The sequence below is a fragment of the Streptomyces sp. NBC_00637 genome (assembly GCF_045161545.1).
GTDB lineage: Bacteria > Actinomycetota > Actinomycetes > Streptomycetales > Streptomycetaceae > Streptomyces.
This window is the reverse complement of record NZ_CP109046.1, coordinates 802803-860473: the sequence shown is the minus strand read 5'-3', so window position 1 is coordinate 860473 and position 57671 is coordinate 802803. Positions and strand designations below refer to the sequence as shown.

General features: G+C 72.3%; 41 protein-coding genes and 2 pseudogenes (2 of these 43 cut by a window edge). 20 read left to right on the top strand and 23 right to left on the bottom strand.

Going from position 1 to position 57671, the window contains the following annotated elements; genetic code table 11:
• A protein-coding gene (locus tag OG440_RS03655; RefSeq protein WP_406005361.1) for a glycoside hydrolase family 2 TIM barrel-domain containing protein crosses the window boundary here: on the top strand, positions 1-1573 show its 3' portion. It extends 1514 nt beyond the left edge of the window; 1573 of the gene's 3087 nt are visible here — the last part of the coding sequence; its start codon lies beyond the left edge, outside the window; its stop codon occupies positions 1571-1573.
• Positions 1574-1632: 59 nt separating this feature from the next.
• Here OG440_RS03655 and OG440_RS03650 read toward each other — a convergent pair whose 3' ends face one another.
• Complete coding sequence (locus tag OG440_RS03650) at positions 1633-2199, bottom strand: isochorismatase family protein (protein WP_406005360.1); 567 nt, start codon at positions 2197-2199, stop codon at positions 1633-1635.
• A 218-nt stretch (positions 2200-2417) separates the two neighbouring features.
• Here OG440_RS03650 and OG440_RS03645 point away from each other — a divergent pair, with 218 nt between their 5' ends.
• The 4 genes from OG440_RS03645 to OG440_RS03630 all read left to right on the top strand — a co-directional run bounded on the left by OG440_RS03645 (position 2418) and on the right by OG440_RS03630 (position 7490).
• The gene (locus OG440_RS03645; RefSeq protein WP_406005359.1) at positions 2418-4658 is read left to right on the top strand and encodes a glycoside hydrolase family 9 protein; all 2241 of its coding nucleotides are present in this window, start codon (positions 2418-2420) and stop codon (positions 4656-4658) included.
• Positions 4659-4752: 94 nt separating this feature from the next.
• A complete protein-coding gene (locus OG440_RS03640) occupies positions 4753-4998 on the top strand; it encodes a hypothetical protein (RefSeq protein WP_037735240.1) in 246 nt (81 codons plus the stop codon).
• Positions 4999-5001: 3 nt separating this feature from the next.
• Positions 5002-5379 carry a toxin Doc gene (locus OG440_RS03635; RefSeq protein WP_406005358.1) on the top strand — a complete coding sequence of 126 codons (378 nt, stop codon included), beginning with the start codon at positions 5002-5004 and terminating at the stop codon, positions 5377-5379.
• A 467-nt stretch (positions 5380-5846) separates the two neighbouring features.
• Positions 5847-7490 carry an RICIN domain-containing protein gene (locus OG440_RS03630; protein ID WP_406005357.1) on the top strand — a complete coding sequence of 548 codons (1644 nt, stop codon included), beginning with the start codon at positions 5847-5849 and terminating at the stop codon, positions 7488-7490.
• An 85-nt stretch (positions 7491-7575) separates the two neighbouring features.
• Here OG440_RS03630 and OG440_RS03625 read toward each other — a convergent pair whose 3' ends face one another.
• The gene (locus OG440_RS03625) at positions 7576-8745 is read right to left on the bottom strand and encodes a lactate 2-monooxygenase (protein ID WP_406005356.1); all 1170 of its coding nucleotides are present in this window, start codon (positions 8743-8745) and stop codon (positions 7576-7578) included.
• A gap of 199 nt (positions 8746-8944) precedes the next feature.
• Positions 8945-9538, bottom strand: a complete 594-nt coding sequence (locus OG440_RS03620) for a hypothetical protein (RefSeq protein ID WP_406005355.1) — start codon at positions 9536-9538, stop codon at positions 8945-8947.
• Between the two features lie 381 nt (positions 9539-9919).
• Between OG440_RS03620 and OG440_RS03615 the strand changes: the two genes are divergently transcribed.
• A complete protein-coding gene (locus OG440_RS03615; protein ID WP_406005354.1) occupies positions 9920-10354 on the top strand; it encodes a subtilase-type protease inhibitor in 435 nt (144 codons plus the stop codon).
• A 168-nt stretch (positions 10355-10522) separates the two neighbouring features.
• Here OG440_RS03615 and OG440_RS03610 read toward each other — a convergent pair whose 3' ends face one another.
• The 9 genes from OG440_RS03610 to OG440_RS03570 form a co-directional block, all read right to left on the bottom strand.
• Positions 10523-10720: a CDGSH iron-sulfur domain-containing protein gene (locus tag OG440_RS03610; RefSeq protein ID WP_307166705.1), complete on the bottom strand. Its 198-nt coding sequence runs from the start codon at positions 10718-10720 to the stop codon at positions 10523-10525.
• Positions 10701-11363, bottom strand: coding sequence for a HemK2/MTQ2 family protein methyltransferase (locus tag OG440_RS03605; protein ID WP_406005353.1), 663 nt, complete (start codon positions 11361-11363; stop codon positions 10701-10703). The genes OG440_RS03610 and OG440_RS03605 overlap by 20 nt, the downstream gene beginning before the upstream one ends.
• Positions 11364-11375: 12 nt before the next feature.
• Positions 11376-12392, bottom strand: a complete 1017-nt coding sequence (locus OG440_RS03600; RefSeq protein ID WP_406005352.1) for an iron-containing redox enzyme family protein — start codon at positions 12390-12392, stop codon at positions 11376-11378.
• Between the two features lie 157 nt (positions 12393-12549).
• On the bottom strand, positions 12550-13563 hold the full coding sequence (locus tag OG440_RS03595) for a Ppx/GppA family phosphatase (RefSeq protein ID WP_406005351.1): 1014 nt from the start codon (positions 13561-13563) through the stop codon (positions 12550-12552).
• 135 nt (positions 13564-13698) lie between these two features.
• Positions 13699-15201, bottom strand: a complete 1503-nt coding sequence (locus OG440_RS03590) for an MFS transporter (protein WP_406005350.1) — start codon at positions 15199-15201, stop codon at positions 13699-13701.
• Between the two features lie 269 nt (positions 15202-15470).
• Complete coding sequence (locus OG440_RS03585; protein WP_406005349.1) at positions 15471-18350, bottom strand: NHLP bacteriocin export ABC transporter permease/ATPase subunit; 2880 nt, start codon at positions 18348-18350, stop codon at positions 15471-15473.
• A gap of 2 nt (positions 18351-18352) precedes the next feature.
• Positions 18353-20575, bottom strand: coding sequence for an NHLP family bacteriocin export ABC transporter peptidase/permease/ATPase subunit (locus OG440_RS03580; protein ID WP_406005348.1), 2223 nt, complete (start codon positions 20573-20575; stop codon positions 18353-18355).
• Entirely contained in the window at positions 20572-21378 is an 807-nt protein-coding gene (locus tag OG440_RS03575; protein ID WP_406005347.1) for an HlyD family efflux transporter periplasmic adaptor subunit, read from the bottom strand. Before OG440_RS03575 ends, OG440_RS03580 begins: the two co-directional genes overlap by 4 nt.
• A gap of 86 nt (positions 21379-21464) precedes the next feature.
• Positions 21465-21680: a type A2 lantipeptide gene (locus tag OG440_RS03570; RefSeq protein ID WP_406005346.1), complete on the bottom strand. Its 216-nt coding sequence runs from the start codon at positions 21678-21680 to the stop codon at positions 21465-21467.
• Between the two features lie 1024 nt (positions 21681-22704).
• On the opposite strand from OG440_RS03570, the gene OG440_RS03565 reads away from it, so the two are divergent.
• Positions 22705-24183: a S1 family peptidase gene (locus OG440_RS03565; protein WP_406005345.1), complete on the top strand. Its 1479-nt coding sequence runs from the start codon at positions 22705-22707 to the stop codon at positions 24181-24183.
• Positions 24184-24281: 98 nt separating this feature from the next.
• Here the strand turns inward: OG440_RS03565 and OG440_RS03560 are convergent, their stop codons facing one another.
• On the bottom strand, positions 24282-26429 hold the full coding sequence (locus tag OG440_RS03560) for a SpoIIE family protein phosphatase (RefSeq protein WP_406005344.1): 2148 nt from the start codon (positions 26427-26429) through the stop codon (positions 24282-24284).
• A 233-nt stretch (positions 26430-26662) separates the two neighbouring features.
• Here OG440_RS03560 and OG440_RS03555 point away from each other — a divergent pair.
• Positions 26663-27256 (top strand): annotated as a pseudogene (locus OG440_RS03555) (LuxR C-terminal-related transcriptional regulator); the annotation flags it as partial.
• Here the strand turns inward: OG440_RS03555 and OG440_RS03550 are convergent.
• From OG440_RS03550 to lanKC, 4 genes are all read right to left on the bottom strand, one after another.
• Positions 27179-29350, bottom strand: a complete 2172-nt coding sequence (locus tag OG440_RS03550; protein WP_406005343.1) for an ATP-binding cassette domain-containing protein — start codon at positions 29348-29350, stop codon at positions 27179-27181. The pseudogene OG440_RS03555 and the gene OG440_RS03550 overlap by 78 nt on opposite strands.
• Positions 29347-31113: an ATP-binding cassette domain-containing protein gene (locus OG440_RS03545; RefSeq protein WP_406005342.1), complete on the bottom strand. Its 1767-nt coding sequence runs from the start codon at positions 31111-31113 to the stop codon at positions 29347-29349. The genes OG440_RS03550 and OG440_RS03545 overlap by 4 nt, the downstream gene beginning before the upstream one ends.
• A 109-nt stretch (positions 31114-31222) precedes the next feature.
• Entirely contained in the window at positions 31223-31339 is a 117-nt protein-coding gene (locus tag OG440_RS03540) for a SapB/AmfS family lanthipeptide (RefSeq protein ID WP_385565266.1), read from the bottom strand.
• 82 nt (positions 31340-31421) lie between these two features.
• Positions 31422-34067 carry a class III lanthionine synthetase LanKC gene (lanKC, locus tag OG440_RS03535; protein ID WP_406005341.1) on the bottom strand — a complete coding sequence of 882 codons (2646 nt, stop codon included), beginning with the start codon at positions 34065-34067 and terminating at the stop codon, positions 31422-31424.
• A gap of 210 nt (positions 34068-34277) precedes the next feature.
• Here lanKC and OG440_RS03530 point away from each other — a divergent pair, with 210 nt between their 5' ends.
• The 7 genes from OG440_RS03530 to OG440_RS03500 all read left to right on the top strand — a co-directional run bounded on the left by OG440_RS03530 (position 34278) and on the right by OG440_RS03500 (position 41246).
• The gene (locus tag OG440_RS03530) at positions 34278-36743 is read left to right on the top strand and encodes a SpoIIE family protein phosphatase (RefSeq protein WP_406005340.1); all 2466 of its coding nucleotides are present in this window, start codon (positions 34278-34280) and stop codon (positions 36741-36743) included.
• 50 nt (positions 36744-36793) lie between these two features.
• The gene (locus OG440_RS03525) at positions 36794-37168 is read left to right on the top strand and encodes a DUF6479 family protein (protein WP_406005339.1); all 375 of its coding nucleotides are present in this window, start codon (positions 36794-36796) and stop codon (positions 37166-37168) included.
• 74 nt (positions 37169-37242) lie between these two features.
• Positions 37243-37425 (top strand): hypothetical protein, encoded by a 183-nt coding sequence (locus OG440_RS03520; RefSeq protein WP_406005338.1) that lies wholly within the window; start codon positions 37243-37245, stop codon positions 37423-37425.
• A gap of 65 nt (positions 37426-37490) precedes the next feature.
• Positions 37491-38558 carry a glucose-1-phosphate thymidylyltransferase gene (locus OG440_RS03515; RefSeq protein ID WP_406005337.1) on the top strand — a complete coding sequence of 356 codons (1068 nt, stop codon included), beginning with the start codon at positions 37491-37493 and terminating at the stop codon, positions 38556-38558.
• Complete coding sequence (rfbB, locus tag OG440_RS03510) at positions 38555-39523, top strand: dTDP-glucose 4,6-dehydratase (RefSeq protein WP_406005336.1); 969 nt, start codon at positions 38555-38557, stop codon at positions 39521-39523. Before OG440_RS03515 ends, rfbB begins: the two co-directional genes overlap by 4 nt.
• 24 nt (positions 39524-39547) lie before the next feature.
• Positions 39548-40456 (top strand): dTDP-4-dehydrorhamnose reductase, encoded by a 909-nt coding sequence (rfbD, locus tag OG440_RS03505; protein ID WP_406005335.1) that lies wholly within the window; start codon positions 39548-39550, stop codon positions 40454-40456.
• Positions 40443-41246: a class I SAM-dependent methyltransferase gene (locus OG440_RS03500; protein ID WP_406005334.1), complete on the top strand. Its 804-nt coding sequence runs from the start codon at positions 40443-40445 to the stop codon at positions 41244-41246. Before rfbD ends, OG440_RS03500 begins: the two co-directional genes overlap by 14 nt.
• Positions 41247-41306: 60 nt before the next feature.
• Here OG440_RS03500 and rfbC read toward each other — a convergent pair whose 3' ends face one another.
• The gene (gene rfbC, locus OG440_RS03495) at positions 41307-41906 is read right to left on the bottom strand and encodes a dTDP-4-dehydrorhamnose 3,5-epimerase (RefSeq protein ID WP_406005333.1); all 600 of its coding nucleotides are present in this window, start codon (positions 41904-41906) and stop codon (positions 41307-41309) included.
• A gap of 4 nt (positions 41907-41910) precedes the next feature.
• Complete coding sequence (locus tag OG440_RS03490) at positions 41911-43842, bottom strand: glycosyltransferase family 2 protein (RefSeq protein ID WP_406005332.1); 1932 nt, start codon at positions 43840-43842, stop codon at positions 41911-41913.
• Between the two features lie 166 nt (positions 43843-44008).
• Here OG440_RS03490 and OG440_RS03485 point away from each other — a divergent pair, with 166 nt between their 5' ends.
• Positions 44009-44512, top strand: coding sequence for a metallophosphoesterase family protein (locus OG440_RS03485; RefSeq protein ID WP_406005331.1), 504 nt, complete (start codon positions 44009-44011; stop codon positions 44510-44512).
• 330 nt (positions 44513-44842) lie between these two features.
• Here the strand turns inward: OG440_RS03485 and OG440_RS03480 are convergent.
• Positions 44843-45944 (bottom strand): annotated as a pseudogene (locus OG440_RS03480) (XdhC family protein).
• Positions 45945-46151: 207 nt separating this feature from the next.
• Between OG440_RS03480 and OG440_RS03475 the strand changes: the two are divergent.
• Entirely contained in the window at positions 46152-48014 is a 1863-nt protein-coding gene (locus OG440_RS03475; RefSeq protein ID WP_406005330.1) for a cellulase family glycosylhydrolase, read from the top strand.
• Positions 48015-48102: 88 nt separating this feature from the next.
• On the opposite strand, the gene OG440_RS03470 is transcribed toward OG440_RS03475, so the two are convergent.
• Positions 48103-49359 carry a YncE family protein gene (locus OG440_RS03470; protein ID WP_406005329.1) on the bottom strand — a complete coding sequence of 419 codons (1257 nt, stop codon included), beginning with the start codon at positions 49357-49359 and terminating at the stop codon, positions 48103-48105.
• Positions 49360-49538: 179 nt separating this feature from the next.
• Between OG440_RS03470 and OG440_RS03465 the strand changes: the two genes are divergently transcribed.
• Positions 49539-50201: a TetR/AcrR family transcriptional regulator gene (locus OG440_RS03465; protein WP_406005328.1), complete on the top strand. Its 663-nt coding sequence runs from the start codon at positions 49539-49541 to the stop codon at positions 50199-50201.
• Positions 50202-50216: 15 nt separating this feature from the next.
• Here OG440_RS03465 and OG440_RS03460 read toward each other — a convergent pair whose 3' ends face one another.
• The gene (locus OG440_RS03460) at positions 50217-55037 is read right to left on the bottom strand and encodes a hypothetical protein (protein WP_406005327.1); all 4821 of its coding nucleotides are present in this window, start codon (positions 55035-55037) and stop codon (positions 50217-50219) included.
• 171 nt (positions 55038-55208) lie between these two features.
• Between OG440_RS03460 and OG440_RS03455 the strand changes: the two genes are divergently transcribed.
• Positions 55209-55763, top strand: coding sequence for a hypothetical protein (locus tag OG440_RS03455; RefSeq protein WP_406005326.1), 555 nt, complete (start codon positions 55209-55211; stop codon positions 55761-55763).
• A gap of 37 nt (positions 55764-55800) precedes the next feature.
• Here the strand turns inward: OG440_RS03455 and OG440_RS03450 are convergent, their stop codons facing one another.
• On the bottom strand, positions 55801-57030 hold the full coding sequence (locus OG440_RS03450) for a glycosyltransferase (protein ID WP_406005325.1): 1230 nt from the start codon (positions 57028-57030) through the stop codon (positions 55801-55803).
• A 207-nt stretch (positions 57031-57237) separates the two neighbouring features.
• Between OG440_RS03450 and OG440_RS03445 the strand changes: the two genes are divergently transcribed.
• A protein-coding gene (locus OG440_RS03445) for an RICIN domain-containing protein (protein WP_406005324.1) crosses the window boundary here: on the top strand, positions 57238-57671 show its beginning. Its footprint extends 1525 nt past the window's final position; 434 of the gene's 1959 nt are visible here — the first part of the coding sequence; it begins with the start codon at positions 57238-57240; its stop codon lies beyond the right edge, outside the window.

Sequence of the window (57671 nt, the reverse complement as noted above, 5' to 3'; positions counted from 1 at the left end):
CGCCAAGTCGGTGGACGTCCTGCACGCGACCTATCCGCACCTGTTCCTGTTCGAGTCCGAGTCGTCCTCGGAGACCTCGACCCGCGGCGCCTACCAGGAACCCGAGCACCTCAACACCGGCGAGAACCACACCCCCGGCAGGCGGGCGACCTCGTCCTACGACAACAACCTCGCCTCCTGGACGATGAGCGGCGAGTACGGGCACAAGAAGGACCGCGACCGGAAGTGGTTCACCGGGCAGTTCCTGTGGTCCGGCATCGACTACATCGGCGAGCCGACCCCGTACAACGTCTTCCCGGTGAAGGCGTCCTTCTTCGGCGCGGTCGACACCGCCGGGTTCCCGAAGGACATGTACCACCTCTTCCGCAGCCAGTGGGCCGACGAGCCGATGGTCCATCTGGTGCCGATGACCTGGAACCACCAGGCGGGCGACACGGTCGAGGTGTGGGCCTACTCCAACGTCGACACCGTGGAGCTGTACCTCGACGGAAAGTCCCTGGGCGTGAGGAAGTTCGACACCAAGAAGACCGTCGACGGCCGCGCCTACCTGGAGACCACGGAGGCCACCGGCGACGACAAGACCTTCACCACCGGCCCCTACCCCGGCAGTTACACCAGCCCGAACGGCAGCGCGGGCAAGCTGCACCTGACGTGGCGGGTGCCCTACCGGCCGGGGGAGCTGAAGGCGGTGGCCCGCCGGGGCGGCAGGACGGTCGCCACCGACGTACTGCGCACGGCCGGCGCCCCGCACGCCGTACGGCTCACCCCGGACCGCAAGTCCTGCCCGGCGGACGGGCGTTCACTGGTCTTCGTCACCGCCGACGTGGTCGACGCGCGCGGGACCGTGGTGCCCGACGCCGAACACCTCATCTCCTTCGAGGTGAGCGGCGGCTCTCTCGCCGGCCTGGACAACGGGCGGCAGGAGAGCGCCGAGCGCTACCAGGCCAGTACCCGCACCGCCTTCCACGGCAAGGCCCTCGCCATCGTCCGCTCCGGTACGGACCCGGGCGCCCTGCGCGTGACCGCGCGTGTGGACGGCCTGCGCAAGGGCACCGCCTCCGTGCGCACCACGCATGCCCGGACGAAGGCGACCACCCCGGCCGCCGCCTTCGCCCCCGACCCGCCGGCGCCCGTCGACCTTCCTCACGCGGACGCGAGTTACTCCGGTCGCCCGGACACCCTGCCCGCCGCCATGCTGGACGGCGACCCGGCCACCGGCTGGTCCAACGCCTTCGCCAAGGCGGCCACCGCCCTGCTGCCCGCCTTCGGCGGGGCCCGGCCGCGGGACTGGATCTCGGTGGACTACGGGCGCACCCGGGACTTCGACCGGGTCGAGTTGTCCTTCACCGTCGACGCCACGCACAGCCTGCCCGCGGCGGTCGACGTGGAGGTCTGGGACGGTGAGCGTCATGTGCCGGTCACCGGGGTGACCGTGGACCGGGCCACCGGCTCGGACGCGCCGACGGCCGTCACCTTCGACCCGGTCCGCGGCTCCGGGCTGCGGCTGACCCTGACCAGCGGCGCACCCGGTACGGCCCAGGGATCGGTGCGCGTCACCAAGTGGGAGGCCTGACCCGGTCGAGGAACGGCGGCAGCCCCGTGGGGCTGCCGCCGGCCGCGCACGAAGGCGTCTCAGCCCGCGTCCGCCGCCTCGAAGGTCACCTTCACCGTGTCCACCGTGCTCGCGCCGCGCCCGGGTGCGCTCTGCCACGACCAGTACAGGTTGGTGTGGGCTATCACCTGCTCCGGCGCCGGAGCGCCGTACGTGCTCAGGTCCTCCGTCGTGTGCGCGTCGCCGACGAGTGTCACGTCGTATCCCCGTACGAAGGCGCCGTGCAGTGTCGAGCGGATGCACGCGTCGGTCTGTGCCCCGGTGACGACGACCCGGCCCACGCCGTGGTGTGCGAGCACCGACTCCAGCACGGTGTCCTCGAAGGAGTCCTGGTAGGTCTTGTGGACGAGGGGCTCGGTGTCGAGGCGGACCAGTTCCTCCACGTACTCCCAGTCCTCGCTGCCCTGTTCGAGGTCGTCGTCGGAGTGCTGCACCCAGACGACCGGCACGTCCCGCGCGCGGGCGGCGTCGACCAGGGTGCGGATGTTCGCGATCACCTCGTCGCGCCGGGGCGCGCCCGCCACCAGGCCCCGCTGGACGTCGATCACGAGCAGCGCGGTGTTCGGCCGGTCGGGCAGGGTGGTCATGGAGATCTCCGGTCCCTCGTTATGGATGTGATCGGCGCTCGGACGGTCCACAGTAGGACGCGGCACCGACAACGGCTCCGAACGCATCGCGTCAGGACCGTTGACGGGGTGTCATGACTGCAACAAACATGTCCTGCGACCCTGCTCTGGGAGCGCTCCCACGAGATGGCACCCGCATCCCGTACGGAGCGTCCCGCATCTCCCCGAGGAGCCCGGACGTGAAACGACGCAGAACCGCCCTGCTGTCCCTCGCGGCCCTGCTGGGCGCGGCGCTCACCGCGCTGCCCGTCCAGCAGGCCGGCGCCGACGAGGTCGAGCAGGTCAGGAACGGCGGGTTCGACGCGACCGCCGACCCGTGGTGGAGCAGCAACGTGACCGCCGGTCTCTCCGACGGCCGGCTGTGCGCGGACGTGCCGGGCGGCACGGTCAACCGCTGGGACTCCGCCGTCGGTCAGGACGCGATCACCCTGGTGAAGGGGTCGTCGTACCGGTTCTCCTTCAGCGCCTCGGGTGTGCCCGAGGGGCATGTGGTGCGGGCGATCGTGGGACTCGGCGTCTCCCCGTACGACACCTGGTACGAGGCGACCCCGGTGCTGAACGAGTCGGCGGACGCCTACACGTACACGTTCACCTCGCCGGTCGACAGCGCCCAGGGACAGGTCGCCTTCCAGGTCGGTGGGAGTGCCGATCCCTGGCGGTTCTGCCTGGACGACGTGTCGCTGCTGGGCGGGGTGCCGCCGGAGGTGTACGAGCCCGACACCGGGCCCCGCGTGCGCGTCAACCAGGTCGCCTACCTGCCGGGCGGACCGAAGAACGCGACACTGGTCACCGACGCCCCCGCGAAGGTCCCCTGGCAGCTCAAGAACGGCTCCGGGGCGACCGTCGCGCACGGCTGGAGCGTTCCGCGTGGCCTCGACGCCTCCTCCGGACAGCGCGTCCACTCCATCGACTTCGGCGGCTATCGCACGCGCGGGACGGGCTTCACGCTGGTCGCCGACGGCGAGACGAGCCGCCCCTTCGACATCGGCACGGCCGGATACGAGCAACTGCGGCTGGACGCGGTGAAGTACTACTACACGCAGCGCAGCGGCATCGCGATACGGGACGACCTGCGGCCCGGCTACGGCAGGGCGGCCGGCCACGTGAACGCGGCCCCCAACCAGGGCGACTCCGCTGTCCCGTGCCGGCCCGGGGTGTGCGACTACACCCTCGACGTCACCGGCGGCTGGTACGACGCGGGCGACCACGGCAAGTACGTCGTCAACGGCGGCATCGCCACCTGGGAGCTGCTGAGCACCTACGAGCGTTCCCTGCTCGCCCGCACCGGCGACCCGGCCGCTCTCGGCGACGGCACGCTCGCCGTCCCGGAGAGCGGCAACAAGGTGCCGGACATCCTCGACGAGGCCCGCTGGGAGCTCGACTTCCTGCTGAAGATGCAGGTACCGGACGGGCAGCCGCTCGCCGGCATGGCCCACCACAAGATCCACGACGAACAGTGGACCGGTCTGCCGCTGCTGCCGGGCGACGATCCGCAGAAACGCGAACTGCACGCGCCGACCACCACCGCGACCCTCAACCTGGCCGCCACGGCCGCCCAGGCGGCCCGCCTGTACCGGCCCTACGACAAGGCCTTCGCGGCGAAGGCGCTGACGGCCGCGCGCAAGGCCTTCACGGCGGCCCTCGCGCACCCGGCCGTGTACGCCGACCCCGCCGACGCCATCGGCGGCGGCGCCTACGACGACAACAACGCGACCGACGAGTTCTACTGGGCGGCCGCCGAGCTGTACCTGAGCACGGGGGAGAAGCAGTTCGCCGATCAGGTGCTGAACTCCCCGGCGCACACGGCCGACATCTTCGTCCCCAACGGCTTCGACTGGTCCCGCACGGCGGCCGCCGGCCGCCTCGACCTCGCGACCGTCCCCAACAAGCTCCCCGGCCGCGACAAGGTCCGCGGATCGGTGGTGCGGGGCGCCGACGTGTATCTCGCCACGCTGGCCGGACAGCCGTACGGCATGCCCTACGCCCCCGACGGCAACCGCTACGACTGGGGTTCCAGCCACCAGGTCCTCAACAACGCCGTGGTCATCGCCACCGCCTACGACCTCACCGGCGCCTCGAAGTACCGGGCCGGCGCCGTGCAGAGCATGGACTACGTCCTCGGGCGCAACGCGCTCAACCTGTCGTACGTCACCGGCTACGGCGAGGTGAACTCCCACCACCAGCACAGCCGCTGGTACGCGGGCCAGCTGGATCCCCGGCTGCCGGATCCGCCGCACGGCACCCTGGCGGGCGGCGCCAACTCGAGCATCCAGGACCCTTATGCGCAGGCCAAGCTCCAGGGCTGCGTGGGTCAGTTCTGCTACATCGACGACATCCAGTCCTGGTCGACGAACGAGACCGCGATCAACTGGAACGCGGCGCTGGCCCGCCTGGCCTCCTTCGTGGCGGATCAGGGATAGGAGAGACGGGGCCGAATACCCTGCGGTACCGCGCGGTCATCAGTGTGACCTGGGGATATTTACGGGTAAGTACCCGCGCGGTACCGTGAAGGGCATGCCAGCCCTCAATGTGGAATTCAGCGATCGCGAGCTGGAGGACCTGCGGCAGATCGCCAAGGAACGCGGTACGTCGATGAAGGCACTCGTGCGGGAGGCGGCCGCCGCCGACATCGCGCGGCACCGGGCGCTCCAGGAGGGGGCGGAGGCCTTCCGCAGGTTCTTCGCCTCGCATGCCGACGAGTTCGCCGCCGCCTTCCCGGAAGACGAACGCTCCGTGCGGGGCGAGGGGCGGGTCGCCTGACCGATGACCTCCGTCATCCATATCGACGTGCCCTGGCTGCTCCAGCGCCACGAAGAGGTTCTGCCGGAGCAGCCCACCGTCAACGACTTCTCGGCGCTGGTCGCCGCCGTCGCCCGGCACCGGGTCGATCCGCCCAAGCTCGGCGTGGACTCCGATCCGGCCTGGCGGGCCGCCGCGCTGCTGCACACCCTCACCCTGCTCAGGCCCCTGCCCTCGGCCAACGCGCGCTTCGCCTGCGCGACCGCGGTGGCGTACATGTTCACGAGCGGGGCCGGCATCGATCCGCCGTACGGCGCGCTCGTCGACCTCGCCCGCGATCTGCTCGACGGCAAGACGGACGTCTACGGCGCCGCGGACCGGCTGCGGTCCTGGCAGATATAGAGGGACCGGCCTCTGTCCTGGAGGTTGTGGGCATGCGCAAAGCGTTTCGGGCCGCCGGCCGAGGGCGGGAGGAACAAGGCCGGCGGCCGTTTCGCGCAGGAGAGCCGCCGTCCTGCGCGGGGCCTCCGAGGAAGTGGCCGGTTCCAGCCAACTACCCGGGCCGGTGTGCCGGGAGCGTGCGAGACGCCCCGGCGTGTGCGCGAGTTTCACACGGGGCGCATGGGCGGATTCCGGCCGCGTCGGCACAGGCCGCCGAAAGGCGTGATGTCCGGTGTGTACAGGGCCCGCTTATCGACTTTTCATCAACAAAGCGCGGCCGCGGCCTTCGCCTTGTTGTGTGCGACTGAGTTGTGCAAAGGTGAACCGCCCATGCGGGAGGTCATGACCAAACCCCCCGCGTTCGTCGGCGGAGGCGAATTCGCGCTCCCTGCCGCACCGAACAGGTACGTACCAAAGGAACCCGCTCAGTGCCCACCCCTCAGCCTCCCCGTCCGCCGTATCCTCCGCCGGGCGGGGGCCCCGGAGAATCCGACGAGTCACTCGCCGCGGGAATACGCGGCGGCGCGGACAGCGAGGTCGCCCAGTCCACCGCCCTGCTGATCGCCCGGCACTGGCGGCCGGTGCACGAGTACGCGGTCATCTGCCTGGCGTCCTCCGGGAGCGTGGCCTCCATGGTCACCGCGGCCGCCTTCCACCAGGTCCTCGACCGGCTGAAGCTGGGCGAGCCCGGCACCGCGCTGCGGCCCCGACTGCTGGTGACCGTGCGGGACATGGCCCGGCTGTGGTCCGCCGACGAGGAAGTGTCCGGCGTGCTGCCGGTGCTGCGCAAGCCGGCCGGCGCCCGGGGGATGCGGGCCGCGAAATCCATGACCCCGGAGAACCGGGTGCTGGCGGAACGCTCGTTCCAGGGCCTTCCCGCGGTCGCTCGCTGCGTGCTGTGGCACGTGGAGGTCGAGGCGGAACCGGTCACCGTCGCCGCCGGTCTGCTCGGGATGGACACCGACACGGTGGCCGGTGCCCTGGAGCAGGCCAGGGACAAGCTGCGCGAGGGCGTCGTCCGCGCCCACCGGGAACTCGCGCCGAGCAAGGACTGCCGCTTCTACAACCGGCTGCTCGACGTCCCGATCCGCCGTGGCGGCGACCTCCTGCCGGATGTGCGCAAGCACCTGGACGAGTGCCGCTACTGCCGTGCCGCCGCCGAACAGCTCGGCCACTTCGAGAGCGGCCTCGGTGTGCTGCTCGCCGAGGCGGTGCTCGGCTGGGGCGCCCGCCGCTATCACGACACCCGCCCCGGCCGCGCCAAGCAGCAGACCGTACGGCTCAAGGGCTCCGCACGGCACGGCGGCCGTGGCGGCCGTGGTACCCGTGGCAGAGGCGGCAGCCTGCTCTCGCGCATCCCCACGCCCCGCAGGCGGTCGTCGGGGGAGACCCGCTCGCCGCGCGCCCTGCTCACCGGCGTCGGCCTGGCCTCGGCCGGCCTGCTGACCACCCTGCTCGCCGCCGGCATGTGGTCGGACGACGGCGGGGCCGACCCCGCCGCCTCCACCAGCGGAACCGTCCCGGGCATCGACTCGCAGGCCGCCACCGCCTCCCCGACCGCCCCGGACACCGCCCAACTGCCCAACGCCCCACGGCAGACCAGGCTGCGCAACGCCGCCGCCGACCTCTGTCTGGACGTCCGGGGCGAGGCGAAGGCCGGCGCCGCCGTCGAACTGGCGGACTGCTCCTCCGACGCGACCCAGCAGTGGTCGTACGACGACGACGGGCAGTTGCGCAGCGTGGCCGGGGCCGGTCTGTGCGTCGACTCCCACGCGGACGCCGGGGTGGTCATCCTCGGCGCGTGCGTGGACGAGACCGACGCCCGTGGGGACGACGTCCGCTACGACCTCACCGTCCAGGGCGAGTTGCTGCCCCGCTGGGACGACGCGCTCGCCCTCGCACCGGCCGGTGAGCAGTCGGGCGCCGACGTGGTCGTGAAGGTCCGCGACCAATCCACCGGCCAGCGCTGGCTCACCGACGTCGCCTCCGCCACCCCCGGATCCCTCGCGGTCACCGGTACGGACGCCCCCGCGTCGGCCCAGCCGGTCGATTTGGCGGACGGCACCGCCTGAGGGACGAAGGTCGCGGCCCCGTCCTGCCCCGGCCCGCCCGCGGGGCAGGGCGGCGACCGGTGGCCGTGCGGTCACCCGCCCGACGTCACCCGGCGTCCTCGACGAGGTCGGCCGGGCCCACGGTCGCCGGGCCGGCGTGGCCGGACAGGGCGAGCGTCAGGTCGAGTTCCGCGAGCAGACAACGGATCACGTGCTCGACGCCCGGCTGTCCGTCCAGGCCGAGGCCGTACACGTAGGGACGGCCCAGCAGGACCGCCCGCGCGCCGAGGGCGAGCGCCTTGAAGACGTCGTCGCCGGTGCGCACCCCGCTGTCGAACAGCACCGTCAGCCGGTCGCCGACCGCGCGCGCCACCCGGGGCAGCGCGTCGGCGGCCGCGACCGAACCGGCGACCTGTCGGCCCCCGTGGTTGGACACCACCACACCGTCCATCCCGGCGTCGGCGGCCAGCCGGGCGTCGTCGGGGTGCAGGACGCCCTTCAGGACGATCGGCCCGTCCCAGTTCTCCCGCAGGAACGCCAGGTCCGGCCAGGTCTTCCCCGGGTCCGCGAACAGGCTGACGAAATGCATGACGGCCGCGTTCGGGTCCTCGTGCACGGGCTTGGCCAGGCCCGCCAGGAAGGCGGGGTCGGTGAGGTAGTTGGCGGTCCCCACGCCGTGCAGGAACGGCAGATAGGCCTGGTCGAGGTCGCGGGGCCGCCATGCCAGGAGCGGGGTGTCCAGGGTGACGACGAGCACCGAGAACCCGCTCGTCCGCGCCCGCCGGAGAAAGCTGCGGGTCACCTCGCGGTCCTTGGACCAGTACAGCTGGAACCAGCGCTCGGCGTCCCCCATCACCTCGGCCACCTGCTCGATCGGCGTGCTGGACGCCGACGACAGGACGAACGGCACCCCCTGCGCGGCCGCCGCCCGGGCGGCCGCCGACTCGGCTTCCGGATGCATGATCGACAGCACGCCGACGGGCGCGAGAGCGAGCGGCGCGGGCAGGGCGCGTCCCAGCACCTCGACCGACAGGTCCCGCTCGTGCACGTCCCGCAGCATGCGCGGCACGATCCGGCGGCGCTCCAGCGCGGCACGGTTCGCCCGCGCGGTGCTGCCGTCCCCCGCGCTGCCCGCCACATAGCCGACCGGCCCGGGCCCGAGGCGTTGTCCGGTGAGCTCCTCGAGCCGGGTCAGGTCCGTGGGCAGCCGGGGGACCGCGCCCGTCATCCCGTTGAGATAGATCTCGTACTGGAAGTCCGCCCAGTGCTTCGTCATCCGTACGTTCCGCCTCTCGCCGTCCCGTGGTCGCGCGTCGTCGCCGTCGCACGGCGACCATACCGGCGGGTCGGTGGCGGCGGTCCGGCGGTCCGGTCGACGGCCGGCCCGGTCGGTACGGCGGCGGGTTCGCCGGCGTTCGCGCCCGGTCCGGCGAGCGGAGGCGCCGGCGGCTCCGCGGTCCTGGCGCCGGGCGTCGTCATTCTTCTTCCGCGTCGGGAGCGGGCGAGTCCACCTCCCCTCCGGGGCCGGGGTCGGGGGTCGTGTGCGGGTTCGTGTCAGGCCCCTGCGCCCGCACCCGCTGGACGTGTTCCAGGGAGTCGCGCAGTTCGGTGAGCCAGTCGTCGGTGTGGCGCTGGACGAGGCGGACGCACCAGGCGAGCGCGTCGCTGCGGCTACGGGCCACGCCCGCGGCGATCAGGGTGTCGAGGACCTGGCGTTCGGGCTGCCGCAGCCGGGTCATGACAGGCGCGGCCACGTGCGTGAACAGCGCCCGCTCCCCGTCGCACACCACGCCCCAGGACACCTTGCGCCGGAACCGGTGCTCGGCGTCGGCGGCCACGTCGATCCGGGTCTCCCGGGTGCGCTCGCGGAACTCCTGGATCCGGGCGGTGACCGCCGCCTCCCGCTCGGCGGCCGACGCGTCCTCGGCCAGCCGGGGCGCGGGGATGCGGCCGATCACGGTGATCTCCTCCCGGTCGACCGTCACCTCGGCCGGCTCCTCGAAGAGGTCGTCGGGCAGGCGACCAGCGAACCAGCCCCTCAGCTTCTCTTTCTGCTCGGTCGTAATCACGTAATGACGATTACTCCGCTGGTACATGAACGCAAGGGGTCGAGAAGGAGTCCGCCGAGAGCGGAACGCGCGGGTGTGCGGGCGGGTCTCGGGAGGGGCCCGGGGAGGGATTCGGAGCCGCGAGCGGAATGTTTCAGGCCTATTAACGAAGCTATGGAAACCGGTCACCAAGGAGACCGAAGGGATCATGAAGCGCTTGCTTCCGGCGTTGGAACGTTCGAATTCCGTTACTTCTCGCCACTGATTCAATACGCAAGGTTACTGAAACCCATGGGGTCGATGTGAGATTCGGCTGCGGACTCGGCAGACTCGCGCTCGCCGTGTTCGACACCGATCGAGCCGGACCGGCACACCCCCGAATCGAGCGGAAGGATGCACACAATGCGGAACACCGCGCGCTGGGCAGCGACCCTCGGCCTCACGGCCGCCACCGTCTGCGGATCCCTCACCGGATCCGCGCTCGCCGCCCCGGCCGCAGCGCCGACCTCCCTCTACGCCCCGTCGGCCTTTGTGCTGACCGTGGGTCACGGAGAGACCGCCGCCACTGTCAACGCGGCCCGGGCCGTCACCCTGAACTGCGCCCCGACGCCCTCCGGCACCCACCCCGCCGCCGCCCTCGCCTGCGCCGAACTGCGCGCCGCCGGCGGCGATCTCGACGCCCTGGCGGGCCCGGGCAACGCCGTCTGCACGAGGCAGTACGACCCGGTGGTCGTCACCGTCGACGGCGTATGGCAGGGCAAGCGCGTCACCTTCGAGCGCGCCTTCTCCAACGAGTGCGTGAAGAACGCTGCCAGGAGCAGCCTCTTCGCGTTCTGAGACCGGGATCGCGTGGTCCCCGTGGACGCCGAGAGAGGCTCGTGAGGTGGGGAGTGCGAGCCCCTGACACGGGAGCAGCGTGATTCCGTACCCGAAGGCCGGACGGGCAGTGTGGGGCTGCCCGCCGGCCTTCGGTGCGCGTTCACGAAAGAGCGCGCCGGGAGGTGTCTAGGACCGCTCCCGATGGCTGGTGTCGCACCAGGGGTAGCGGCGGCTGCGCCGGCAGGTGCACAGGGCGACCCGGAACCGGTCGGAGGCGACGGTGGTGCCGTCCTCCAGTTCCACCTCCACCGGTCCCTCGACGAGCAGGGGGCCCCTGCGCTGGACGCTGATCCGACAGGGCCTGTCAGCTGGGGAGTTCGGCACGGACGACCACCAGTTCCTCGTTCTCGTCGTCGGCGGACAGCAGGCCCCGCTCCCTCAGCCAGTCCCTGCGCTCCCGCAGGACCGGGCCGAAGGGGATGCGTCGGCGCCGGGTCACGGACGCCTTCAGGCCGGACGCGCGCAGGACCGTCAGGGTGCTCGCGGGGTCGCTGAGCGCGGAGTGGACCATCAGCAGCACGCCGCCGGGCCGCAGCAGCAGGGGAGCCTCGGCGCAGATCCGGTCGAGCAGGAGCCTGCCGTCACCGCCCCCGTCCCAGGCCCGGGCCGTCCCGCGGGCCGCACGGTCGCCGGCCGGAGCGGGCACGTACGGCGGGTTGGTCAGGATCAGGTCGAAGGACTGCCCGCGCACCGGGGCGAAGAGGTTGCCGCGGTGCACGCGCACCGGCAGCCGCTCCCGCCAGGCGTTGAGGCGGGCGGAGTACACCGCGCGCCAGGACACGTCGACCGCCGTGACCCGCGTGCCGCGCCGTGCGGCCTCGATCGCCAGCGCGCCGGTGCCGGTCCCCACGTCGAGGACGTCGGCGCCCGGAAGCAACGGTTCTTCGGACAGCGCTCCGGCCAGCAGGGCGGTGTCCTCCTGAGGGGCGTACACGCCCGGGAGTGCGAGAGGGTTCACGCCGACCAAGTACCCCGATCATCACGAAATATGGGCTTTTTCCCGATCAGGCAGCGGGGTACGCAGGGAGGACTCTCCCGAGCGCCAGGCGGTGAGCAGACGGTCGGCGAGGCGGTCCTCCAGATACCCGGTGGCGTCGAGGCCGAAGGTGATGTCGGGCGCCAGGTGCGGTTCCTCGTCCAGCAGACCGCCGATGACGTCGTGACGCACCACCTGCTCGTGCACCGCGTCGGCCTCCACGTGCTCGTCGTAGAAATGCTCGGCGGCGGGCCCGGCGTCCACGCGGCGCATCGCCTGCGCGAGCCGCCGGGAACCGGGCGAGGAGGTGATCTCGACCGCCGCGAAGTGGCCCACGAGGGCGCCCCTGAGAGACCGGTGCAGACCGAAGAGGGACATCAGGTTGACCGTGGCCAGCGTCTCGGCGCACGCGGCGTCCAGATACAGGCCGTAGGTGGTGTCCAGGCCGAGGTCCGTCATCAGGTCGGCGAACAGCTGTGCGTGGACGCGGTCGGGGCGGCCGCCGCCCCACTCGTCGAACTCCACCGCCGCCATCGCGGCCTTGGCCCGCCCCCACAGCCTGGGCAGCACCCACGCGTGCGGATCCGCCTCCTTGAGGTGGTACAGGGAGCGCTGGGCCGCGTACTCGCGCACCTGCCACAACTCGCCCTCGGCCGCGAGGAAATGGCTGACCCCCGAGCCCTCGACGGGCTCGACGAGAAGTTCCGAGAGCGCGTCCTCGACGGAGTCGTGGACCGGTGTGTCCTCGCGCAGGGCGGTCAGGAAACGGTGCTCCAGCGCGGCCCGCACCCGCAGCAGAGCCGGGTCCCACTCCCGGTCGGGGGACACCCCCGCGAAACCTCGGTAGTGCAGTTCGTAGCAGAGGTAAAGGGCCAGCTGGAGGTCGTCGCCGTACGCGGACGCGGACGCCACCGTCTCCGCCGCCGGGAGGGCGTCCGAGCCGGCAAGATATCCGCGGACGGCCGCGGACACCGGGCCCCGGGCGGCCGGCAGCTGTGGTCCATGGGGGTCGTGTGCCATGCGCGCCGGGTACCCCACGAGCGCCGAACCACCCGCCCACCGGTGGATCACGTCCGGACCGCGGGCCGCGCCCGCCCCCGACCGGACGCCCGGCCCCATCCCCCCGCGACTCCTTCGGAGCGCGCCGCGCGGCGGCCTGGGCATACGTCCGTGCAGGTCAGGTGCCGTGCTGGGCCAAGCGCAGGGGGACCGGCTCCAGGGGTGTCTCCTCCTCCTTGTCGACGATCCGGCTGACCTCGGCCCACCAGGCCGGGCCGTCCTCCATGTGGCGCAGCATGACGCCCTCGCGGATCGCCCACGGGCAGACGGTGACGGAGGTCAGCCCCGTCAGCTTCATCGCCGTGTGGCCGATCACCGCGCCGGCCAGACTCTGCGCGGCGCGCGGCGCGGAGATGCCGGGCAGCCGGGCGCGTTCGGCGGCGGGCAGGGCGGCCAGGGTGGAGACGGCCTCGCGCAGGTCGCCACGGCGCAGGGTGCGGTCCATGAAGGGGCCGTGCCGTCCGGGGGCGGCCCCGCACAGCCGGCCGAGCTGCTGGAAGGTCCGGGAGGTGGCCACCGCCGTGCGCGGCCCCTCCCAGCGGACCCGGGCGGCCACGTCTCTGAGCTGGTGGCGGATTCTGCGCCGGGCGGCACGGAGGGCCTCGGCGGAGGGCGGGTCGTGGTCCGCGAAGAAATCGTGGGTGAGCCGGCCCGCCCCCAGCGGCAGCGATGCCACGAAATCCGGCAACCGGCCCCGGCCGAAGGCCACTTCGAAGGAGCCGCCACCGATGTCGAGCAGGGCGAGCGGACCGCAGCGCCAGCCCATCCAGCGGCGGGCCCCGAGGAAGGTCAGCTCGGCCTCCACCTCGCCCGGCAGGGTGCACAGCGCGACGCCGGTCCGGGTCCGGACGGCGCGCAGCACCTCGCGCCGGTTGGGGGCCGCGCGCACCACGGCGGTCGCGAAGGCGAGCGGGCCCGCCGCGCCCCACCGGTCGGCGGTACGGGCCGCCGCGGCGACCGCGCGGACGAGCCGTTCCACGGCCTCCTCCGGGATCGGGTCGCCCGGCGCGACCTGTTCGGCCAGTCGCAGCCGCCACTTGGCGGTGTGCACCGGCAGAGGAACCCCGCCCGCCGCGTCCGCCACCACGAGCCGCACGGTGTTCGAGCCCACGTCCAGCACACTGATTCTCATGGCTCGCGAGTACCCAGGCCTAAACCTGGCCGTGCCGCGCCCCTGGAGGACGCGGCACAGAGGGGCCGCCGTCCCTCACGGACGGCGGCCCCTCTCCCTGGTGCGGCTCCCGACGCGGGTCCGGCGGACGGTCCGTCACATGTGGACCACCGGTGCCGCGTCCGCGTCCTGCTGCGGCACGCCGCGGCGGAAGAGCAGGAACGCGATGACCGCGCCCGCCGCGAAGAGGACGGCCGACCACCAGAACGCGGTGGTGTAGCTCTCGATGGTCGCCTGCGCCTGGACCAGCTTGTTCGCCGGGTTCTTCCCCACCAGGTAGTCGGTGGCGGCGCTCGCGGCCAGGGTGTTCAGCAGGGCCGTACCGATCGAACCGCCCACCTGCTGCATGGCGTTGACCGTTGCGGACGCCACGCCCGCGTCCTCGGCGGCGACCCCGCCGGTGGCCATCTGCATGGCGGGCGGCATGACCAGGCCGAGCCCGAGACCGATGATGATCAGCTGCGGCAGCACCGCGCTCAGGTAGTGCGAACCGACGCCGATCCCGGTCAGCCAGGCCATGCCCGCCGCGGCGACGGCGAAGCCCAGCGGGATGACCGCCTTCGGGCCCAGGCGCGGCACCAGGACCGTGGTGCCGGCCTGCGCCGCCACCATGAGCGCCGCGACCATCGGCAGGAACGCCACACCGGTCTTCGTCGGGCTGAAGCCCAGGTTCAGCTGGAGGTAGTAGGTGAGGAAGAGGAACACGCCGAACATGCCGGCGCCGGAGATCAGCACGGCGAAGAACGAGGCCGCCCGGTTGCGGTCGAGGAGGATGCGCAGCGGCAGCAGCGGGTGCGCGGCCCGTGTCTGCCACCAGGCGAAGGCCGTGAGCAGCGCCCCGCCCGCGATCAGGAAGCCCCAGGTCTGCGGCGAGTCCCAGTCGTGGGTCTCCGCGTTGGAGAAGCCGTACACGAGGGAGAACAGACCGGCGGCGACCAGGACCGTACCCGGCACGTCCAGCTTGGAGTTGGCGGCGTCGCGGTGATTGGACAGCAGCAGCCAGCCGCCCGCGAAGGCGACGACGGCGATGGCCACGTTGACGTAGAGCGTCCAGCGCCAGTCGAGCGCGTCGGTCAGGACGCCGCCGAGCAGCAGGCCCACCGCGCCGCCCGCGCCGGCGATGGCGCCGTAGACGCTGAACGCCTTGGCGCGTTCCTTGACGTCGGTGAACGTGGTGTTCAGCAGGGACAGGGCCGCGGGTGCGAGCAGCGCGCCGAAGGCGCCCTGCAGCGCGCGGGCGGTGACCAGCATCTCGAAGTTGGTCGCGGCACCGCCGAGGGCGGAGACGGCGGCGAAGCCGACGACGCCGATCAGGAAGGCCGTCTTCCGGCCGAAGAGGTCGGCTATCCGGCCGCCGAGCAGCAGCAGGGAGGCGAACGCCAGCGCGTACGCGGTGACGATCCACTGCCGGTTGCCGTCGGAGAAGCCGAGGTCGGCCTGGGCCGAGGGCAGGGCGATGTTCACGATGGTGGCGTCCAGCACCACCATCAGCTGGGCCAGGGCGACGACGGCGAGGATCCACCACTTCTTGGTGGACACCGCGGACGGCCCCTGGTCGGCGCCCGTGCGGGTGCCGTCCGTCAGGGTCTTCGAGGACATGGGGAACCACTCCAGGGACGTGAGGGCAAAGAACACGTAAACGAAACGGTTTCGTACACATCGAGGCTAGACCAGTTTCAGCGAAACGGCAAAGTTTCGTTAGTGAGGGGGTGCGGACAGGCGCGAGACGGCGGCCCGGCGCCGCCGCTGAGCGGCGCCGGGAACGGCGGGGTCGGGGGAGCGGGACCCGACCGGGACAGGAACCGGACCGGACGCCCGTCCGGGACGGGAGCCGGGTCGGACGCGGTCGGGAGCGGGGCCGACGCCGGTCAGGTCAGCTGTCGCCGCACCAGCTCGTGCAGCCGTCCGCCGGTGTCCGCGAGGAGCTGGGCGGGCGGGCCCTGCTGGGCGACCTTGCCGTTCTCCATCACCACGACGCGGTCGGCGTCCATCACGGTCGACAAGCGGTGCGCGATGACGACCCGGGAGGCGTGGAGCTTGCGGGTGCTCTCGATGACCGTGCGCTGGGTCTCGTTGTCGAGGGCGCTCGTCGCCTCGTCGAAGAACAGGATGCGCGGACGGCGGATCAGCGCCTGGGCGATCATCAGGCGCTGACGCTGGCCGCCCGAGACCGACCCGCCGCCCGAGACGATCGTGTGCAGCCCCATCGGCATGCGCTTGATGTCCTCGGCGAGGCCGGCCAGCTCGGCCGCCGCCATCGCCTCCTCCGGCGTGTACGCCTCGGTCCCGCAGATGACGTCCAGCAGAGAGCCGGTGAAGGGCTGCGCGTGCTGGAGCACCACCCCGCACTGCCGGCGCACCGCCGACTGGTCGAGGGCCGCCAGATCCTGGCCGTCGTACAGCACACTGCCCGAGACCGGCTTGTCGAAGCCGATGAGCAGCCTGAGCAGCGTCGACTTCCCGCAGCCGCTCGGCCCGACGATCGCCACGAACTCGCCGGGCCGCACCTCGAAGGAGACGTCGTCGAGGACGAGGGGACCGTCGTCGGAATAGCGGAAGGAGAGTCGGCGGGCCTCGAGAGCGCCGGTCAGCGGGCCGGGGCGGGTGTTCGCCGTACGGACCTCGGGCGTCGCCTCCAGCACCGGCCGGATCTCCTCGAACAGCGGCAGTGCCGCCACCGCCGAGACGAAGGCGCCGGTCAGCGAGGTCACCGAGGTGAGCAGCATCGTCATGGACGTGTTGAAGGTGAGGAAGTCCGCCGCCGACAGCGCGCCCCGCGCCGGACCGGCCAGCAGCATGAACATCAGCAGGGAGCACAGCGGCAGATACACCGAACCCAGCACGGTGCTGAGGTTCTTGATCCGGCCGAGACGCTGCTGGAGCTCCCGGCTGCGCGCGAACTGCGCCGCCCAGGCCGCGTACGCGTAGTTCTCGGCGGCCGCCACCCGCAGCTTCGGCAGCCCGCGCAGGGTCTGGAACGCCTGGTTGTTGAGCTTGTTGGAGAGCACCACCAGCCGCCGCTGCCAGCGCACCTGCCACAGCCCGAGGGCCAGGAACACGGACGCGATGACGACCAGCATGCCGATCGCGGCCAGGGCCATCGGCACGCTGTACCAGAGCAGCAGCCCCAGGTTCATCGCGCCGATGGTGACGGACTGCGCGACCGACGGACCGAGGCCCGCCAGCAGCCGGCGGATCGCGCTGATGCCCATGGCCGCACTCGCCAGCTCGCCCGTCGAACGCTCGGCGAAGAACTTCGTCGGCAGCCTGAGCAGCCGGTCCCACACCGCCGGCTGGAGCGTCGCCTCGATCCGGCCCTCAAGGCGCAGCATGGTCAGGTTCTGGAGCAGCATGAACGCCGCCGCCACCACGCCGCTGACCATCACCGCCAGACACACCTGCACGATCGGACCGGACTGGGCCTTCGGCACGTACTCGCCGAGCACCTTGCCGGTCGCGATCGGCACCAGCGCGCCGATCACCACCGTCACGAGCCCGCTGAGCAGCAGGTTCGACAGGTCCCCCGCGGTACCCCGCATGCTGAACCGCAGCAACCCGAGCGGGCCCGGGCCCTGTTCCGGCAGCGGCCGGTAGAACATGACCGCCCGCGGCTCGAACTCCTGCGCGTTGGCCTTCTCGACGGGGGTCTCCCGGCCGGTCGCCGGGTGCACGGCGACATAGCCGCCGCGCCGCCACAGCAGGGCGACCGGCGCCCCGGACAGGGCCCGGTGCCCGACCAGCGGCCCCACGTCGTCCCGCCACCAGCGGCCGTCCAGGCGTACGGCCCGGGCGCGCACCCGCGAGGCCAGAGCCACCCGCTCCACCGGGTCCAGCCGGTCGCTGTCGGCGCCCATCCGGTCGGGTTCGGCGAGGGTGATACCGGCGGCCCGGGCGACGAGCCGGCAGGCCGCGTAGGTGGCGTCGGCGTCGGCGGCCGTGGCACGCCGGTCGGTGCCCCTGCCGTTCCTGTCACCTCGGCCGCTCCTGCCGATCGAGGCGAGGAGCGTACGGTCGGCCTGATCGCGGACCGCCTCACCGGCCTTGATCCCGGCGGCCGTACGGGTCTCGTGGGTGTGCTCCAGCTGCTCGATCCAGCGGTCCAGCGTGGTCAGCAGCCGGTACTGCTGGTCGACCATGCTCTGCCACACCGCGGGGTCCATCAGCAGGTCGGCGGCCGCCTCGGCGCCGTACAACGAGCCGTACTGCACGCTGCCCGGCGGCACCTGCATCCAGAACACGTCGTCGTCCTCCCCCGTGCTCGAATGAACTCGCACGGGGGCGCCCCCGTCGTCCGCCGCCCGCTCGGTGGCCATCGGCGCCTGGAAGAGGATCGACAGGCCGCGGCCGGCCCCGAGGGCGAGCGCGTACTCCAGTGGGCTCGAAGTCGGCGGCACGTATCGGGGGTTGCCGTACTCGTCGTAGGACCAGGTCTGGGTGTTCGCCGGCTGGTACAGCTCGCGCAGCCCGATGCGGTGCACGACGCAGTCGCGCAACGGGCGCGCGACGAGGGTGTGGTGGGGTCCGGCGACCGGACCGAGCAGCAGGGAGCCCGCCTCCAGCCGGCCCAAGTGGTGCCAGTGGCCCTGCTGTTCGGCGTCCACCGCGAACAGGTCCAGCGCGCCCGACGCGACCAGCCACAGCACCTGCGGCCCCTCCAGGTCGAGTTTGCCCAGGCCCGCGCAGTCGATCCGCGCGCCCGATCCGCCCAGCGCGGTCAGCACGGCGTCGCCCTCGGACACGGCAGTCATCTTCATCGCTCCCTGACCAGCGCCGCGTACGAGCCGCCGCGCGCCACCAGTTCCTCGTGCCGCCCGCGCTCGACGACCGTGCCGTGCTGGAGCACGACGATCTCGTCGCTGTCGCGCACCGTGCTGAGCCGGTGGGCGATCACCACGCACGCGCAGCCGCGTCGGCGCAGGTTGTCCATCACGACCTGTTCGGTCTCGGCGTCCAGCGCGCTGGTCACCTCGTCCAGCACGAGGATGCTGGGCCGGCGCACCAACGCCCGCGCGATCTCCAGGCGCTGGCGCTGACCGCCGGAGAAGTTGCGGCCGTCCTGCTCGACCCTGCTGTGGATGCCGCCGGGCCGCCGCATGACCGTGTCGTAGAGCGCCGCGTCCCTGAGCGCGTCGACGACGGCGTCCTCCGGGATCGACGGGTCCCACAGCGCCACGTTGTCCCGCACCGAGCCCTCGAAGAGGAACACCTCCTGGTCGACGAAGGACACGGAGGAGGCCAGCGCCCCGCGCGGAATGTCCTCCAGACGCTGCCCGTCGACGCGGATCACGCCCTCCCAGGGCGTGTACAGACCCGAGATCAGCCGGGAGACCGTCGACTTGCCGCTGCCCGAGCCGCCCACCAGCGCCACCTGCTGTCCCGGACCTACGGTCAGGTCGAAGCCGGTCAGCAGCGGCTTGTCCAGCGGGCTGTAACCGAAGGTGATGTTCTCCAGCTCGACGTGACCGTGCAGCCGGCGGGTGGAGTCGGCGCCGGCGCGGCGGTCGTAGAGCGGGTCGGCGCGGAAGTTCTCCACGTCCTTCAGCCGGGCCACGTCCGCCGCGAAGTCCTGGATCCGGCCGGCGACCCCGTTGAGGCGGGTCAGCGGGGCGGTGAAGCGGGTGACCAGCGCCTGGAAGGCGACCAGCAGACCCACCGAGATGGCACCCTCGATCGCCCGCATGCCGCCGATCCACAGGATCAGCGCGCTGTTGAGCGTCGCGAGCGTCGGCGCGACGACACCCAGCCAGGCGCTCGGCACCCCGAGCCGCTGCTGCTCCTCCAACGTCGTGGCGTGCTGTCCGGCCCACTTGCGGAAGTACCCCTCCTCGCCGCCGGTGGCCTTCATCGTCTCGATCAACTGCAACCCGGTGTACGCCGTGTTGGTGAGCCGGGCGTTGTCCGCGCGCAGCTTCGCCGTCCGGGTGGCGCGCAGCCGGATGACGATCCGCATGGCGACGATGTTCAACAGCGCCACGCCGATCCCGACGAACGTCAGCTGCGGGTCGTAGGTGTAGAGGAGGACGGCGTACAGGACGACGACGACCGCGTCCACGCCCGCCGACGCCAGGTCACGGGCCAGCGTCTCGGCGACCGCGTCGTTCGACTGGAGCCGCTGGACCAGGTCGGCCGGGCTGCGCTGGGAGAAGAAGGTGACCGGCAGCCGCAGCAGATGGCGCAGGAAGCGGGCGCTGGAGAGGGTCGAGGAGATGATCCGGCCGTGGTGCAGGTTGGCCTGCTGCAACCAGGTCAGGGCCACCGTGAGGGCCACGCAGGCCCCCATCGAGACGAACAGCACGCCCAGCAGCGAGGTCTGTTGTCCGATCAGGAACATGTCGATGTAGGTCCGGCTGAGCGCCGGCACGGCCGCGCCCACCAGGACCAGCAGCAGACTCGCCACCACGGCCGCCGGCAGGGTGCCCGCGGTGCCGCGCAGCCGGGCCGGCATCGCGCCCAGCACCCCCGGTCTGCGCCCGCCCCGCTCGAAGTCCTCGCCCGGTTCCAGCACCAGCACCACACCGGTGAAGCTGCCGTCGAAGTCCTCGATCGGTACGAAACGCCGGCCCTTGCCGGGGTCGTTGATGTACACGCCCCGGCGGCCGAAGCGACGGCCCAGGCCCTCGTAGACGACGTAGTGGTTGAACTCCCAGAAGAGGATCGCGGGCGAGGCGACCCCGGCGAGGGCCGCCAGGTCCATCTGCATGCCCTTGGCCGTGAGGCCGTAACCGCGGGCCGCCTTCAGCAGGTTGCTCGCCCGTGAGCCGTCGCGGGAGACACCGCACGCGATGCGCAGCTCCTCCAGCGGGATGTGCCGGCCGTAGTGTCCGAGCACCATCGCGAGCGAGGCCGCCCCGCACTCCACGGCCTCCATCTGGAGCACGGTGGGCGTACGGACGGTCTTCGTCCGGCTCTTGGGGACCGTGCGCCGGGGTGGTGCCGCACGTCGTCGGCTCCGCGTCTGCTCGGTGGGGGTCACGGGAGCAGCCAATCGACGGGACGCTGGTCGGCCAGCCGGATCGAACCCGTGGCCATGGTCATGGAGGCGAGGGTGAACGGCGGCCCGTCCGCGGACGACCACCGGTAACCGCTCTTCGTCGCCGAGGACCTGTCGAGGCGGACCAGGACCGCCACCGGGCGGCCGTCCCGCGTGAACTGCTCGCCCAGCTGGCTGTCGCCTAGGAACGCGGCGATCGCCTGCGCCGACTGGGCCGCGCGGTCCACCGACTTCACATGGCCGCGCAGCACGCCGTACTCCTGCGAGGGCACGGTCTGCACGGTCAGGTCGACGGCCGCGCCCGACGGGATGGAGGCGGCGTTCTCCGCGGGGACGTACACGGTCGCGTACAGCGGGTCGTCGGCGGCGGCGACCTTCTCCACGGCGGCGACGTTCGCGCCGGTGGAGATGATCTGCCCGATGGTGGCGGCGAGTGCGGTGATCCGGCCCGCGGCCACCGTCCGCACCACGGCGTCGCCCTGCGTCGTCCGCACCTTCAGCACGGGCGAGCCGGCCGGCAGCCGCTCGCCCTCCTTCGCGAGGACCGCGGTGACCTGTCCCGCGGCGGGGCTCTGCAGGATGTAACTGCCCTCGCCGTGGGTGAGGACGGCGGGCGCGCTCACCGTGGAGGCGACCGAACCCGTCATCGCCCACACGGACGCGGCGGCCATGACGACCACGGTCACGGACAGCACCAGCCAGCCCTGCGGGCGCGCGAAACGCACCGGCAGGTCGAGTTCCTCCGGCGACTGGAGCTTGGCGAGGGCCTGTTGGCGGAACTGCACGGGCCTACCTCGGGAGTGTCAGGGCACCGATGAGTCCCGGAGCCGGGTGACGGCTCCGGGACTCAAGGGGTCACAAAGGGGTGCGATCAGAGACCGGCGACCAGGTTGGTGACCGGGGCGACGCTCAGGCCGGTGACACCCTCGACGGTGCCGACGGCCGTGTTCAGCAGGCCGGAGACCGGGGCGATGCCGTCCACCAGGCCGGTGACGCTGCCGACGGCGTTCAGGGACAGACCGCCGGAGACGTTGTCCAGCTCGGCGTCGGAGATCTCGACGGTCTCAACCTGGGGGGTGGAGTTCATGGGGGAACTTCCCTTCACATGGATATCTCATAAGGGGGGAGCGGCCCCCTCTGGGGACAGATGACGGCCGCGAGCACGGGCACCGGACACCCGTTTCCGGGAGACGCGGTGACCCTGCGGTGCGATGGATCAAAGCAGGTCCGCGGTCGGCGCAGCCAATCAATCACGGCGTTCACCTGGGAACTTGTGTCACCGAGGCGTGAAACGGTGCAGGCGCGCCCACCGCTTGTCGGCGACTTCTTCACACCACGGGCGGGATCTGCCCGGACGGGCCCCGGGTGCTCTCGCGGCGAATCCGACACTCCCACCCCAAAGGCGTGGGGGGCGCCGCGCAGTTGTGCAGAACTCCTGCCCGCGGTGACCCGCTTGGGCATTCGCTGTGCAGATTCTCGGCAGTGGGGATTCGGCCTGCGGAGATGGACGGTCCGCGTCCGGTCGGCTACGGCGTGTGCCGGAGGTCGTGTGCTCGCTCGGGAGGTGCAAAGCCGGTGCACAGGTCGGCAACCGTTTTCAAGGGCCCGGCCGGGTCCGTACCGCTGGGTTCAGGACATCCGAATCGGTCGCCGTGCGCCGGAACGAAGTCGGCCGACGCACCGTCTTCCTCTTTCCGGGGTCTCACGAGCTGCCGACGCGGCGATCACGACGGCCGTGTCCCCGACCGCCGTCGGCACCCGACCCGAGCGCCTGCCGCGACCCCGCGGTGACGCCTGTGACCAGCGGGGACATCGAAACGGCGCCGCTCTTCGACGACTTCGGCGAGCAGGTCCGGGGGCAGTGCCCGAGGCGCGAGGACCACCGAAAGGATCTTGTCGGCTTCGGCGGTCGTCATCGCCATATGGGCGATTGTTCCCGGGGCCGCGGGGTCGGTCCCCGGTCATGGCCGATTCACGGTTGAGCAAAGGAAGTTGGCAAACGCGATTGAACGCACCCCGTGACCCCTGCGTACTCATGGCCAACCAGGCGCCGCTGTACGGAGCTGCCGAACCCCGGCAGCCAGACCCCGTCCCCCAGGAGGTCGAGTTTTTTGAGTCACAAGCGAGTTACGAAGCGCAAGGCCATCATCGCGGCAGGCGGTGTGGCGGCGCTCGGAGCGGCGGCCATCCTGCTTCCCAACGCCAACGCCTCCCAGGACGGCGGCTCCAACGACGCCGCCACGGTGAAGACGCTCAAGGCGGGCGACGCCTCGGATCTCGCGTCCCAGCTCGCCGAGTTGCTCGGTGACGCGTTCGCCGGTTCCTACTACGACAGCGAGGGCCGGCAACTGGTCGTCAACGTCGTCGACGTCTCCGGCGACGAGAACAACGTCATCGTGCAGGCGAAGAAGGCGGGAGCCAAGGTCCGCGAGGTCGACAACAGCACGGCCGAACTCGCGGCGGCCGCCAAGACGCTGAAGACCCAGGCGACGATCCCGGGCACCGCGTGGGCCGTGGACCCGAAGACGAACAAGATCCTCGTCACCGCCGACTCCACGGTCACCGGCAGCAAGTGGGACAAGATCGAGTCGACGGTCCAGACCCTCGGCTCGGGCATGGCGACGATCCAGAAGTCGGCCGGCACCCTCAAGACCTTCGTCGCCGGCGGCGACGCGATATTCGGCGGCGGGGCACGCTGCTCCCTCGGCTTCAACGTGACGGCGGGCGACGGTTCCCCGGCCTTCCTGACGGCCGGTCACTGCGGGGTCGCGGCCGAGCAGTGGTCCGACTCCGAGGACGGCGAACCGATCGCCACCGTCGACCAGGCGACCTTCCCCGGCGACGGCGACTTCGCGCTCGTGAAGTACGACGACCCGGCCACCGTGGCCGCCAGCGAGGTCAACCTCGGCGACCAGACCCTCGCGATCACCCAGGCCGCCGAGGCGACGGTCGGCACGCAGGTCTTCCGGATGGGCAGCACGACCGGGCTCAACGACGGCCAGGTCCTCGGCCTCGACGCCACCGTGAACTACCCCGAGGGCACCGTCACGGGCCTCATCCAGACGGACGTCTGCGCCGAGCCCGGCGACAGCGGCGGCTCGCTCTTCACCCAGGACGGCCTCGCGATCGGCCTGACCTCGGGCGGCAGCGGCGACTGCACCGCCGGCGGTGAGACGTTCTTCCAGCCGGTGACCACCGCGCTCGAGGCGGTCGGCGCGACGCTCGGCGACGGCGGCATCGGTGCCGGTGACGCGGTCGGCGGCGACGAGGCCGGTGCCGGTGCCGTGGACGAGAACGGTGACGGTATCGACGACCAGACGGGCGAGGCGATCCAGGGCGGCGGCGACGAGGCCGGTGCCGGTGCCGTGGACGAGAACGGTGACGGTATCGACGACCAGACCGGCGAGGCGATCCAGGGCGGCGGCGACGAGGCCGGTGCCGGTGCGGTCGACGAGAACGGTGACGGCATCGACGACCAGACCGGCGAGGCCATCGAGGGCGGCGGCGACGCCGCTGCCAACGGCGGCGCCGACGAGAACGCCAACGGCGACGGCCAGGAGGACGGCTCGGGAGTGAACGAGTCGCACTGACACGGAAGCAGCTGAACGGTCCGGCCCTCCGGCGGGGGGCCGGACCGTTCATGTGCGCCCTCGGGGACCCCGTCCACGCGCGTACCCGGGGACGGCCCTCAGTGGTCTCCCCGCACCCGCAGCAGCAGCAGCGCCACATCGTCCATCCGCTCGTCCGCCGCGGCGTAGTGACCCACCAGCGCGTCGGCCAGCTCCGTCAGCGGACGGTCCCCGGCCTCGCCGAGCCGCCGCCCCAGGTCGGCTACCGCGTCCTCGATGTCCACCCCCGGCGTCTCGATGAGCCCGTCGGTGTAGAGGGCGAGGACACAGCCGTCGGTCAGCTCGACCTCCGTCGTCGGATACGTCGCCGAGCCGTCGATGCCCAGCAGCGGACCACCCGCGAGGTCGAGGACGCGCACCCGGCCGTCCGCCCGGCGCAGCAGCGGCGGCGGATGCCCGGCCCGGGCCATGACGGCCCGACCCCGGGCCGGATCCAGCCGCAGGTACAGACAGCTCGCCAACAGGTCGGAGCCGAGATCGATCAGCAGCCGGTTGGTGCTGCGCATGACCTCCGCAGGCTCCTGCCCCACCGTCGTGTAGGCGCGGACGGCGGTGCGCAGCTGACCCATCAGCCCGGCCGCGGTCACGTTGTGCCCCTGTACGTCCCCGATCACGGCCGCCGCGAGTGGGGGCGAGGGCACCAGGTCGTAGAAGTCCCCGCCGATCTCCATACCCCGGGTGGCGGGCAGATAGCGGGCGGTCGCCTCGATCCCGGCCAGCGACGGCAGCGAGGGCGGCAGCAGCGCCGCCTGAAGCCCGTGCGCCAGCTGGTGTTTGGTGTCGTAGAGCAGGGCGCGGTCCAGGGCCTGCGCGATCAGCCCGGCGAGGCTGGTCAGCACCGCGCGCTCGTGCGTGGAGAACCGGTGCGGTTCGGCGTACGCCAGCACACAGGCTCCCACCGGGCGGCCGGAGGCGATCAACGGCAGGAAGGCCCAGGCGGCGAAGCCGTCGGGGGTGGAGCGCCGGGCGGGGTACAGGCGCTCGAGGTCCTGCCGGGAGTCGAAGAACGCCGGCACGCCATGAGCGACCGCGTGCGCGCCCGGCGACGGGGAGGACATCGGCGTCCGGTCGAACCGTTCCACGACGCGCGGGTCGGGGTAGCCGTGGTGCCCGAGCACGTGCAGCCGGCCGCCCCGCGCGCCGAGCAACGCCAGCGCCTGGCTGCCCACCGCCGGTGCGATCTCGTCCGCCACCAGCCCCACCACGTCCTGCACGCTCACCGTCTCGGTGAGCGCCCCGGCCAGGCTCAGCGCCTGGGACATCGACACCAGCCGGGTCGGCGCGTCCTCCGAACGGGGGCCGGCCGGGTTCATCTCCGACACCGCCCGGGCCCGGCTGATCCGCACACTGATCCCGGTGGTGCTCGGATACAGCCGGAGCGACAGCCACTGCGAGGGGGGCCGCAGCGCCACGAACGAGGTCGCCTCCTGACTGAGCAGCGCGGCCCGGTACCGCTCCTCGTACAGGGGATCGTTCAGCCAGGGGACCGACGCCCACAGCTGTGAACCCAGCAGCCGGCCCACCGGGACGCCGAGGAGCTCGGAGGCGGCCTCGTTCGCGAAGCCGACCCGTCCGCTCAGATCGAGGGAGCACATACCGTACGGCAGCCGCGCCACCATCCGTGCCGCCTCGATGGTGCCGAGGGTGTCGGCCACCCCGCCCAGCGGACCCGCGTCCAGCACATCGCTCTCGGGCCGCACCGAACGGTTCTTCGACGCGGCACGCTCCAGCCGCAGCGCGAGCCGCTCGCAGGCGGTCGTCAGCTCCCGGCGCTCCCGGTCGGAGAGCTGCGGCGGATGCGAACCGGGCCAGGTCACGAACACCGCGCCGTAGACCCGGGTCGGGGTCAGGACCGGCATTGCGGCCAGCGCGAAGGGATAGGGCAGCACGACGGCGATCCGCGGATAGCGGCGGGCCATGTCCTCCACCCCGCCCACCCAGACCAGTCGCCGCTCGCGCACCGCGTCGGCCACCGGGATCGGCGCGCTCAGCCCCACCCGCTCCCAGGGCGCCGCGAAGGACCGGGGGAGCCCCGCCATCACCGCCATCTCCAGCAGCGGCTCGTCGCCCCGACGCAGATACACGGCACCCGAATGCGCGCCGACGGCGTCCATCATCGACGTCAGAGCCAGGGACAGCAGCGGCGGGCCGACCGGCGCCCACGGGGCCGCAGGCGCCTGACCGGACGACCTCTCCGCGTCCGCCACGGCGACCACCTCCTCGCCCGGCGCCGCGCGGGCCTCAGGGTCCAAATCTGCCCTCTGACGGCCCGGCGCGCACGGCGAGCGACGCGCCGGCCGAGGGCTGCCGCCGTACCCCGTCCGCCCCTCCTCATGCCCCCTCGGCCGAAGCGCGCGACGGCGTGCGGGCGCCCCGCGTGCGCCCCCGCGCATCCCGATGGCCGGATCTTCGCGCTGGAAAACGGTCCCGGAGCCGAAGAATGGGCACGCGTTCAACACCACGAACTACGCCACGGAACCGGCGTACGGCGACAGTTGAAGGGGCGGCAGTGATCCGCGTATTACTGGTGCACGACGCGTGTCTGGTCAGATCGGTCCTCGCACAGTGGCTGTCCCGGGAACCCGATCTCCGGGTCGACGACGTCCCGTGGCGCAGCGCGGCCGGGCGGGTCGGGGCGGTGCGCCCGGACGTGTGCGCGGCGGATCTCGACTGCTCCGACGCCTACGGCCTCCCGCCGCTGGGCGATCTGTCCCGGCGGGGCGGCGGCCCGGTGCCGCCGCGTCTGCTGGTGCTCGCCAGCGCGAACCGGCCGGGCCTGCTGAAACGGGCCCTGGAGGCGGGGGCGCTCGGGTACGTCGACAAGGCGGGTACCCCGGAGCAGCTGCTGCGCGGCATCCGGAAGGTCGCCCAGGGGGAACGTTTCGTCAATGATTCGCTGGGCTTCGGCTTCCTCAAGGCCGCCGAGATGCCGCTGACCCGGCGGGAGCTGAGCGTGTTAACCCTCGCGGCCGAGGGCGCCTCCATCGCGGAGATCGCCGGGAACCTGCATCTGTCCCATGGGACCGTGCGCAACTACATGGCGGCGATCACCCGCAAGACCGGGGCCCGCAACCGGGTCGACGCCATCCGTATCTCCCAGGGGCAGGGCTGGCTGTGAGCCGCTCCCCGTGCCTGCGTCTTCCCCCGCTTCGCCCGCTTCCCTTGCTTCGTCCGTTTCCCCCGCCTCCTCCCAGCCGCCGACGAGATCGCGGTACAGGCAGGAGCGCCGCACCACCTCCTCGTGCGTCCCGTACGTGGTCCGCGGTCCGTCCATGACAAGCACCCGGCCGGCACGCCTGGCCGAGCTGATGCGGTGCGCGACGACGACCAGGGTGCCCCCCGGCCGGACGGCGAAGGCGTGCTCGGCGCGGGCCTCGGCCTCCGGGTCCAGGTGGCTGGTCGCCTCGTCGAGGAGGGCGAGCGGGGCGGGTGACAGGTAGGCGCGAGTGAGGGCGATCAACTGGCGTTCGCCGGCCGACAACGCCGCCGGATCCACCCGCGCCGCCGGGCCGCCCAGCGCGTCGAGCAGCGGGGTCAGGCCGACCGCCTCCGCCGCCGCGAGCAGTTCCTCCCGGGGCACGGGGTCCGGCCGCAGGTGCGTGAGGTTCGCGCCGAGGGTGTCGCTGAACACGTACGCCTCCTGCGGGATGAGCACGCGCCGAGCGGCCGCGTCGCCGCCCGGCACCGGCCGGCCGCAGATCCGTATCTCCCCGCGCACCGGTTCCAGCAGCCCGGCGACCAGGCCGGTCAGCGTGGACTTCCCGACCCCGCTCGGACCCACGACGGCCAGATGGGCCCCGGCGGGCAGGGTGAGCGTGAGGCCGTCGACGACCGGCGCGGAGGCCGGACCGTAGGCGAAGGTGAGGGAGGTCAGGGAGAGCGCGAAGGGTGCGGAGGGTGCGGGGCTCGGTGTCGTCGCCGGTGAGGGGGTGGGGGCCGGTACGGGGGCGGGGGACCGAAGGGGAGCAGCCGCCGCCGTCCGCGGGGTCGCGCTCGGCCGGGGGCCGTCCCCGGACGCGTGGTCCGGTGCCTCGCAGGGCAGGGGCCCGGGGTGCGGGTGCCGGTCGGTGTCGGCCGGTCGGCGTGTGCCCTCCGGCCGCTGGGCGCCGGCCGGTCGCCGCGGGCCGGGCAGTCGGCGATCGGGGGCCGCCGTCCGGTCCTCGCAGTCGGCCGCGGGTTCCGGTGTCCCGGCGGGCGGGGCCAGTCGTCGCAGGACGACCGTGAGGCGGGAGCCGCTGGTGCCCAGGCCGTGGACCAGGGCGGTCAGGGCCGGCAGCAGGGACTGGGTGACGTAGGCGAGGGCGCCGACGAGCGCACCGGCGGTCACACCGTGGTCCAGGAGCCACGGGGCGCCGGCCAGCAGCAGGACCAGCGGCAGATGGCCGCCGAGCGCCAGGCACACCACGCGGGCCACGCCCCAGCGGGCCAGGGCGCGGGCCGCGCGGAACTCGGCGTCGACGAGGGCCCCGGTGTCCTGGGCGATCCGGTCCTCCGCGCCGGCCGCCGTGACGTCCCTGAGGCCCGGACAGACGACGCCCAGGTGCGCCGCCAGAGCCTCGTCGGCGGCGAGGAACGCCTCCTGCCGCCGTGCCAGCGGACGCAGGGTGACCGCGAACAGGCCCACGCCGGCGGCGAGCGGCGGCGCGACCACCAGCAGGAGCCGCGGTGCGAGCGCGGACAGGCCGGCCAGGGCGCCGGCGGACGTGAACACGAACGAGCGCGACACCATCACCAGGCCCGCGAAGCTGTCCCGGGCGATCTCCACCTGCTGGGTGAGCCCGGACAGCGCCCCGCCGTCGGCCTCCCGCACGCCCCGCCGTACCACCCGGGTGACCAGCCGGTCCCGCAGCGGTTCCACCAGCGCGGCGACCGCCCCGTACACCCGCCCGGTCCCGTACGCCCCCACGAGCACCCCGAGCCCGGCCACCGCGAGCCACCGCAGCCCCACCCCGGACCGCCCGGCCAGGAACCCGTCGTCCAGCGCCCGCGCCAGGGCGTAGCCGAGCAGGAAGGTCTGCCCGGTCTCCAGGACCGACCAGCCGACGAGACGCCACAGGGCCCGTCGCCGGCCCAGCAGGAAGCGCAGCCCCCTGGCCGCGAGCCCGTCCGCGCCGGCGCCCCGGTTCACCGCCGTGCCTCCGGCCCGGTCCCCGCCTCCGCCCGCGCGGCCGCCCGCCCACCGGATCCGGCCCCCTCACCGGTCCCGGGATCCGTCCCGAACACCGCCCGGTACTCAGCCCTCCGCCACAGCTGCTCATGCGTTCCCACCGCCCGTACCCGGCCTCCGTCCAGCCAGGCCACGGTGTCGGCGCGGGCGGCCGTGGCGGCGCGGTGGGCGACCACGAGGCGGGTGGCGGTCGTGGTGCGGCCGAACACGGACCGGGTGACCTGGCGTTCGGTGATCGTGTCGAGGCTGGAGAGAGCGTCGTCGAGGAGGAGGAGGCGGCCGCCGTGGGCGAACGCGCGGGCCAGGCCGAGACGCTGGGCCTCGCCGCCGGAGTGCGGGGCATGCGCGCAGGGTGTGGCGTAGCCGTCGGGCAGACGGCGCACGAAGTCGTCGGCGCAGGCCGTGCGGGCGGCCTCCCGGACCCGGGCGGGGGAGACCCGGCCGAGGGAGACGGTGTCCTCGATCGTCGTGCCCAGCAGGGCCGGCCGGTCGAAGGCCTGGGCGATCGCGGCCCGCAGTTCGGCCCGGCGGAGCGCGGGCAGCGGGACGCCGTCCAGCAGGACCTCGCCGGCGTCCGGGTCGGTGAGCCTGCCCGCCAGCGCGGCCAGGAGCGACTTGCCGGTGCCCGAGCGGCCCACCAGGGCCAGTGTCGTCCCGCCCGGCACCACCAGGTCGACGCCTTCCAGCACCGTACGGTCACCGCGGCGGGCGGTGACGCCGCGCAGTTCGAGGCGGCCAGGGCCGCCCCGGGGCAGGCGGCGGTCGCCGTAGGGGGGAGCCGGTTCCGTCAGCACCTCGCCGACGCGGGCTGCCGCCGTCCGGGAGCGGACCAGCCCGGAGAGCTGCCCGACCAGCATGCCGACGCCGGTGGCGAGCACCGCGTAGCGCGACGCGGCGAGGACGTCGCCCGGGGACAGCCGGTGCCGGGTGAGCAGCAGGCCCGCGACGGCGACGACTCCGAGGTGCAGCAGCGGCGCGACGGCGGTCGCCCGCGCGGCGGCCCGGCCCTGGACCCGCCACATCTGACGGCCTGCCCGGGACAGTTCGGGCAGCGGCCGCAGGATCCGTGCGGTGTCCCGGGCCGCCGTGCCGGCCGCGCGGATCGTGCGGGCGCCGCCGACCGCCTCCGTGAGCGCGGCCGCGATCCGCCCCTGAGCCCGCTGGTATTGGGCCACGCAGGCCGAGGTGTCCCGGGCGAGGGACCGCAGCAGGAGGGTCAGGACCGGCGCGCCGGCCAGCAGGACGGCCGCGAGCCACGGGTCGATGAGGGCCAGCGCGGCCACGGCGCCGGCGGGTCCGGCGAGCGCGGCCAGCAGCGCGGCGCGGGCGCCGGGCGCCGTTCCGGCCTGGGCGGCGCTGCCGACGATCCGTGCGACGAGGTCCCCGGCACCGAATCGGGCCGTGGCACGCGGCCCCACGGCCAGGACGTGGCCGATGACCCGGCGGCGCAGGAAGGCGGTGGTCCGGGCGTCGAGAGTGCCGGCGAGGACGGTCTCGTACGCGTCGAGCAGGGTCAGCAGGAGGACGAGGGCCGCGCAGCACAGCACCCAGCGGGTGGCGGGGGAGTGGGCGAGCAGCAGGTCCAGGGCCCGGCCGAGGGCCGCGGGCAGCAGCAGTGCGGCGCCGGTCGTCGTCACGCTCACCAGCGCCAGCGCCACGCAGCGGGACCCGCTGTGCCGGGTGGCCGCGCCGAGCAGCTCGCCGGTCGTCCGGTCCATCGGCATCCTGCTCCCGCATTTCCTCGGTGGTATCGGGGAGGCCGGGCCCCGGGCGGCCCCCTCCCTGGGGAGAGGACCGCCCGGCGCCTTCAGCGTGTCGTACGCGTCCCGCTTGTCAGAGACAGAGCAGAACGCTGGCGGCGCTGACGCAGGACAGCAGGCTCACGGTGCTGTTGCCGCCGCCGCTGGTGTGCTCGTCGGATTCCATCGTCTGAAGGTCGAGCAGGGCCATGGTGTGTCCTTCCATCGGTTGGATGTCACGTCCCGTGGGGACGGGTTGCGTCACGACTCCGTCGGTTGTCGCCGGAGCCGCGTCATGAGGGCCGCCGGTGCGGCGGCGGGAGGAACGGCAGGTGCGCGGTGGCACCCGCGTCGTCCGGGTCGAGAGCGGCGGCGAGGGCGAGCAGACAGCCCGCCGTGCCGGTGCCGAGGTCCATGGAGAGCCGCATCATCTGGTGCCCGGGGAAGGCGAGCTGGCCCTGGTAGGGCATCGCGAACCAGCCGAGCGCGGCGATCTGCTCCCGCAGCCGGGCCCGGGTCGCGCCGGGTGTGGTGGTGCGGGCGAGGTGCAGGATCATCCCGGCGCGGCCCTGGAAGAGGCCGGGCTGCGCGTAGAAGCGTGAGGTGGCCGCGGTGAGGATGCCGGCGCGGGCGCGGGCGAACTCCTGCGCGTCACCGGCGTGGGCGGCGTGGTCGTCGAGCACCGCCCCCACCCCCACGCTCCCGTCCCCGAGGTAGGGCAGGGTCCGCCATCCCTCGTCCACCTCCAGCGCACCGCCCTCGCGCTCCGTGCAGGCCGCCAGGTCGCGGCGCAGAGCCACGCCGGCCGCCTCCAGCAAGCCGCGGTCGCCGCTCTCCTCGTACTGCCTGAGCAGGAACAGCGCGGGTCCGGCGGCGCCCCGCAGCAGCCCGGCCCGGCGCCGGGGCGTGTCCGGCACCGGTTCGGCCAGGCGTCGTACGACGATGTCGGCGGCCTCGGCGGCCCGCTCGCGCAGGGCCGGCTCACCCGTCCGGCGCGCCAGGTCGCCGAGGACGAGCCCCAGTCCGGCCAGCCCGCCGTGCAGGTCCGAGGAGAGGTTCTGCCACCGTTCGCGCAGGATGCCGTCGACCAGGTCCAGCGCGCGCTGCCGGTGCCCCAGCAGCTCCAGCACGTGGGCGACGCCGGCGAGGCCGTCGTACAGGCCGAGCGGGGTGCCCGTCGGGGGCGGGGCGGTGTGGTCGAGGAGCCAGCGCTCGCCGTCGTCATGACGTTCGGCGCCGGTTGCCGCCAGCGCGTACAGCACGCCGGCCGCGCCGTGCGCCAGCCCGAGACCGCCGCCGTCGGAGAATTGGGCGACGTCCCCGGGGAAGAGCCGGTCGTCACGCTCCGGGGTCGCCGACGCGAGGATCGCCTTGACCATCGAGTCACGGCTGTGCGGCCAGTCGCCGGGCTCCACCCGGAAGGCAGGCGCCGAGGGCACCCGGGCGGCGACCCGCACCGGCGTGCCGGACCCGCCGGCGTCCGGGGCGGGCCCGTCCGCGTGGATGTCGCGGGTGATCTCCGCGACCGCCCCGTCCAGGAACTCCCGGGGCACGTCCGGGAACTGCTCGGCGATCACCTCGGCCAGATGGGCGGCCTTGCCCCGGTCCACCACGAACAGGGTGGTGACGGGCAGGAACAGGGCCAGCCGTAGGCAGGCCAGCGCGTAGCGGTCGACGTCGGCGCCCCGGCGGTCGGGCGGTGCGAAGAAGCCGGGGTGCGCCACGACCTGGCGGCCGTTCTCCCCGACGGGGGCCGCCGCCTCGAAGTCGATCAGGAACACCGACTCCTCGTCCGGCGCGACCATGATGTTGAAGACGTGCAGGTCGTTGAAGACGATCCCGCGCGCGTGCACCGCGCGCACCGCCCGTTCCACCGCGCCGTGGATCCGTACCGCCCACGCCGTGTACGCGGCGACGTCCTGCGGATCGGGGTCAGGTGAGAGGAGCGGGTGCCGCTCCGCGAAGAAGGAGTTGAGCGGACGCCCCTCGACGAGGTCCATGACCAGGAAGCGGTGGTCGCCGAGGGTGAACCAGTCCCGTACCTCGGGCACCACGCCGGTTCCGGCCACCGCCTCCAGCGCGCGCTTCTCCCGCTCCAGCCGGGTGATCGCGTCGGCCCCGTCCGAGGCCAGTCCCGCGTGCGGCCGGCCCTCCTTGAGGACCACCCTGCGTCCGTCCCGGGTGTCGGTGCCCGCGTAGACCCCGCCGCCGTTGGAGAAGTGCAGCGCCTTCTCGATGCGGTAGGGCAGGTCGCCCACCGTCGTGGTGTTGCGGGCGGCCAGGTGCGGTTCCAGGAACGGGGGGAGTGTCACCCATTCCGGCACCTGGAAGGAGGGCGCCCGCCGGTCCGGGACCAGGGCGCCGGCGCCGTCGCGTACGGCCGGTACCAGCGAGCCCCGGTCGTCGACGACGAAACTGCGGGCGAACGCCCCGTAGCGGACGTAGAGCGGGCCCTCGGACCAGCGCAGGTCGGTGAGGATGTACGGGCCCTCGAAGCCCTCCAGGAGGGCGCCCAGTTCGCGCAGTACCGTGTGCAGCCGTTCCTCGTCGGACGGGTAGATCGTGACGAACTTGCCGCTGGTGTCGCGGCCGGCGTACTTGGTGTTGCGCAGATGCAGCAGATGCGGGCCCGGCACGAACTTGAACGGGATCCGGCGCGGGACGCAGTAGTCCCACACGATCGCGGCGATCCGTTCCGCGTTCGCCCGGGTGGCCGAGGCGTGCACCTTCCAGCCCTGGGCGGGACCCGGTGCGGGGGAGCCGTCCGCGTCCAGCGGGGTCAGGTTCAGCCAGTCGCCGACCCGCGCCGAGGTCCAGCCCTCGGGAACCGGACGGCACGCCGTGTCGAACAGCGGAGCGGGCCCGTCGCCGGTCAGCCGGTCGGGCGTCTCGTAGAAGTGCGCGTCCGCCAGGGCGTACACCTCGTACCGCTTGTCCATGCGTCCCCTTCCGTGGCCCTTGCCATGGCCCGGCCAAGAGACTCGCAAGCGGGCAAGGGTCGTGGACAGTCACGGCTGTCACGACATCCCTGTGCGGAACGCACGCGTAAAGACATGTTCGGTCCGTTTCGAGCGCGGCCGGCGCCCGTACCCCTCACCGCCTCCATGAAACGTCCCCAGGGGCTGCGCAAAGGCACCTGAGGCGCTGTAATGGCGGACGTGGTCAGTGAGGGTGCCGCGCAGCGCAGAACGGGGCCCCTGCGTGCCGAAACCGCGCTCAAAACGCTCACAGCCGATCCCGCCTCACCCGACCGGACGAGACGCACCCTCGAACAGGCACTCGTCTTCGCGGGCGCGGCCCTCGCCGCGCTCTACATCCCCGGCGCCGACGGAGACCTGCTCCGCCTGATCGAATCGGCCGGCGTCCCGAGGACCCTGTACGGGCTGCGCGAGACCTACCCGCTCGACGGCCACTCGCCCGCCGCCGACGTCCACCGCGCCGGACATCCGGTGTGGCTGGGCCCGGCGGAGCTCGCCGACTGCCCGGAGGCGCGGCGGATGCCCGCCCGGGACATCCACCTGGCCGTCCTGCCCGTACACGGCGGCACCGGCGGCTGTCTGCTCGCCGTGAGCGAGCGCCCCGGCGGCTTCGGCGCCGACGACCGGGCCTGCCTGGAGCTCGTGGCCGAGGCCGTCACCCCGCCCGCCCCGGCCCCCACCGCCCCGGCCGTCCCCGCCGAGGACGAGGAACTCCTCCCGCACGCCTTCAGCCTGGCCATGGACACCGGCCGGGTCGAGGTCGGCGACGCGATCCTGGAACTGTTCGGCGTGAGCCGGGCGCGCTTCGACGGCCGGGTGGAGACGCTGCTCGGGCTCACCGTCCCCGAGGATCTGCCCTCGCTGATGTCCGTCGTCGAGGCCGGCCACATGTCGATCGGCGAGCGCGAACTGGAGTTCCGCGTCCTGCAACCCGCCGGGCCGCCGAGGTGGCTCAGGCTGCGCGGCCGGCTGCTGCCGGGCGACGGCAGACCGGCACGGCTCGTCGGCACCGTCACCGACGCCTCCACCCTGCGCGGCGAGGTCACCGACGTCGCCCGCGTCCAGCGGCTGGCCGCCGCGCTCGCCACCGCGGGCACCGTCAGCGACGTCGGCCAGGCCGTCGTCGCCGCGCTGCGCAAGCCGTTGCGGGCCGACCGGATCGCGCTCGCCGAGCTGGAGAACGACCGGCTCGTGGTCACCGTCCTCGACCCGCCCGAACCCGAGTCCTGGCCCGAGCTGTGGCAGCTGGAGTGGCGCGCCGAGTGGCCCGACGCGCCCGTGCGCGCCATGCCCACCCTCGCCGCCGCCCTGCGCGAGGGCCGCGCCCGGATCTGGCCCGCCGGCACCGCCCTGGAACCGGCCCTCGCCGAGGTCGGCCCCGGCGGCCTCGCCGTCCTGCCGCTGTCCGCCGGCGGCCGGATGGCGGGCGCCTGCCTGATCGGCTGGGACGAGCCGCACGACTTCGGCCCCGACGAACGCGCCCTGCTCACCGCCTCCGCCGGCCTCGCCGGTCAGGCCCTGACACGCGCCCGCGCCTTCGACGCCGAGCACGAACTCGTCGGCATGCTCCAGCGCCAGCTGCTCCCGCGCCGCCTGCCGGAACTGCCCGGCGCGGTGGCCGTCGCCCGCTACCTGCCGGCCACCGCGGGTCTCGAGGTGGGCGGCGACTGGTACGACGTGATCCCGCTGTCCGACCACCATGTCGCCCTGGTCATCGGCGACGTACAGGGACACAGCGCCGGCGCCGCCACCCTCATGGGCCAGATGCGCACGGCGCTGCGCGCCTACGCGGCCGAGGGGCATCCGCCGGACGTCGTGGTCTCCCACGCCAACCGGCTCCTGATGGAACTGGAGACCGACCTCTTCGTCACCTGCTGCTACGTCGACGTCGACATGGAGGAGGGCACCGCCTGGTGCGTACGGGCCGGGCACCCGCCCCCCGTCCTGCGCCACCCGGACGGATCCACCGACATCGCCGAGACGGACGGCGGCCCGCCGCTCGGCGTCGTGACCCGGGCCGAGTTCCCGATGACCCCGCTGCGCCTGCTGCCCGGCACCGTCGTCGCCCTGACCACGGACGGTCTCGTGGAGTCCGCCGACATGGACATCGACACCGGGCTGGACCGTCTGGCCCACGACCTGAGCGTGTCCGATCCCGCCCACCTGGGCCTCGTCGCCGACGCCCTGCTCGGCAACGCCCACCGCGGCGACGACGTCGCCCTGCTCCTGATGCGCTACGACGGCATGGCCGTCAAGCCGCTGCGCGAGGGCTGGACGGTGTGGCGGGTGCCCGAGGCGGCCCGGCAGGCCCGCCGCTTCACCCGGCGCACCCTGCGCGTCTGGGGCGTGCGGGCCGCGGCCATGGACACCGCCCTGCTCGTCGTCTCCGAACTGGTGACCAACGCCCTCGTGCACACCGACGGCCGGGTCCGCCTCGACCTCGTCCTGATCGACCGCCGGCTGCGCGTCGCCGTCACCGACGCCTCGCCGCGCACCCCCGTGAAGCCGACGAGCCTGGGCTGGGAGGCCACCGGCGGCCGCGGCATCCTCCTCGTCGAGGCCATGTCCGACGCCTGGGGGACGGTTCCGGTCAGCGGCGGCAAGCAGGTGTGGAGCGAGCTGGCGCTGGAACGCTGAGCCGCCGGGGCGCCGGGTGTCCGGGAGCGGGAACGGGGTACCCGCCGCCCATGGACACCTTCGCCTCCGCCTACCTCGCGGCATCCGGAAAGTCCGTGCTGGCCACCGTCGCCTTCATCGTCGTCGGGATCGCTCTCGTCGGCGGTCTGATCTGGGCCTTCCGGCTCGGCATCAAGGTCAAGGAGCGCGAGCCCGCGCCTCCGAAGCCGCACGAACAGCCCACCAGGCCCGGCTCCGGCCCGGCCCACGAGACCAGCCGGGCCCGCGAGCCCAACGAGATGCCGCGGGCGGCGGACGAGAGCGAACGCCTCACCCCGCACGAGCTGCGCCCCACCGGCAGCCGGGACAGCGCCGACCAGCGCCGCCCCCGCTGGGACGAGGGCTCCGGCGGCTCGTTCGGCAGCGGCGGCCCGGGTGCCACCTGACCCGAGGCGAGAGCCTCGCGACCGAAAGGGTCCCGGGGCGGGCGCCTCGTGACCGAGAAGGGTGATGAACCGTCGTGACCGCGCACACAGAGGAGAAACCGGTGACCCGCCGGGCCGAGACCGGCTGGGCCAGGGCCCGCAGGCTGCGCCGCGGGACGGCCGCGCCGCGCACCTGCCTGGCGGCCGTCGCCGTCCCCGGCGCGGTCGTCGGGATGCAGTCCGGCCCGGAATGGAACATCGTCAGGGGTGAGGACTGACCGGCACACGATGAATCGCGTGCGTGAATCGGTCGCGGACGGCGACCGGGGCTGGAGTGAGGCCGATGAAGGCGCTCGTGCTGTCCGGTGGCGCCGGGACACGCCTGCGGCCGATCACCTACACCTCGGCGAAGCAACTCGTACCGGTCGCCAACAAGGCCGTGCTCTTCTACGGCCTGGAGTCCATCGCCGCCGCCGGCGTCACCGAGGTCGGCGTGATCGTCGGGGACACCGCGCGGGAGATCCGGGAAGCCGTCGGCGACGGCTCCCGGTTCGGCCTCGACGTCACCTACATTCCGCAGGACAGGCCCCTCGGCCTGGCCCACGCGGTGATCGTCGCCCGTGACTTCCTCGGCGACGACGACTTCGTGATGTACCTCGGCGACAACTTCATCGTCGGCGGCATCACCGACCTCGTCGACGAGTTCCGCAGAACCCGGCCCGACGCCCAGATCCTGCTCACCCGGGTCACCGACCCCCGCGCCTTCGGCGTCGCCGAACTCGACCCCGCGGGGCAGGTCGTCGGCCTCGAGGAGAAGCCCGCGCACCCCAAGAGCGACCTCGCCCTGGTCGGCGTCTACCTCTTCACCTCCGCGATCCACGACGCGGTACGCGCCATCGAGCCGTCCCGGCGCGGCGAGCTGGAGATCACCGACGCCGTGCAGCGGCTCATCGACACCGGCGCCCGGGTGCGCTCCACGATCATCAAGGGCTACTGGAAGGACACCGGGAACGTCGTCGACATGCTGGAGGTCAACCGGACCGTGCTGGAGGGCGTCGAGCGCCGCGTCGACGGCGAGATCGACGAGGCCTCCGAGGCGGTCGGCCGGGTCGTCGTCGAGGCCGGCGCCCGGGTGGTGAACTCCCGCCTGGTCGGACCCGTCGTCCTCGGCGCGGGCAGCGAGGTCCGCGACTCCTACATCGGTCCCTTCACCTCCGTCGGCGAGAACTGCCGGATCACCGACAGCGAGCTGGAGTTCTCCATCGTGCTGCGGGACTCCTCCATCGTCGGAGTGGGCCGCATCGAGAACTCCCTGATCGGCCGGCATGTCGAGGTCACGCCCGCGACGGGCGTGTCCAGTGCCCACCGGCTGGTCCTCGGCGACCACAGCAAGGTACAGATCCACACATGAACCTCCTCGTCACCGGGGCCGCCGGATTCATCGGCTCGGCATACGTGCGCGGCCTGCTCATCCGCGACCCCGACGTGCGCATCACCGTCCTGGACAAGCTCACCTACGCGGGCAGCCTCGCGAACCTGCCGGCCGCCCACCCCCGTCTGGAGTTCACGCACGGCGACATCTGCGACACCGTCCTCGTCGACAAGCTGACCGCCGCCGCCGACCAGGTCGTCCACTTCGCCGCCGAGTCCCACGTCGACCGCTCCATCGGCGGCGCGGGCGCCTTCGTCCGCACCAACGTCCTCGGCACCCAGACGCTGCTCGACGCGGCCCTGCGGCACGGTGTCGGCCCGTTCGTGCACGTCTCCACCGACGAGGTGTACGGCTCCATCGAGACCGGCGCCTGGACCGAGGACCACCCGCTGCGCCCCACCTCCCCGTACGCCGCCTCGAAGGCCTCCTCCGACCTGATCGCCCTCTCCTACCACCGCACGCACGACCTGGACGTCCGCGTCACCCGCTGCTCGAACAACTACGGCCCGTACCAGTTCCCCGAGAAGCTGATCCCGCTCTTCGTCACCAACCTCCTGGACGGCGAGCAGGTCCCCCTCTACGGCGACGGACGCAACGTCCGCGACTGGCTGCACGTCGAGGACCACTGCGAGGCCGTCGACCTGGTCCGCACGAAGGGCCGCCCCGGCGAGGTCCACAACATCGGCGGCGGCACCCAGCTGAGCAACAGGGAGCTGACCGGACTGCTCCTCGACGCCTGCGGGGCCGACTGGGACCGGGTCCGTCACGTCGAGGACCGCAAGGGCCACGACCTGCGCTACTGCGTCGACTGGACGAAGGCCCGCACCGAGCTCGGCTACCGGCCCCGGCACGACTTCGCGGCCGGCCTCGCCGAGACGGTCGCCTGGTACCGGGACCACCGGGACTGGTGGGAACCCCTGAAACGAAAAGTGCGGGCGACATGAGGCGGACGACATGAGGCGGACGCCATGAGATGGCTGGTCACCGGGGCGGGCGGGATGCTCGGCCGGGACACGGTGGCGGAACTGGCCCGGCGCGGCGAGGACGTGACCGGCCTCGGCCGCACCGGCCTGGACATCACCCGGCCCGGGTCCGTGGCCCGGGCGTTCGCCGCGCACCGGCCCGACCTGGTGGTCAACTGCGCCGCCTACACGGCCGTCGACGCGGCCGAGAGCGACGAGGCCCGCGCGCTGCTCGTCAACGGCGAGGGGCCCCGGCTGCTCGCCGCCGCCTGCGCCGCGCACCAGGCCCGCCTGATCCAGGTCTCCACCGACTACGTCTTCGACGGCGCCGCCCGCACCCCCTACCGGGAGGACCATCCGCCGTCCCCCCGCACCGCCTACGGCCGCACCAAGCTGGCCGGCGAGCGGGCCGTGCGCGCCGAACTCCCCGACGCCTGCGCCATCGTGCGCACCGCCTGGCTCTACGGCGTCCACGGCCGCAGCTTCGTCCGCACGATGCTGGAACTGGAGACCCGCCGCGACACCGTCGACGTCGTCGACGACCAGCGCGGCCAGCCCACCTGGAGCGCGGACGTCGCCGCCTGCATCGCCGAGCTGGGACCGCGGATCGGCCGCGGTGCCACGGGCGTCTTCCACGCCACCGCGGCCGGCGAGGCCACCTGGTACGACCTGGCCCGCGAGGTGTTCCGCTCCGTCGGCGCCGACCCGGACCGGGTGCGCCCCACCACCGGCGACGCCTTTCCCCGGCCCGCGCCCCGGCCGGCCTACAGCGTCCTCGCGCACGGCCGCCGGCGCGAGGCGGGCCTGTCGCCGCCGCGGGACTGGCGCGCCGCCCTGGCCGAGGCACTTCCCCTGATCCGCAAGGCGTCCTTCGACACGGTGTCCCTCAAGGAGTCCCTTCGTGAAACGCCATGAGTTCCTGCGGGAACTGCACAAGGCCACCGCCAACCGCAACTACCTGGAGATCGGCGTCAACGACGGCCGCAGCCTGCGGCTGTCCCGGGTGCCCAGCATCGCGGTCGACCCCGCGTTCAAGGTGACCTCGGAGATCCGCTGCGACGTCCACCTGGTGAAGGCCACCAGCGACGACTTCTTCGCGCGCCGCGACCCGCTCGCCCACCTCAAGGGCGGCCGCCACCCGGTGCGCAACCTCGTCCGGGGCCGCCACCCCCTCGGCCACTGGCGCCGCACCACCCTCGACCTGTCCTTCATCGACGGCATGCACCTGTTCGAGTACGCGCTGCGTGACTTCATCAACGTCGAGAAGCACTCCGACTGGTCGAGCGTGATCGTCCTCGACGACATGCTGCCCCGCGGCGTCGACGAGGCAGCCCGCGACCGGCACACCACCGCCTGGACCGGCGACGTCTACAAGATCGTCGAGATCCTGTCCCGCTACCGCCCCGACCTGGTGGCCGTCCCCGTCGACACCCAGCCGACCGGACAGCTCGTCGTCTTCGGCGCCGACCCCCGCAACCCCGTGCTGCGCCAGAAGTACCACGAGATCGTCGCCGAGTTCGACGTCCCCGACCCGCAGAAGGTCCCCGAGGCGATCCTGGAACGGGTGCGCGCGGTGCGGCCCGAGACCCTGCTGCGGGCGGGCTTCTGGAAGCCCCTGGTACGGGCCCGCAACCGGGGTCTCGACCGCTCCCGGGGCTGGGAGCCGTTGCGCGGAGCGGTGGAGCGGGCGGCCGTCGGCCGCTGACTCGCGGCTCGCCGTCGGTCGTCGCCCGTCGGCCGTCGCCCCGCGACCTGCGGCCCGCCGTCAGCCGTCGCCCCGCAACTCCCGGTAGCGGTCCCGGCAGGCGGCGTACGACGGCAGCAGCCCCGACGCCTTCGCCCGGGCCAGCGACGGTGCCCGCGCGTCCTTCGGCGACAGCACCGGCTCCACGCCCCGCGGCCACTCGATGCCCAGCGCCGGGTCGAGCGGATGCACCCCGTGCTCGTGGTCGGGCGCGTACCCGGTCGAGCAGAGGTAGACCACGGTCGCCTCGTCGGTGAGGGCCAGGAAGGCGTGGCCGAGGCCCTCGGCGAGGAACACCGCGTGCCGGGTGTCGTCGTCCAGCCGGACCGCCTCCCACCGGCCGAACCGGGGTGAGCCCACGCGCAGGTCGACGACCACGTCGAGCACCGCCCCGCGGACACAGGTGACGTACTTGGCCTGCCCCGGCGGCACGTCGGAGAAGTGCACCCCGCGCAACACACCGCGGCGCGAGACCGAACAGTTGGCCTGGGCGATTCCCAGGTCGTAGCCCGTGGCCGCGCGGAACTCCGGCGTCCGGTACCACTCGTGGAAGCTGCCCCGCCCGTCGTGGAAGACCTTGGGCTCCAGCACCCAGGCCCCCTCGATGTCCAGTGGTCGCACGGCGTCACCTCCTGCGGGGCGTGACGCTCTGGAGCGCCCGGTACAGCACCCGCCGCACCCTGCGGGCCAGGCGCCGCACCCCGGCGGGCTGGGGCGCCGGCACCACGAGGACGCCGTCCGACGCGACGTGCAGGGCGAAGGGCAGCGGGTGGAAGCGCGCCGCGTCCGCGTCCGGGGTCAGGCAGACCGTCGCCAGCCAGGTCCCGCCCAGCAGATCGCCCACCGGCAGGACGGCCGACAGCCGGCCGCCCGGCGAGAGCGTCCCGAAGACCTCGCGGGAGCCACCGGACTTCGCCCCCGCCAGCCGCAACAGCACATCGGCGGTCTCGGGCACGTGCAGCGGCAGCACCACGTGGAGGCGGTCCTCCGCGACGGTCACGTCCTCGGCCGCCACGCGGCCCAGACCCAGCCGCCGGCCCGCGTGGCCGACGTCCAGCGCGAGGCTCGCGTACCGCTCGGTCCAGTACGGCAGCACCACGCGCCCCGCGACCACCGCGGCGGGCGGGACGGGACGCCCGTGGCGGGGCGCCGGGCCCAGCCGCAGCTCCTTGGTCCACCCGCCCAGACCGATGCGCACGAACACGTCCCACAGCCCCTCGCCCGCCGGCCCGCCGCTCAGCGCGGTGGCGGGATCGATGGTGGCGGTCGCCCGCAGGACGAGCCGCACCTGGCTGCCGTCACCGGCCGGCACCGTCTCCCGGACCACGCCCACCGGCTGGAAGTACTGCGCCGAACTGGCCCGCTCCCGCAGCAGCAGGTCGGGCACGGCCCGGTCGAACCGGCCCACGGTGTCCGTGCCCAGCCAGCGGACCGCCTCGGCGACGTCCCGCGGCGGCCACTGCGGGGACCCCCCGGCGGACGGGAAGGTCATCGGCCCGCCGTCGTGCGTCAGCTCGGCGGCGAAGGCGATCCGCAGCACGCCGCCCTGCCACGTGACGTCCTCGGGGTCGAGGGCGAGCGCGACGCCCGCCTCCCATTCCGCGAACGCGACGACGTCGTCGTAGCGCCCCTCGGCGGCCAGCGCCGCGACGACCCGCTGGGCGGGCTGGAGCGCTGCCGCCACACCCGGTCCGAACCGCTCGACGACGACCCCGTGGATCTCCTCGAACAGCTCCCTGCGGTAGTCCTCGGGCAGGCCGAGGAAGCGCGTGCCGCGCAGCCGCTCGACCATCTCCACCCGCAGCCACCGCCGGAACAGCCGGTCGCGCAGCACACCCGGCTCGGTGTACCGCTCGACGACGTCGAGGGCCTCCCGGAGGTTCTTGAAGTACCCCACCGGGTCGAACCGCTGGAAGCCCGCGTTCGCGGCGTCGTCGCGTCTGACGTGGTAGTAGCAGACGTAGTCGCCGAGCACCGAGACGTTGCCGGCGCGCAGATACGCCTCGGTGACGAAGACATGGTCCTCCAGGCGCCGCCGCCCTTCCGGGAAGCGCAGGCCGATGCGGTCCAGGAACTCCCGGCGGACCATCTTGTGCGGGGTGAGGCTGTCGATCAGCGGCGCGTTCTCGACGGTGGCGTGCGGGCGGTTGGTACGGAACAGCTCCACCGGCACCGCCCGCCCCCGGCCGGCCATCTTGCCCACGACGACGTCGGCGTCGTTCGCGACCCCGTAGTCGTACATCCGCTCCAGGGCCTCGTCGCCGAGGTGGTCGTCGTTGTCGACGAACATGACGTACTCGCCGCGGGAGACCTCGATACCGACGTTGCGGGGCTTGCCCGCCCAGCCGGAGTTCTCCTGGTGGAGGACCCGGATCCGGGAGTCCTCGGCCGCGGCCGCGTCGAGCAGGGCGGGGGTGGCGTCGGTGGAGCCGTCGTCGACGAAGATCACCTCGTACTCGTCCGGCGGGAGCGACTGCCTCAGCAGCGAGGCGAGACAGTCCTCGATGTAGGGACCGGGGTTGTAGACGGGGACGATGACGCTGACCTTGACCGGCATCGGGCTCCTGGCCCCCTTGCTGGATCGCTCTGCCGTGCTGGACCGCACTGCCTGCCGGATCACTCCGCCGCGCGGGAAGCAGGTGCGCGTGGCCCGATGCTAACCCCGTCGCGGACGCCCCACCTGTCCGGATTGCTCCCGGTCGGCGATTTTGTAGTCTGGCGCCGTGCGCCTGCTGATGATGTCCGACACCCACCTCCCCAAGCGCGCCAAGGCGCTGCCCGAACCGCTGCTCGACGAGCTCCCGCACGCGGACGTGGTGATCCACGCCGGGGACTGGGTCGACACGGACACGCTCGACCTGCTGGAGAGCCGCAGCCGGCGGGTCGTCGGCGTGTACGGCAACAACGACGGGCCCGATCTGCGCGCCCGGCTGCCCGAGGTCGCGTTCGCCGATCTGGGCGGGCTGCGGTTCGGGGTCGTCCACGAGACCGGCCCCGCCCAGGGCCGGGAGGCCCGCTGCGCTGCCCGCTTCCCCGACCTGGACGTCCTGGTCTTCGGCCACAGCCACATCCCGTGGGACACCACGGCCCCCGGCGGACCGCGTCTGCTCAACCCGGGTTCCCCGACCGACCGGCGGCGTCAGCCGCACTGCACCTACCTGACCGCCACCGTGGCCGACGGCCGGCTCACGGACCTCGTCCTGCACCGGCTGCCACCGCGCCGCTGACCCGGGTGGACGCCGTGCCGCGGAACCAGGTGGTCGCACCGCACCGGGCCGCGACACAGAACCGGGCCGCGCCCGGCCGAGAGGGTCGGGGGCGGCCCGGAACTTGCGAGTGTGCGTTGCTTCAACGGACCTCCTTCCTTCGCGAGACGAAGGACAGAGGACATTCTTTCTGTCCGTTATGTGCCGGTACCCCGTCCGTGCACGCTTCACACATCTTTTGACGCCGGCCATGGGACGACCGGAGAACAACAGAGCCGGAGAGCAACGCAACCGGAGAACAACCGGAGAGCAACCGACGAGCGACCAGGGTGGAAGGCGTCCGGGCTCGCCTCACCGCGCGCGGTGGATCGCCCCGGCCGTCGAGGTCAGCGGAGCCCCGCTGCCGCCCCAGCGCAGAGCGACGATCTCCGCGGCCACCGACACCGCGACCTCCTCGGGCGTACGGGCTCCCAGGTCCAGCCCGACCGGCGAGCGCAGCCGGGCCAGCTCGCCGTCCGTGAGTCCGGCCTCGACGAGTCGCGCCCGGCGTTCGTCGTGGGTGCGCCGGCTGCCCATCGCCCCGATGTAAGCGGCCGGCCTGCGCAGCGCCACCTCCAGCAGGGGCACGTCGAACTTCGGGTCGTGGGTCAGCACGCAGATCGCCGTCCGGCCGTCGGTGTCCGTGTCGCGCAGGTACCGGTGCGGCCACTCCACGACCACCTCCACGCCCGGCGGGAACCGCTTCGGGGTGGCGAAGACCGGCCGGGCGTCGCACACCGTGACCCGGTAGCCCAGGAAGTCGCCGATCCGGGCCACGGCGGCCGCGTAGTCGATCGCGCCGAACACCAGCATGCGCGGCGGCGGTGCGAAGGAGTGCAGGAACACCGCGACGGCGTCCTCCCGCCGCTGGCCGCGCGGCCCGTAGTGCCGGACGCCGGTGACGCCGAGGGCGAGCTCGCCGCGCGCGTCGGCCGTGACGGCCGCGTCCAGGCCCTCCGTGCCCAGCGTGCCGGCGGTCCGGTCCGGCCAGACGGCGAGCGCGGCCCCGCGGGGCGCGGGGCCGTCGGTCACCGTGGCCACCGTCACGGGCTCGCCCGCGGCGACCGACTCCGCGACGGCCCCGAACGACGGGTCACGGCCGGGCGTGACGGGACGGACGAGCAGCGTGATCTCGCCGCCGCAGGTCAGCCCCACGGCGAAGGCGTCCTCGTCGCTGAAGCCGAAGGTCTCCAGCCGGGCCGCCCCGTCGGCCACGACCTCCCGGGCCAGCTCGAACACCGCGCCCTCCACGCAGCCCCCGGAAACGCCGCCCACGACCTCGTCGTCCGGCCCCACCGCCATCGCCGCGCCCGGGTCCGCGCGGCGCGCTGCGGCTGACGGCGACCACGGTGGCGAGTCCGAAGGGCGCACCGGCCGCGTACCAGCCGGCCAGCACCGGGAGAATCTCGCGCACGATCGGTCTCCTTCCGGCCCGGCCGCGACGGCCGCGTCGGCCGTTTCCTGAACGGTAGTCCGCGGCCGGCCCGTCCGCCGGTCCGCGCCCGTGGGGGCGCCCGGTGGACCGGTGCGGCTGGATTGCCAACTGGGTTGACAGGGAAAGAACTTACTCACGGGTCAGAAGGTATTGACGATGTCCTGAAATCACCGGACTGTAGGGGACATGCCGAATATCCGGGCACGTCTGCTCGCTGTTCTGGTGGTCCTCTGCGGACTCTGTGGCTTCCTGACGACGGCGGGCTCCCCGACCGCCGGCGCGGCCACGCTCCCCGACTCCCTCTCCTTCGACGGCACGGCGCTCACCGTGTCGGGCGGCCGCTTCGTCGACGCCAACGGCCGCGAGGTCGTCCTGCGCGGCTACAACGTCTCCGGCGAGACCAAGCTCGCCGAGAACAAGGGCCTGCCCTTCGCCTCCGTCGCCGACGCCAAGAAGTCCGCGACGGCCCTGCGTGCCCTCGGCGGCGGCAACTCCGTCCGCTTCCTGCTCTCCTGGGCCTACGCCGAACCGGTGAAGGGCCAGGTCGACACCGCCTACCTGGCCGCCGCCACCGCACAGATGCAGGCCTTCCTGGACGCGGGCATCCGGGTCTACCCCGACTTCCACCAGGACCTCTACTCCCGGTACCTGTTCAACTCGGGCAGCTGGTACACCGGTGACGGCGCCCCCGCGTGGGCGGTGGCGCTCGGCGGCTACTCCGCCGAGTCCTGCGGCATCTGCATCATGTGGGGCCAGAACATCACCCAGAACGGGGCCGTGAAGGCCGGCCAGTACGACTTCTGGCACAACAGGTACGGCCTCCAGGACTACTTCCTGGACACCGCCCAGAAGACCATGGCGTACCTCAAGGCGAACCTCACCACCGAGGGGTTCACCGGCATCCTCGGCTTCGACCCCTACAACGAGCCCTACGCCGGCACCTACGACTCCGGCCAGACCAGCCGCACCTGGGAACGCGACCTGCTGTGGCCCTTCTACGTGAAGTTCCGGGCCCGGATGGACGCGGCCGGCTGGACCGACAAGCCCGCCTTCGTGGAGCCGAACCTCTTCTGGAACGGCAACGTCAGCAAGGAGGAGGGCGGCCTCCTCGACGTGGGCACGCTCGGCTCCCGCTACGTCTTCAACACCCACTTCTACGACCAGAAGGCCATCTCCGGCATCCTGATGTGGGGCAACGCGGAGAACGGCCAGTACGTGACCGACTTCGGCAACGTCCGCGACCGCGCCTCGGCGACCGCGACGACCGCCATCGTCAGCGAGTTCGGCCACCCCCTCAACGGCTCGACCGCGGGCAAGGCCCCGACCGTCCTGAAGGCGATGTACCAGGCCCTCGACTCCCGCGTGAAGGGCGTCAACTGGTGGACCACCCCGGCCGCCTCGGGCCCGGTCCTCTCCGGCTCGCAGTGGCAGTGGGACATCTACAACGGCCGCCACCACGAGCTGATGAACGGCAACGCCGGCAAGGTGCTCACCACCGGCGACGCCTGGAACGACGAGGACCTCTCCGCCGTACGCCTGGACGACAGCGGCACCGCGACCCTGCGTCAGGACGCCCGGCTGCTCGACCGGATCTACCCGAGCGCCACCTCCGGCACGACCGTCGCCTTCACCTACGAGGACCGCTCCCGCGACGGCTCCACCACCCTCACCTGGAACCCGGTCCCCAGCTCCCTGCCCAACACGGCCCAACTCGTCGGCTCCGGCCAGTACGGGCTGCTGGTGTGGCGGTCGAACGGCGGCACGGCACCCACCGAACTGCATCTGCCGGCCTCCTTCCCGACCGCCACGACGACCGTCGTCTCCGACCTCGGCACGGCGTACGCCCCGCCCGCGTACACGACGACCACGAAGATCGCCGCGGCCGCCGAACCGGGCGGCACCGGCAGCCGGCGTCTGCTGCTCAGCGCGCCGGACTCGGGCACCCTGCACTACGCCCTGGTGACCAACGGGTCGACCGCGCCGTCCGCGACCGTGCTGGCCGCCGCCCGTACGGAACTGTCGGCGTGGGTGGCCCAGAAGGTGGGGTAGCCGCGCCGTCCACGACGGCGGGGTGGGTGGCGGTGACCGCCACCCACCGCGCCGTCCACGGAGCCGTCAGCTGTCAGCCGGCCGGCCGTCAGCTGCCGGTTCCGGTCCAGTCCGCCGCGACGTGGCCGATCCGGACCCGCTGCGGGTGGTCGCCCACCGGCACCGACACGACCTTCTGCCCGGTGGCGAAGTCGATCGCCGTCACCTGGTCGGCGCCGCTCTCGGAGATGACGCAGCTCTTGCCGTCGCCGCTGACCGTGGCCCAGTAGGGCTTGGAGGCGGTGACCAGCGGGCCCTCCTGGAGCGTGGCGCGGTCGACGACCGTCGCGTAGTCGTCCATCGTGCCCGCCACGCACAGCTTCGCGCCGTCGGGGCTCATCGAGAGGCCGTGGTGACGCGAGTCGTTGACGAACGTGGTGCGGTCGTCGCTGGTCGCCGGGTTCTTCGGAAGGGTCTTCGTCCGGGTGATGCGGTCCGTGGCGAGGTCGTACTCGAAGAAGCCGTTGAAGAACGAGACCTGGAAGTACAGCTTGGACTCGTCCGGGGTGAAGACCGCCGGACGCACCGCGTCCGAGTAGTCCTTGAGGCCGATCGCGTCCAGCCGCTGCCGCATGTCGATGACCTTGACCTGCTGGTACGTGTTCGCGTCGACTACGGTGATGCGCCGGTCGCCCTTCGTGAAGTCCTGCCACGGGGCGTCCTGCGAGGTGTTCACGTCACCGATCGACATGTTGTAGATGTACTTGCCGTCCTTGGTGAAGATGTTCTCGTGCGGCTTGTCGCCGGTCTTGAACGAGCCCAGCTGCTTGCCGGTGACGATGTTCAGGACGTGCACGGTGTTCGAGATCGACGCGGACACCGCGACCCGGGTCCCGTCGGGCGAGACGGCCATGTGGTCGGAGCGGTAACCGGACACCGGGAAGCGCCAGTTGATGTTCCCGGTGGCCAGGTCGATGGAGACGACATCGGCGAAGCTGGGCCGGGAGACGACCACCGAGCTGCCGTCCGGCGTGGTGTACATGTCGTCGACGAACTGGTCGTGGCCCTCGCCGACACCGTTGCGGATGGCCTGGAAGTAGATCCACTTGATCGGATCGGCGTTGATCTCCGCCATCCGGGCGCTCTTGTCGGGGATCACGTTGATCCGGCCGACCCTGGCGAAGTCACCGCTGGACTTGATGACGTCCGCGGTGCCCTCCCAGTTGTTGCCGACGAAGAGCACCTCGCGCAGCGCGGCGGCGGTCGGGGCGTCGGAGACGGCGGTGGCGGCCGTCGCGGGGGCGGTGACGGTCAGCACGAGGGCGGCGGCTACGGAGCAAAGGTGCCTGGATCTGAAGGCAGGCATGGCTGCTCTCTCCTCTGGGGCGGAAGGCGTGGGGGCAGGGCGGAAGAGGCCGCCCAATCTGAACACGGAAGCATTCAGAACTTACTTACTGGAAAGTAAGGAAGGGGGGGCCTTCGCCACAAGACTCCGTACACGACAAAATTGGCGGCGGGGCGGCACGGAGCGACGAGGGAGGGTCAGTGGCGGGCAGGCTCAGGGCGCCGACCGGCCGGTACGGCGGCAAGTCCGCCGAGCAGCGGCAGGTCGAGCGGCGCGGGAAATTCCTGGAGGCGGCGCTGCGGCTGTTCGGGGACGTCCCCGGCTACCGGGGCACCACGGTCGCGTCGCTGAGCGAGGCGGCCGGACTGTCCACCCGTCAGTTCTACGAGGAGTTCCGCACGCTCGAGGACGTACTGGCGGCGCTGCACCTCCAGGTCAACGACTGGGCCGAGGAGGCGGTCGTGGCCGCGTTTGCCGCCGCCCAGGACGCGCCGCTCGTCGAGCGGGTCACCGCGATCTTCCGCGCCTACGCGGCCGACGTGACCTCCGACCCGCGCCGCATCCGGATCACCTTCGTGGAGATCGTCGGCGTCAGCCCCCGGATGGAGGAGCAGCGGCTGGCCCGCCGCGCCCGCTGGGTCGACCTCATCTGCGCCGAGGCGACGGCGGCCGCCGCCCGCGGCGAGGCGGCCCCCCGCGACTACCGCCTCGCGGCGACGGCCTTCATCGGCAGCGTCAACGGCCTCCTCCACGACTGGAGCGCCGGCTGGGTGGACGCGACCCTGGACGAGGTGGTCGACGAACTCGTACACCAACTCCTGGGAATTCTGCGACCACCGGGGTGGGTGCGGGGTGCCTCCTGAGGTCCGTCCGCTGTCCTAGGGCAGGTCGACGTCGAAGCCCTGCGGGGTCTGCGTGGTCCTGAACCCGAGTGTCTCCACGGCGAGCTTCAGCTTGCCCTTGCCCTTCTCCCTGCGGAACCGGCTGTAGGCGTCCATCCCGAACAGGCTCTGCAGGGCCTTTCCCAGCTCCAGCGAGGTGAGGTGCGATCCCTCGTCGCTCGCCTGCTTCACCAGGTCGAGAATCGCCTTCTGGAAGTCCTCGGGCCCGCCTCGGCCGCGCTGACGGGCTGCAAGTGAGCGCAGCACCGCAGGGTCGACCCGGTAAGGCTCCGGAGCAGGAGTGGGGACGGGCGTCTCGAGCGTGTCCTCCGGCTCGTCCGGCTGGGCGGGGGGTACAGGTTCGGGCGCCTTCACCGCGGCCGCCGGAGCGGTGACCGTGCTCGCCGTACTCAGGAGACTCTTGACCGGCTCCGCGTTGGTCAGCGCGTCGGGCGTCTCGCCGGGGTAAGTGGGTTCCCAGGCTCGCAGGCCTTCGTAGCTGAAACCGAGGTAGAACTCGACGGGCGCCTCCACGTCACGGGTCTGACGGAACCGGTTCCGGGGCGTGAAGAAGGCCGGCAGTTTGCCGCCCCTGACCCGCAGTCGTCCCGACTGGGGGCTCTTGATCTCCGTGATGATTCCCTCGACGCGCGCCAGCTCCTGTGGCCGACTCCAGAAACCGCTGGTCCCGGTCCGTTGCCGTCCCATCTCGCTGAAGTGCACCAGCCGATGTGAGCGTGCCTCGATCCCGAACCATTCGAAGCTCCACTGCCTGCGGTGCTGGCGGCTCAGGCGGGTCGACTCCTCCAGGTAGTAGCGAATGCGCTCCTCGTCCTGAGCGTCTCCCCGGTACCAGATGAGGAAGTGGAGCATGTAGAGGTAGTAGTTCGCGTCCAGGCTGTTGCGCTCGGAGGCGAACCACGCGAGACGTTCGAGGGCATGTGTCTCGGAGTACTCGGGCAACCGGCGGTAGGACTGGAACCACAGACGCAGGTCGGCGTCCGTGGCCCGGCCACTGTCGACCGTCCGCTCGGTCATCGCGGCGATGGTCCGTGCCTGCTCCTCGGGCACCTGCGACCAGTCCCGTCCGGCCTTCGCATAAAGAGTACGCGCGATGGCGAGGTCCACTTCGCCGGTTTCCGTGCCGCGGCGGCGGAGTTCCTGCCACTGCTCGACCAGCCGCTCGACATCCCCGTACATCAGGCTCAGTCGGTTGTCGAGTTTCTGGTAGTACCTGCCCTCGGCGTTGATGTTGCGGAGATTGTCGAGCAGTTCCTCGGCCCGTCCGATCTGCTCGGTCACCCAGACGGCCGACGGATCGTCGCTCTCCATGAACTCCGCGAGACTGTCGTGGGCCGAGGCCTTCCACAGACGCTCGACGACGGTCGCGATCAGTTGGATGGGGGTGGACCAGGTGAACTCGGTGTTCTTGTACTTGGCGGCGTCGGTGAACGCCTCCATCGCACGGTCGAAAAGCGGTTCGACAGAGGTGAGCAGTTCCTGAGGTGTGTGCTGGTCGCCGTCCCGGAGGAGTTGGTTGAGCGTGTTCTCGATCCAGAATCTGCGGACCATCCCCAGGGTGTGCAGATGGGTGGCGTCCCTGCCCTTGGACTTCTCGACGGCGGTGAGGACGTAGCTCTCCGCTCGGCTGAAGTCCGTCTTGTCCTTGTAGATGGCGAACCGGCCCCGATGGTTCCAGAAGTGTGCGTTGTTCGGGCACTGGGCGGTCAGCACCTCGAACACCCCTGCACCGGCCTCCGTCGTCATACTCTCGATGAGCTCGGAGAAGTCGTACGCCCGCTGCCCGTCCCCGGCCATGTTGGTACGTCGGATGAACAGCTCGTTCAGCAGTCGCGCGGTCGTACTGTTCTCGGGGCCGAGCAGGTCGGTGGTCTTCTTGATGAAGTCCACGGAGATCTTGCCGAGGCCGTACCGCTCGCCGTCCAGCTCGCCGTTCAGGACATGGTGCGCGATGAGCGGGTGCAGCAAACGAAGCGCGCCACGCTCCGCCACGACCAAGTGGCGCAGGTCCGGGCCGAGGAGCTCACTGAGTTCGGCGTCGTTCAGGGGAGAGTAGACCGGCCGCTCCCGGCGCATCCAGGCCTCGACCATCACTATCGGCAGGCCGAGTTCCTGGCCGTAGCGGGTGAGCAGCGCCAGATGGCGGGCGAGTTCCTTCTGCTCCCGGGTCAGGCGGCTGAAGTGGTTGCTCACATAGGAGGCGATGCCTTCGAACTGCTCCTCGTACACACACAGCCCGAAGAAGAACGGCGAGAGTTTCTGATCAGCCACCACGTCGGCGGCTCCCTCGGCCAGACCGTCCAGGAGCCGACGGGCGCGGTCGGTGTCCGCGCGTTCCCGGAACTTCTTGAGGAAGCGGACCCGTTCGCTGCCTTCCAGCGGGTCCAGCAGCTGGTGGTGCTTTCCGCTGCGGCGCACGTTCGTACGGTTTACCCACAGCAGAACCGCCCGCGTGTTGCGCTGGGCCAGGTAGTGGATCAACTCGTCGCGGTCGTAGTCCGGGAGTATCGCCGACTCCGCGATGACGAGCGCGGGGTAACCCGTCTCCTGATAGATCTCGTCGATGCGGTCGGCCGTCGTCTCAGAGTAGGCGCGCAGCAACACGGTCGGATAAGTGCGGTGCAGATCCCAGGCGATGCGACGGGCCAGCGTCGTGCCGCCCGCACCGGGGGAGTGGTCGAGACGAACAGTGGCGAGCTGGTGATCGTTGAGTCGTTCGGTGATGTCGTTCGCCAGGGCCCTGTGAGCGTCCCGCTCCACGTCGATGGGGACTTCCAGCTCTTGCCAGGTGGGCGGCCGACCGCGCCAGAACTCGTCCGTGCCCTGTTGGACGGCGGACGCACCCTCGGAGAGGATCTCTGAGTGCAGCACCTCCAGGTCGACCGAGAGGCGTTGCAGATCGGACCACTTCAGCGTCCAGCGCTGTCCGTCGCGGCCGGGCAGCGATGGCGACGACGTACTTCCGTCCGGTGGGAGAGACTCGGCGACGACGGTGAGGAATGCGTCGATGTCGATGCCGTTGACGGCGGGGGCCTGCGCGAGGTCCAGGCTCTCGGCGACGCCGTCGTACCGCTCATCGATGTAGTCGAGGATTCGGTCGATCTCCTGGTCCCGTCTCCCGGAGCGCAGGACCAGGACGGCGGCGGACTGGTGCGGAGTTCCCTCGTGCGTGTCGTCGACCAACTGCCGTACGCGCTGGAGGTAGCCGCGTCGACGCCACTGGTCGCCGTCCTGGGCGGTCTGCTCGTCGTGCGTGGTCCAGCCGTTGGCCATCAGCCAGTTGGTCGCATTGCCGGGTGGGACCAGCCGGTGGTTCTCACCGAACACACTGACATGACGCCGCTCCTCGAGGCTCGGCACGACGACGCTGGAAAGGCCGTTGTCGTCGCTGTCCGGATCGAGGTCGAACACGGCGGCCCAGCCGCAGTGGGCGAGCGCGGCCAGTTCCGGTTTGCCGGCCACGGAGTCGGCGACGAGGAACAGGTCCATGCCACCGTGCGTCTGCCGGAACGGCGTCCAGCGGCGTAGGGCCTCCTGGGCGGTGACCCGCGTGGCGCTGGTGCTGGTCGCGAGGCCCACTTTGTCGATCCGGCTCTCTTTGGCGATGTTCACCCACACCTCGGGGTGACGCTCGCGGAGCAGGAGCCGTGCCGCCCAGCCTGCGCTGGCCAAGGCGGCACGGCGCAGGAACATGTCGTCGACGGGCTTGGCGGCGTAGTTGAGGCCGACGGCGATCCGGGCCATGAGCATCTGCCGTTGCCAGACGTCGACCCGTTTCTGCTCGCGAGCGGCCAGGACATCCCGCGTCTCGGTGCGGATGCGGCGCAGCAGGGTGATGAGCCCCGAGTCGTTGAGGTCCAGGTCGACGCGGACCGCTACGGCCTCGTCGTCGAGCCGGGCGAGCAGCGGGAGTACTCGGCCGCTGCTGGAGTGACTGAGTCCGAACAGCAGCGCGGAGAGTTCCAAGTAGGCGTGGTCGTACAGGAGCGGAGTGGGAGCGTCCCAGTTGACGTCGATGATCCAGTAGTCGAGGTCCCTGGTCAGACGAGAACCCCGCACCATGACGTTCCGCAGGTGCAGGTCGCCGTGGGTCGGACCGCGGAAGCAGGCCAGCCCGTGTTCGGCCAGGCCGAAGCGGGGATCGAGCAGGGCGAGCGGGTTGGGCAGCAGTTCGCCCTCGTGCAGGAAGGCGTGGCCGGTTCCGTTCAGTTGCGCCAGGACCTCGCGCACGCGCTCGCCACGCTGGTCGTCCGGGAAGTCGTGGCCGAGCCAATCGCGCAGCACGGACCCGACGGTCGCCTGGTAATCCGGCTGGCCCCCGGCGGCGAGTTGGGCGGCGAGCAGTTCCCGGGCGACGCGGGCGCAGGTCTCCTCACGATCTTCGGCGTCGACGTGTTCGGCCGAGCGCAGCAGATCGAGGCTGAGTCCCGCGATGTCGTAGACGTCGACGCTGGTGCCCGATTCCTGCAGCGACTCGACGAGTTGAGGGATGCGCTCGCGGCCGTAGTCGCCCAGCCCCAGCACGAAGGCATTTTGGGCTTCGGCCTGGGGACGCCCGGTGGAGAACCCCGCCTTGAAGATGTACTGGCCGTTCAGGACGCCGCCGTCGCCGCTGTCGCGGCCGGACGTCCGGCCGATGTCGCACAGCATCACGCGGGCGGTGGTGTACCCGCCGGCGAGCGGTTTGACGATCTGCACGGAACTTGCATGCGGTAAATGAGCCCGCAGCAGCGCCAGGCCCGATTCCAACAGGTCGCGGCCGGGTTCCCCGTCGCTCTGCACCGAGTCGCGGTTCATGTCCGAAGGTTACCGACGCGGCCAGCGAATTCATACGTAAAGAGTCAGTATCTTCCGCAACGGTTCTTCGAATGCGCCGAGTTGGCCATCCTCCGTCCTTCCGTGCGGCACGCTGGCCGGGAGCGCGCCGGTTCGGCCCGCGGTCGGTGGCGGTGGGACGAGGAGGCGTTGGTGGAGGCTTTGATCGCTGCGGTCGTCGGCGTGTGCGGGACACTCTGCGCGACGTGGTTGGTCCAGCGCGGCGCGGAGCGGTCGCTCGACGCGCAGCGCCGGAACGCCGAGCGGCTGCGGGAGGTCGAGGAGAGGGCACGGCTCGAGGAGCGCGTGCTCGACCTGCGCCGTGCGAACTACATCTCCCTGAACCAGGGAGCGCGCCGCTATTTCGCGGCGCTCAGCAATGATCTTCACCGATTGCCGTCCGGCGAGGGCGAGCCGGAGTCGGCGACCGAACTGGAGGAACTGGAGGCGGTGCGCGTCGAATACCGCGCCCGCTACGCGGAGGCCCAGATGGTGGTGCCCGACGCGGTGCTGAGCGTCGCCACCGCCGTCAACAGTGAGTTGAACCAGGCTTACGGGATGCTGAAACGCCTGCACGCCCGCACTCCCCGTGAGCCGGACGGCCCGCAGCACGTCAGGACTCATCTGGACGCCGCGCGCGGCTTCCTGCACGACCTGCGCCGGGAGATGCGTCTCGACCTCGGCATCACCCCGTCATCGGGTCCTTGACGAGCGTTCGATCCGGTGCGGCTGAGCGCCTCCCCTCTCACCCCAGCCGTCCCACCGCCTCCACCACCCGCTCCACCCCGTCCTCCTCGCGCACCCGGGTGCCCAGTGCGCGGGCCCGTTCGCGGTAGGCGGGTTCGCGGGTGGCCCGCAGGAGTGCCGTGGTGAGGGTGTCGGCGGTCAGTCTGCGCAGCGGTACCGAGGCCGGTGCCACGCCGAGGCGGACCAGGCGGTCGGCCCAGAAGGTCTCGTCGAACTGGATCGGTACCGGTACGGCGGGGACCCCGGCCCGTACGCCCGCCGCCGTCGTGCCCGCCCCGCAGTGGTGGACCACCGCGGCCGTCTCCGGGAAGAGCAGCGAGTGCGGGACCTCGTCGACGGTCAGCATGTCGTCGCCGTCGGCCGCGAGGCCCGCCCAGCCGCGCTGGACCACCCCGCGCAGCCCCGCCCGCCGCAGCGCCCGGACGATCTCGGCGCTCAGCCGCCGGGGGTCGGGCACGGTCGCGCTGCCCAGTCCGACGAAGACCGGGGGCGACCCGGCGTCGAGGAACTCCCTCAGGGCGGGCGGGAGTCGGGTCTCGCGGTCGTAGGGCCACCAGTACCCGGTGATGTCCAGCTCCGCCCGCCAGTCGCGGGGCCGGGGCACCACCAGCGGGCTGAAGCCGTGCAGGACCGGCCAGCCGTGCCGGGCCCCGCCCCGCAGGCCGGTGCCGGGGCGGCGTACGGCGGGCAGTCCCAGCCGGGCCCGTACCGCCGGCACGACCGGCGCGAAGATCTGCTCGACGGCCACTGCGACGCCGTGCCCGGCGAGCCGGTTGCCGACCGCGCCCCATGAGCCACCGCCCAGCACCGGCGGCGCGAACTCCCGGGTAGGGGCGACGGGTTGGAGGTACAGGCCGAGGCTCGGCAGCGAGAGTCCCGCGGCGATGGTGTGCCCCAGCGGCGCCACCGAGGCGGACAGCAGCAGGACGTCGCTCGCGTGGGCGGCGGTCAGCAGGTCGTCGGTCATCCGCCCCACCAGTGACCGCGCCATCCGGGCCACCCGCAGCAGCTTGCCCGGACCGGTGGTGCTGCGGTGCAGCCCCCGGCCCCGCTCGGACTCCAGTTCCGCCCGCGGGTCCACCGGCAGCGCGTGGAAGCCCACCCCCGAGCCCGCCACCAACGGCGCGAACCGCGCGTGGGTGACCAGGGTGACCTCGTGTCCCGCCCGGACCAGTCCACGGCCGAGTCCGGTGAAGGGGGCCACGTCACCCCGGGATCCGGCTGTCATGATCGCCACTCGCACGACGGACAGTATGGGGCCGGGGGTCCGATCGGGGGTGAACGACCCTGTGAATGTGGCCACTTCATATTTTGAGACCGGTCACATCACTTCTGTCCCAGCCGTTGACTTCACCCTCCGGCGGCTCTACTTTCGGCGCGCAACGCGTTCGGTTTGCCGACCCTTGTTCGAAATTTCGAAGCTTGGAGCCGCCGTATGTTTCCCCCACCCCCCACGCGCCCGGTCCCGTACCGGAGATCCGCCGTCGCACGGCTGCTCGCCCTGCTGCTGACGGTGACCGCAGCCCTGCTCTTCGCCCAGCCCGACACGGCCTCGGCAGCGACCTCGCGCCAGATCGCCGTGCCCACCGCCCCGATGGGCTGGGCGTCCTGGAACAGTTTCGCTGCGAAGATCGACTACAACGTGATCAAGACGCAGGTCGACGCGTTCGTCGCGTCGGGTCTGCCGGCGGCCGGCTACAAGTACATCAACATCGACGAGGGCTGGTGGCAGGGCACCCGTGACAGCGCCGGGAACATCACCACCGACGCGGCCGAGTGGCCCGGCGGGATGAAGGCCATCGCCGACTACATCCACGGCAAGGGTCTGAAGGCCGGGATCTACACGGACGCGGGCAAGGACGGCTGCGG

What these genes read in the sequence shown, in the direction of transcription:
- OG440_RS03650 (WP_406005360.1), bottom strand. Translation starts at nt 2,199, where the DNA reads ATGACCACCCTGCCCGACCGGCCGAACACCGCGCTGCTCGTGATCGAC.
- OG440_RS03640 (WP_037735240.1), top strand. Translation starts at nt 4,753, where the DNA reads ATGCCAGCCCTCAATGTGGAATTCAGCGATCGCGAGCTGGAGGACCTG.
- OG440_RS03635 (WP_406005358.1), top strand. Translation starts at nt 5,002, where the DNA reads ATGACCTCCGTCATCCATATCGACGTGCCCTGGCTGCTCCAGCGCCAC.
- OG440_RS03625 (WP_406005356.1), bottom strand. Translation starts at nt 8,745, where the DNA reads ATGACGAAGCACTGGGCGGACTTCCAGTACGAGATCTATCTCAACGGG.
- OG440_RS03615 (WP_406005354.1), top strand. Translation starts at nt 9,920, where the DNA reads ATGCGGAACACCGCGCGCTGGGCAGCGACCCTCGGCCTCACGGCCGCC.
- OG440_RS03600 (WP_406005352.1), bottom strand. Translation starts at nt 12,392, where the DNA reads ATGGCACACGACCCCCATGGACCACAGCTGCCGGCCGCCCGGGGCCCG.
- OG440_RS03595 (WP_406005351.1), bottom strand. Translation starts at nt 13,563, where the DNA reads ATGAGAATCAGTGTGCTGGACGTGGGCTCGAACACCGTGCGGCTCGTG.
- OG440_RS03590 (WP_406005350.1), bottom strand. Translation starts at nt 15,201, where the DNA reads ATGTCCTCGAAGACCCTGACGGACGGCACCCGCACGGGCGCCGACCAG.
- OG440_RS03585 (WP_406005349.1), bottom strand. Translation starts at nt 18,350, where the DNA reads ATGACTGCCGTGTCCGAGGGCGACGCCGTGCTGACCGCGCTGGGCGGA.
- OG440_RS03570 (WP_406005346.1), bottom strand. Translation starts at nt 21,680, where the DNA reads ATGAACTCCACCCCCCAGGTTGAGACCGTCGAGATCTCCGACGCCGAG.
- OG440_RS03545 (WP_406005342.1), bottom strand. Translation starts at nt 31,113, where the DNA reads ATGCCGATGGACCGGACGACCGGCGAGCTGCTCGGCGCGGCCACCCGG.
- OG440_RS03540 (WP_385565266.1), bottom strand. Translation starts at nt 31,339, where the DNA reads ATGGCCCTGCTCGACCTTCAGACGATGGAATCCGACGAGCACACCAGC.
- lanKC (WP_406005341.1), bottom strand. Translation starts at nt 34,067, where the DNA reads ATGGACAAGCGGTACGAGGTGTACGCCCTGGCGGACGCGCACTTCTAC.
- OG440_RS03530 (WP_406005340.1), top strand. Translation starts at nt 34,278, where the DNA reads ATGGCGGACGTGGTCAGTGAGGGTGCCGCGCAGCGCAGAACGGGGCCC.
- OG440_RS03525 (WP_406005339.1), top strand. Translation starts at nt 36,794, where the DNA reads ATGGACACCTTCGCCTCCGCCTACCTCGCGGCATCCGGAAAGTCCGTG.
- OG440_RS03515 (WP_406005337.1), top strand. Translation starts at nt 37,491, where the DNA reads ATGAAGGCGCTCGTGCTGTCCGGTGGCGCCGGGACACGCCTGCGGCCG.
- rfbB (WP_406005336.1), top strand. Translation starts at nt 38,555, where the DNA reads ATGAACCTCCTCGTCACCGGGGCCGCCGGATTCATCGGCTCGGCATAC.
- rfbD (WP_406005335.1), top strand. Translation starts at nt 39,548, where the DNA reads ATGAGATGGCTGGTCACCGGGGCGGGCGGGATGCTCGGCCGGGACACG.
- OG440_RS03490 (WP_406005332.1), bottom strand. Translation starts at nt 43,842, where the DNA reads ATGCCGGTCAAGGTCAGCGTCATCGTCCCCGTCTACAACCCCGGTCCC.
- OG440_RS03475 (WP_406005330.1), top strand. Translation starts at nt 46,152, where the DNA reads ATGCCGAATATCCGGGCACGTCTGCTCGCTGTTCTGGTGGTCCTCTGC.
- OG440_RS03470 (WP_406005329.1), bottom strand. Translation starts at nt 49,359, where the DNA reads ATGCCTGCCTTCAGATCCAGGCACCTTTGCTCCGTAGCCGCCGCCCTC.
- OG440_RS03460 (WP_406005327.1), bottom strand. Translation starts at nt 55,037, where the DNA reads ATGAACCGCGACTCGGTGCAGAGCGACGGGGAACCCGGCCGCGACCTG.
- OG440_RS03450 (WP_406005325.1), bottom strand. Translation starts at nt 57,030, where the DNA reads ATGACAGCCGGATCCCGGGGTGACGTGGCCCCCTTCACCGGACTCGGC.